The organism is Mycobacterium simiae, from assembly GCF_008370645.1.
In the GTDB taxonomy this organism is placed as follows: domain Bacteria; phylum Actinomycetota; class Actinomycetes; order Mycobacteriales; family Mycobacteriaceae; genus Mycobacterium; species Mycobacterium simiae_A.
Genome location: NZ_VTZN01000023.1, coordinates 1 through 45,379, shown reverse-complemented (window position 1 = coordinate 45,379; position 45,379 = coordinate 1). Strand labels below are relative to the sequence as shown.

Below are 45,379 nucleotides of genomic sequence, written 5' to 3'. Positions count from 1 at the left end.
ATGTCCCAGCTGTTTCTGCGCACTCTGCGTGACGACCCCGCCGACGCCGAAGTGCCCAGCCACAAGCTGCTCATTCGCGCCGGATATATCCGGCCCGTCGCGCCCGGGCTGTACACCTGGCTACCGCTAGGCCTGAAAGTCCTACGCAACATCGAGCGCGTCGTGCGCGAGGAGATGAACGCGATCGGCGGGCAAGAGATCCTGTTTCCCGCCCTGCTGCCACGAGCTCCGTATGAGACGACAAATCGGTGGACCGAATACGGCGACGGCGTCTTCCGGCTCAAAGACCGCCGCGGTAACGACTACCTGTTGGGCCCCACGCATGAAGAGCTGTTCACCCTGACAGTGAAGGGTGAATACAACTCCTACAAGGACTTTCCGCTCACGCTGTATCAAATCCAGAACAAATACCGCGACGAAGCCCGGCCGCGGGCCGGCATCTTGCGGGTCAGGGAGTTCGTGATGAAGGACTCCTACTCCTTCGACATCGACAGCGCCGGGCTCAAGGCCGCCTACCATGCGCACCGCGAGGCCTACCAGCGCATCTTCGACCGCTTACGGGTCCGCTATGTCATCGTCTCGGCGGTGTCCGGCGCGATGGGCGGCAGCGCATCCGAAGAATTCCTCGCCGAAAGCCCGGTCGGCGAGGACACCTTTGTGCAGTGCCTGCAGTCCGGTTACGCGGCCAACGTTGAAGCGGTCGTCACCGCCCGCCCGGAGTCCCAACCGATCGATGGTCAGCCCGAGGCGGTGGTTTACGACACCGGCGACACCCCGACCATCGCCACTCTGGTGGCCTGGGCCAATGAGGCGGATCTGGGCCGTGCGGTGACTGCCGCAGACACCCTAAAGAACGTCCTGGTCAAAGTCCGCCAACCGGGCAAGGACTGGGAGCTGCTGGCCATCGGGGTGCCTGGTGACCGCGAGGTCGACGAAAAGCGGCTCGGCGCCGCGCTGGAACCGGCCGAGTACGCGTTGCTCGACGACAGCGACTTCGCCAACTACCCGTTCCTGGTCAAGGGCTATATCGGACCAAAGGCATTACGGGACAACGATGTTCGCTACGTGGTCGATCCTCGGATAGTCGACGGCAGCAGCTGGATCACCGGCGCCGACGAACCTGGCCGCCACGTGGTGAACCTGGTGGCCGGCCGCGACTTCACCGCCGACGGCACCATCGAAGCCGCTGAGGTGCGCGCAGGCGATCGTTCGCCGGATGGCGCTGGCCCCCTGGTCATGGCGCGCGGTATCGAGATTGGCCACATCTTCCAGCTCGGCCGCAAGTACACCGATGCCTTCACCGCCGACGTGCTCGGCGAAGACGGCAAGCCGGTACGGCTGACCATGGGCTCCTACGGCATCGGGGTGTCGCGGCTGGTCGCCGTCGTCGCTGAACAACACCATGACGAACTGGGCTTGCGCTGGCCACCAGAAATCTCGCCATTCGACGTACACCTGGTCATCGCCAACAAAGACCCCGAAGCACGCGCCGGGGCCATTGCCCTGGCCGACGAACTGGATCGGCTGGGTCTTGCGGTGTTGCTCGACGATCGGCAGGCTTCGCCCGGCGTCAAATTCAAGGACGCAGAGCTGCTGGGCGTGCCTTGGATCGTCGTGGTGGGACGCGGCTGGGCGAACGGCGTTGTGGAACTGCGTGACCGGTTTAGCGGTCAGACCCGCGAACTGGCCGCCGGGGCCCCCCTGGCCACCGACATCGCGGCGGCGATCACCAGGTAGTTATTCGTTGCCGCCCGGGAACGATGCGGTGATCGGCCAGGCGCCCAGCACCTTGTTCCAGCGGGCTGCCATGACCGCGCTCTGGGTCAGGGCTGTTGCGGCGAATGCCCGGTCATCGGCCGTATCGGCGTGCTCAACGACCGCGCGCCATGCCGTCGCGCCGTCGCTCTCCATCCGCACAGCCAGCCGCGCCGCGTCGGCTGGGCTGCCCACGTCGTTGGGCAACTGGTAGCCAGCGGCAGCCGCTGGTCCCGTGACCTTGCGGGCGGCCAGCATCGCGATGACATCGTCGCGACGTTGGCGGTGTTGGTTCAACGCCTCCGCCACCAAGTCGTTGACGCTGGGCGGCGACAGCGCGGACACGATGCCGTAGCCGTAAATGGTTGCGTGCTCGACAGCAAGAGCGTCGCTGAGCGCCGCGATGTCGGCGTCTTTTCCAGTTGGGGGGCCGGCGGGGGACTGCTTCGGGCTGGCGCCGAAGCTCGGCTCGGACGAGGTCATATCGACGGCCCCCCGGGCATGAGTGCAACCGAGTAGGACGCGGTGCAGGAAGCGGCGATGGAGCCGAGCAGTCCGGCGCGATAGCCCGACAAGGTGGCCACGAGGCGACTGGCATCCTCGGCGGACTTGCGCAGCGAGTCGACGACGTCAGAGACCGGTGGGGGCGGTGGCGGCGGCTCGGCGCCAGCCTGGCCAGGGCTGGCGCTGGAGCTGCTTGTTTCGCTGGTAGCGGAAACCAGCTTGCCCGCAGCTCGGGCGACCTCAGTGGCCAGCGCCCGCGCATGGGCGGCGCGCTGGCTGGCGACCACAGTCAGTGCGGCCGCGATCTGAGGCGGATTACCGATCGCGCCGGCGGCGGCAGCAGCTAGCGCACTGTCGTGCCTGGCCTGGTCTAACGGTGAAAGAAGCTCCTCGACTGCGGGGGCCTTGGGCCCGGACTCGCCGCAGGCGGAGACGACCACTCCGAGGGCAGCGAGAGCAGCACCGCCGGCGAGAACACCCCGCCTGTTGATGACGAGTACTGCTTTGGGCACAGCAACATCCTGCCATCGCTGCCGAGCTGGGCACGATCAGGGACGACGAGGTTAGACCTTGACGACGTGATCACGGCGGTATCAGCGATTCCTGGCGTATCGTTGATAGCTGGTTCCCCGCGGATCGTCGGTGAAATGCGGGCCGGTCGGGCGCCGGGAGCCGCCCTGGCGGCGACATCCGCCAGACGACCGGACAACTCAAGATGAGGAGCTCGCCGTGACCACCGGGCTACCTTCGCAGACGCAGGTGACCGAGCTACTCGGTGGGGAGTTTGGGCGCGCAGGCTACGAGATCGAAGACGTGGTCATCGACACCCGCGCCCGCCCACCACGGATCACGGTGATCGCCGACGGCGACACCGCACCGGACCTCGATACCGTCGCCGCGCTGTCGCGCTCAGCTTCGGCTCTGCTGGATAGTCTGAACATTATTCGGGGCAGTTACGTCCTGGAAGTGAGTTCACCCGGCGTGGAACGTCCGTTGACCAGTGAAAAGCACTTTCGCCGTGCGCGCGGACGCAAGATCGACCTCGCACTATCCGACGGATCTCAGCTGAGCGGCCGAGTCGGTGAGGTCCGCGGTGACACGCTGACGCTGGTGGTTCGTCAACACCGAGACTTCGCGGTGCGCCAGATACCGCTAGCGGAGATCGCCAAAGCTGTTGTTCAGGTGGAGTTTTCGCCCCCGGACCCGGCCGAGCTGGCACTGGCGACGATGGGTGGGGCCGCTGAGACGGAGGCCGAATCATGAACATCGACATGGCCGCGCTGCACGCGATCGAGGTGGACCGGGGCATCTCGGTCAACGAATTGCTCGAAACCATCAAATCGGCGCTGCTCAGCGCCTACCGGCACACCCAAGGTCACCAGACCGATGCCCGTATCGAGATCGACCGCAAGAGCGGCGTTGTACGGGTGATTGCCCGGGAGCTGGATGAAGACGGGAACCTTATCAGCGAATGGGATGACACCCCGGAGGGTTTTGGCCGCATCGCTGCTACCACTGCACGTCAGGTGATGTTGCAGCGGTTCCGCGACGCCGAGAACGAGCGCACGTACGGGGAGTTCTCAACCCGTGAGGGTGAGATCGTCGCCGGTGTGATCCAGCGCGACAGTAGGGCCAACGCCCGCGGGCTGGTGGTGGTCCGGATCGGAACCGAGACCAAGGCGTCCGAAGGCGTGATCCCCGTTCCTGAGCAAGTCCCCGGCGAGAGCTATGAGCACGGCAACCGGCTGCGCTGCTACGTGGTCGGAGTGAGCCGCGGTGCCCGCGAACCGGTGATCACCTTGTCGCGCACCCACCCCAACCTGGTGCGCAAGCTGTTCTCGCTAGAAGTTCCCGAGATCGCCGACGGGTCGGTGGAGATCGCGGCGGTGGCTCGGGAGGCCGGTCATCGTTCCAAAATCGCGGTCCGGTCGAACGTCCCAGGGCTCAACGCCAAAGGTGCCTGTATCGGGCCGATGGGCCAACGTGTCCGCAACGTGATGAGCGAGCTTTCCGGAGAGAAAATCGACATCATCGACTACGACGACGATCCGGCGCGCTTTGTCGCCAACGCCTTGTCGCCGGCGAAGGTGGTTTCGGTGTCGGTAATCGACCCGAATGCGCGGGCCGCCCGCGTAGTGGTGCCGGACTTCCAGTTGTCGCTGGCCATCGGCAAGGAGGGGCAGAACGCCCGCCTGGCCGCCCGGCTCACCGGATGGCGCATTGACATCCGCGGTGATTCGCCCGGGCATCCGGCAGGGCACCCTGAACAGGGGGCCAGCCGCGGAATGGCACACGAACGCTAGCCGCCGGCCTCGGAACCATAACGCCCACGCCGGGTGGTTCTGGTCGCTGTTTCGGTGACGCTAGACTGAGCCGTGATCCAGCGCGAGCCTTCGGCCACGGCGCGCAGATGCCCGGAAAGTCCCTGCGGACCGGTGCGGACGTGTGTCGGGTGCCGCAAGCGAGAGTTGGCTGTCGAACTGCTTCGAGTGGTGGCTGAGTCGACTGGGAACGGCAGCTACGCCGTGATCGTTGACACAACCAGAAGCTTGCCGGGGCGGGGTGCGTGGCTGCATCCCCAACCGCAATGCGTACGACAAGCAATTCGGCGGAGGGCTTTCACCAGAGCGCTGCGCATCACCGGTCCACCGGATACATCCGCGGTGGTCGAGCACGTAAGTGCGCTTGACGTACCGAGCAACAGAACAGGTAGCAAAGAACATGAGCACACCGTGAAGTCCCGATGACTCCCACCTCTATGCGTTACAGCTAGCACCCGAGGCGCGGCCCACGACTGTCGCCTCATAGACAGGAGATGTAGTGGCAGGTAAGGCCCGCGTACACGAGTTGGCAAAGGAACTCGGTGTTACCAGCAAGGAAGTCCTCGCCCGGCTGAGTGAACAGGGCGAATTCGTCAAATCGGCATCGTCGACAGTGGAGGCGCCCGTCGCCCGCCGGCTGCGTGAATCCTTCGGCGGTGGTAAGTCCGCACCCGACAAGAGCGTCGATAAGGGTCTCGACAAGGGTGTTGCCCAGGCAGCCGGCAAGGTGTCCGCGGCGGCGGCCCCTGGCAAAGTCCCGGACCAGTCGCTCGACCAGGCCCTCGATAGAGCGATCGAGCAGGCCGCCGGCAACGGCGCAGCGACCGTCGCACCGGTCAAGGGCGTCGACTCGGAGCGGGCCGTAACCCCGGGCCCACGAGCTACCCCGGCCGCCCCGGCTGCTGCCCCGACGCCGGCTCCTCCACAGCCGACGCAACCTGGGCTGCCGCCGGCCCCGACACCTGGGCAGCCGCCCAGCTCTTCGCCGCCTCACCCCGGCATTGCTGCGGGGCCGCGTCCAGGCCCGGCGCCGAAGCCCGGGACTCGTACTCCGCGGGTGGGCAACAACCCGTTCTCGTCGGCGCAGCCCGCCGAACGGCCCATTCCGCGTCCCCCGGCTCCACGCCCGGGGGCGCCGCGGCCGGGGGCGCCCCGTCCAGGCGCTTCGCCTGGCAGTATGCCTCCGCGTCCCGGCGGCGCGGCCGGTGGACCTCGTCCACCACGCACCGGCGCGGCGCGACCTGGTGGTGCCCGGCCGGGCGGGCCCGGCGCCCGCACTGATGGGGGCGGCGGCAATTACCGTGGCGGCGGCGGCGGTGGCGTAGGTGCCGCGCCTGGAACTGGATTCCGTGGGCGTCCCGGTGGTGGTGGTGGCGGCCCTGGCGGTGGCGGCCCTGGCGGTGGCGGCCCTGGCGGTGGCGGCGGCGGCCGTCCCGGCCAGCGCGGCGGTGCCGCTGGCGCGTTCGGCCGTCCCGGCGGCGCGCCCCGGCGTGGCCGCAAGTCCAAACGGCAGAAACGCCAGGAATACGACTCGATGCAGGCCCCTGTAGTCGGCGGGGTGCGGCTGCCGCACGGCAACGGCGAGACGATCCGGCTGGCGCGCGGTGCGTCGTTGAGCGACTTCGCTGAAAAGATCGACGCCAATCCGGCGGCCCTGGTGCAGGCGCTGTTCAATCTCGGCGAGATGGTGACGGCCACGCAGTCGGTCGGTGACGAGACGCTGGAGCTGCTGGGCAGCGAAATGAACTACAACGTCCAGGTGGTCAGCCCTGAGGACGAGGACCGCGAGCTGCTGGAATCCTTCGACCTGACCTATGGGGAAGACGCCGGGGGCGAATCCGAATTGCAGACCCGTCCGCCGGTGGTCACAGTGATGGGCCACGTCGACCACGGCAAGACCCGACTGCTGGACACCATCCGGAAGGCCAACGTTCGTGAGGGCGAGGCCGGCGGCATCACCCAGCATATCGGCGCCTACCAGGTCGCCGTCGAGCACGACGGAGCCGAGCGGCCGATCACCTTCATCGACACCCCCGGTCACGAGGCGTTCACCGCGATGCGTGCCCGCGGCGCCAAGGCCACCGACATCGCGATCTTGGTGGTGGCGGCCGACGACGGCGTGATGCCGCAGACGGTCGAGGCGATCAATCACGCGCAGGCCGCTGACGTGCCGATTGTGGTGGCGGTCAACAAGATCGACAAGGAGGGCGCCGACCCAGCCAAGATCCGGGCTCAACTCACCGAGTACGGCCTGGTCGCCGAGGACTTCGGCGGCGACACCATGTTCGTCGATATCTCGGCCAAGAACGGCACCAATATCGAGCAGCTGCTGGAAGCGGTGCTGCTGACCGCCGACGCGGCACTGGACCTGCGGGCCAACCCGGACATGGAAGCCCAAGGTGTGGCCATTGAGGCCCATCTGGACCGCGGACGCGGGCCAGTCGCCACGGTGCTGGTGCAGCGCGGCACGCTGCGGGTCGGTGACTCAGTGGTCGCCGGCGACGCGTATGGCCGGGTTCGACGGATGGTCGACGAGCACGGCGAGGACATCGATGCGGCCTTGCCGTCGCGTCCCGTCCAGGTCATCGGCTTCACTTCGGTGCCTGGGGCTGGCGACAACTTCCTGGTCGTCGACGAGGACCGCATCGCCCGTCAGATCGCAGACCGGCGCAGTGCCCGCAAGCGCAATGCTTTGGCGGCACGCTCGCGTAAGCGGATCAGCTTGGAGGACCTGGACTCGGCGCTGAAGGAAACCAGCCAACTCAACCTGATCCTCAAGGGCGACAACGCCGGTACCGTCGAGGCGCTGGAAGAAGCCTTGATGGGGATCGAGGTGGACGACGAGGTGGCGCTGCGCGTCATCGATCGCGGTGTCGGTGGCATCACCGAAACCAATGTCAACCTGGCCTCGGCATCGGATGCGATCATCATCGGCTTCAATGTGCGCGCCGAAGGCAAGGCCACCGAGCTGGCCAACCGCGAGGGCGTCGAGATCCGCTACTACTCGGTTATCTACCAGGCGATCGACGAGATCGAAAAAGCCTTGCGCGGCATGCTCAAGCCGATCTACGAAGAAGTCGAGCTGGGTCGCGCCGAGATCCGGGCATTGTTCCGGTCTTCGAAGGTCGGACTCATCGCCGGCTGCATGATCACCTCGGGTGTGGTGCGCCGCAATGCCAAGGCCCGGCTGCTGCGAGACAACATTGTGGTGACCGAGAATCTCTCGATCCAGTCGCTGCGGCGAGAAAAGGACGATGTGACCGAGGTTCGCGACGGCTTCGAATGCGGTATGACGCTGGGCTACTCCGATATCAAGGAAGGCGACGTCATCGAGTCCTACGAGCTGGTTCAGAAAGAACGCTCGTGACCACCGCGGCATGCGGGGGCAAGGGTGCAATCGTGAGGGGCCGCACGTATGGCTGACCCCGCGCGAGCGCGCCGGCTGGCCAAACGGATCACCACGATCATCGCGTCGGCAATCGAGTACGAAATCAAGGATCCGGGTCTGGCCGGGGTCACCATCACCGACGCCAAGGTGACAGCCGACCTGCACGACGCGACGGTGTACTACACCGTGATGGGGCGCACGTTAGACGAGGACCCGGACTACGGTGCCGCGGTCGCGGCGCTAGAACGGGCCAGGGGGGTGCTGCGCACCAAGGTCGGAGCGGGAACCGGTGTGCGCTTCACGCCTACCTTGACGTTCACCCGAGACATTACGTCCGACACTGTGCATCGGATGGAGGAGTTGTTGGCCCGCGCCCGCGCCGCCGACGCCGACTTGGCGCGGGTTCGGCAGGGTGCCAAGCCGGCGGGGGATGCCGATCCGTACCGTGATGGAGGGGGTTCCGGCGGACTTGGCGATCGCATCGAGGCTATCGAGGCTGAGGACGCTGGTGACAACGACCGATCGCAAGACTGAGCTGGCCGGTTTGCGGAGTCCAACCGGGGCGCGAGTCGACGCCCTCGACGCCGCCGAGTTGTTGTCGGGCGCGACCAGGATCGCGGTGATCGCCCACGTTCATCCCGATGCCGACACCATCGGCGCCGGACTGGCCCTGGCCCTGGTGCTGGACAAGTGCGGCAAGCAAGTCGAGGTGAGTTTCGGGGAACCCGCCACCCTGCCGGAGTCGCTGGCGGCACTGCCCGGCGGCCACCTCTTGGTGCGCCCCGATGCGATGAGCCGCGACGTCGACTTGGCGGTGACCGTTGATGTTCCCAGCGTCAGGCGGCTCGGCGAGCTAAGTGACCTTGCCAGCCCGGGCCGAGAGGTCCTGGTTATCGACCATCATGCGTCCAACACGGCGTTCGGCACCGCCAACTTCATCGATCTGTCGGCAGATTCCACCACCATGATGATCGCCGACCTGCTCGACGCGTGGGGCAAGCCGATCGAGGTGGACGTTGCCCACTGCATCTTTGCCGGGTTGACGACGGACACCGGATCTTTTCGTTGGGCCAGCGCCCGCGGCTATCGACTGGCGGCCCGGCTGGTCGAGATCGGAGTGGATAACGCCGCTCTGAGCCGGACCTTGATGGACACCCATCCTTTCGAGTGGTTGCCGATGCTGTCGCGCGTGCTGGGCTCGGCGCGATTACTACCCGAGGCGATTGACGGCCGGGGGTTGGTCTATGTCGTCGTCGACAACGAGGAGTATCGCCAGGCACGCGCCGAAGAGGTGGAAAGCATCGTCGATATCGTGCGTACCACCGAACAGGCCGACGTCGCGGTGGTGTTCAAGGAAGTCGACCCGCAGCAGTGGTCGGTTTCGATGCGAGCCAAGAAGAATATTGACTTGGCTGACGTCGCGTCCGGGTTTGGCGGAGGTGGCCATCGGCTGGCCGCCGGTTATTCAACGAGCGGCGCGATCGACGATGTCGTGGCGCAGCTGCTGGCTGTTCTGGGCTGACGCCATTGGTTGACGCCGGCCGGTCTCGCGTTGCTGCCCGTCGGATTCTAGCGCTGGCGTTGCCTGCGCTGGGTGTGCTGGCCGCCGAGCCGTTGTATTTGCTGTTCGACACCGCCGTGGTCGGTCGGCTAGGGGCGCTGTCGCTGGCGGGTTTGGCTATCGGCAGCCTGGTGCTTGGCCTGGTCGGCTCGCAGGCGACGTTCTTGTCCTACGGCACCACGGCGCGCTCGGCGCGCCACTTTGGGGCCGCCGACCGGGCCGCGGCCGTCGTCGAGGGTGTGCAGGCGACCTGGCTGGCGGTGGGCCTGGGCGGGTTGACGATTGTGGTGGTCGAAGCTGCGGCGGTGCCATTGGTGTCGGCAATATCGGGCGGTGCTAGCGTCTCGGGCATCCCCGAGGCCGCCTTGCCGTGGCTGCGGATCGCGATCCTGGGGGTGCCCGCGATTCTGGTCTCGCTCGCCGGCAATGGCTGGATGCGTGGGGTGCAGGACACTATGCGGCCGTTGCGCTATGTCCTCGCCGGGTTCGGGTTGTCAGCATTGCTGTGCCCGCTGTTGGTTTATGGCTGGTTAGACCTACCCCGGATGGGGTTGGCCGGTTCTGCGGTGGCCAATCTGGTTGGGCAATGGCTGGCGGCGCTGATGTTCGCGGGCGCATTGTTGGCCGAACACGTGCCACTGCGGCTCGATAGGCGGGTGCTGCGTGCGCAATTGGCGATGGCCCGCGATCTCGTCTTGCGGAGCTTGGCTTTTCAGATTTGTTTTGTCTCGGCAGCAGCGGTTGCCGCGCGGTTCGGCGCAGCCGCGTTGGCGGCACACCAGGTGGTGCTGCAGTTGTGGGGTTTTCTGGCCTTGGTGCTCGATTCGCTGGCCATTGCGGCGCAGTCGCTGGTGGGTGCGGCACTGGGTGCCGGCGACGTCGCGCACGCGAAGTCGGTGGCGTGGCGGGTGACCGCGTTTTCCCTGATGGGGGCGGGTATCTTGGCGCTGGCATTAGAGGCGGGGGCCCCGGTGCTTCCCACCCTTTTCACCAACGATCGAGCGGTGCTGGCAGCTATTGCGGTGCCGTGGTGGTTTCTGGTGGCTCAATTGCCCTTTGCTGGAATCGTTTTCGCCCTTGACGGAGTGCTGTTGGGTGCTGGCGATGCCGCGTTCATGCGCACTGCCACCATCGCCAGCGCGCTGGCGGGCTTTCTGCCGCTGACCTGGTTGTCGTTGGGGTACGGCTGGGGGCTGGCCGGTATCTGGTCTGGCCTGGCCAGCTTTGTCGCGCTGCGGTTGGTGTTCGTCGGATGGCGTGTGGCGAGCGGTCGATGGGCACTGACCGGGACTGCGTAACGTGCGAAATTGCCGTGATGGCTGTGGTTTGGGCTTGGAGCGCGACCACGGCGGCAATCTCGACGACAACGAGCGGGATACACTGCGCCGGTGACGATAACGCGGCCACATCGGCATCGGCCGTGGCAAGATTACGCGCTGTTCGTCGCGTTGGTGGGCCCCAATGTTGGGTTGTTGCTGCTGTTCATTTATCGGCCATTGGCCGACAACATTAGGTTGTCGTTCTTCGATTGGAATATCTCCGACCCGCGAGCCGACTTTGTTGGGATCTCCAACTACACCGAGTGGCTCACCCGCGACGACACCCGACAAATAGTGTTCAACACGCTGGTGTTTACCACCGCAGCGGTGGTCGGCTCGATGGCGCTGGGGCTGGTGCTGGCCATGCTGCTCGATCAGCCCTTGCGTGGCCGAAACTTTGTGCGCTCAACCGTTTTCGCGCCATTTGTGATTTCTGGTGCCGCTGTTGGCTTGGCAGCACAGTTTGTGTTCGATCCGCATTTCGGTCTGGTGCAAGACTTATTGAGGCGCATCGGAGTTGACGTGCCCGACTTTTACCAGGATGCGCCATGGGCGCTATTTATGGTAACGGTTACCTACATTTGGAAGAACCTGGGCTACACGTTCGTGATTTATCTAGCCGCACTGCAGGGAGTACGCCGAGATTTGTTGGAAGCGGCCGAAATCGACGGCGCCAGCCGGTGGACGAAGTTTCGTCGCGTGCTTTTGCCGCAGCTGCGTCCCACCACCTTTTTCTTGTCGATCACGGTGCTCATCAACTCGCTGCAGGTGTTCGACGTGATCAACGTCATGACCGGCGGTGGCCCGGAGGAGACCGGCACCACCACCATGGTCTACCAGGTGTACCTGGAGACGTTCAGGAACTTCCGGGCCGGTTACGGCGCCGCCGTCGCCACCATCATGTTCCTGGTTCTGCTGGCCGTCACCTATTACCAGGTGCGGGTGATGGATCGGGGACAGCGGCAATGACGCCAGAAACCCGTCGCGTCACCGCGACAACGGTGCGTTTGTCCGGCTATGCCGCGATGTCGTTGGTTGTGGTGCTGATCGCCGGGCCGCTGCTGTTCGTGTTCTTCACCTCGTTCAAGGATCAGCCCGATATCTACTCCCAGCCCACAACGTGGTGGCCGCCGCACTGGCACCCGCAGAACTATCGGACGGCCACTCATCAGATCGCGTTCTGGACGTATTTGCGCAACTCGGTGATCATCACGTCGGTGCTGGCCGTGGTGAAGTTTGTGCTCGGCGTGCTCAGCGCGTTCGGTTTGGTGTTTCTGCGCTTTCCGGGCAAGAACGCGGTGTTCTTGCTGATCGTCGCGACCTTGATGGTGCCCAATCAGATCACTGTGATTTCCAACTACGCGGTGATCTCACAATTGGGTCTGCAAAATACCTTTGCGGGCATCATCCTGCCGCTGGCGGGTGTCGCATTCGGGACATTCTTGATGCGCAACCACTTTCTGTCGCTGCCCCCTGAGGTCATTGAAGCGGCCAGCATGGATGGCGCACGCTGGTGGCAACTTCTCCTGCGGGTGGTGTTACCGATGTCGGGGCCCACCATGGTGGCGTTCGGCGTCATCACGGTGGTCAATGAATGGAATGAGTACCTGTGGCCGTTCTTGATGTCTGATGACGAATCGGTGGCCCCGCTGCCGGTGGGGCTGACCTTCCTGCAGCAGGCCGAGGGTGTGACTAACTGGGGTCCGGTGATGGCGGTGACGCTGCTGGCGATGCTACCCATCCTGTTTATCTTCATCGTCCTGCAGCGGCAGATGATTAAGGGCCTCACCTCGGGTGCGGTCAAGGGTTAGCGTGCCATGGATACCGTGAGCCGCCGACAGTTCCTCGCGCTGGCTGGTGCCGCGGCCGCCACCGGCGTGGCGGCCGGCTGCGCGGGAATGGGCGGCGGCGGATCGGTAAAGTCCGGCTCCGGTCCAATCGAGTTCTGGTCCAGCCATCCTGGCCAGTCGACTGCGGTGGAAAAGCAGCTGATCGGCCGTTTCCAGGATCAGTTTTCCGGTTTGTCGGCCAAGCTGATCGACGCCGGCAAAAACTACGAGGAAGTGGCGCAGAAGTTCAATGCGGCGCTGATCGGAACCGACGTGCCCGACGTGGTTTTGTTAGACGACATCTGGTGGTTTCATTTTGCCCTCAGCGGTGTCATTGCTCCGCTGGACGACTTGTTCTACCAAGTCGGTTTGGACACACCGGATTACGTTGACTCGCTACTGGCCGATTACAAGTTCGAGGGCCGACACTACGCATTACCCTATGCCCGCTCGACTCCACTGTTTTACTACAACAAGGCGATATGGGATCAGGTCGGTCTACCCGACCGCGGTCCACGATCCTGGCCCGAATTCGACGAATGGGGTCCCCAGCTGCAGCGCGCCGTCGGTGCTAACAAGTCGGCGCTCGGCTGGGCCAACGCCATACTCATCTCGTGGACCTTCCAGGGTCCGAACTGGACATTCGGCGGGGCCTACTCCGACGAGTGGACCCTGAAGTTCACCGACCCGACCACCATCGCGGCCGGCGACTTTTACCGGGATTCCATTCACCGCAAGGGGTACGCGACGATCGCTAACGATGTCGCCAATGAGTTTGCCACCGGCATCCTGGCCTCGGCCGTGGCATCCACGGGTTCATTGAACGGCATCGCCGCCACCGCACGTTTCGAGGTCGGCGCGGCGCCATTGCCCACCGGCCCGGGCGGAGCCCCCGGCTGCCCAACAGGCGGAGCCGGCCTGGCGATCCCCACCAAGCTCTCCCAGGAGCGAAAAGTAAACGCCCTCAGGTTCATCGAGTTCGTCACCAATCCGGCAAGTACTGCGTATTTTAGCCAGCGCACCGGCTATCTGCCGGTGCGCAAGTCGGCCGTCGACGATCCCGGTGAGCAGCAATACCTGGCAGACAACCCTTGTGCCCGAGTCGCTTTGGACCAGCTTCCACACACGCGACCGCAGGACTACGCCCGTGTTTTCCTGCCGGGCGGTAACCGGATCATCTCCGCCGGCCTGGAAACCATTGGGCTCAAGGGAGCTAACGTAACCAACACGTTCACCAAGATCAACCATCAGCTGCAGGGCATCCTCGACCGCCAGATCAAACGAAAGCTGCCGGGTCATGGCTAGGGTTCAGTATTGCGCTGTCACCCATCGCTATCCCGGTGCGGACGCGCTGGCCGTCGACACTTTGGACCTCGACATCGCCGACGGCGAATTCCTGGTCCTCGTGGGTCCTTCCGGCTGCGGCAAGTCCACAGTGCTACGCCTGCTGGCTGGGCTGGAATCAGTGGAAAGCGGCGCCATCACCATCGGCGATATGGAAGTCACCCAGCTACCGCCGCGGGCGCGCGACGTCGCAATGGTGTTCCAGAACTACGCGCTATATCCGAATATGACGGTGGCCGCCAACATGAGTTTTGCCCTGCGCAACGCCGGCATGTCGCGGGCCGCGGCTCGGCAGCGCGTGATTGAAGTCGCCGAAATGTTGGAATTAACCGCACTACTTGACCGTAAACCGTCGAAGCTTTCGGGCGGCCAGCGTCAACGGGTGGCGATGGGACGTGCGATTGTGCGCCGCCCGAAGGTGTTCTGCATGGACGAGCCACTGTCAAATCTGGATGCCAAGCTGAGAGTGAGCACCAGGTCGCAGATCTCAGGATTGCAGCGTCAACTGGGCACCACCACTGTCTATGTCACTCATGACCAAGTAGAAGCGATGACGATGGGCGACCGGGTTGCCGTGCTCAAAGACGGTGTGCTGCAACAGGTTGATACGCCGCGGACGCTGTATGACAATCCGGCCAATACCTTCGTCGCCACCTTCATCGGCGCACCGGCGATGAACCTCTTCGAGGCCGCCGTGGCTGACGGTGTCGTGACATCGTTGGACCTGGCAATACCGGTGCCGCGCGGGGTGGTCGGCCAGGTGCTCATCGGTGTTCGGCCGGAGTCCTGGGATGTGGCGCCGGCCAACACTCCGGGGTCATTGACCGTCCAGGTCGAATTGGTCGAGGAGCTGGGCTTCGAGTCCTTCGTGTACGCGAGCCCGGCGCATCAGGACGGGTGGTTGCTACGCGGGCAACGCATCGTGTTCCGGGTGGACCGCCGTACCGCAGTCAGTGTCGGTGAATCGTTAGGGATCGTGCCGGCACTACGCGAATCGTGCTTCTTCGACAGCCAGACCGAGGTTCGTATTTGCTGAGGGCAGCTAGCCCAGCTGGGACCGTCCGCGTTTGAGCACCGCCTCACGGTTTGCCGCGATATCGTCGCCGCTGGTCCGAAATTGCCTGGCCGCCGTCGCTTCCAGCCACAGCGCACCAGCCGTCTGCGATTCGTCGATGCGATGGTAGGAGGCCAGCAGCGCCCGGACCGCGTTCTGGTTGTTGCCGACGATGGACGCCGCGAGCTGGCGGGCGGCGGGCAATAGTTGGTCGTGCGGAACCACCTCGGTCACCAAGCCGGCGCGCAGTGCATCGCGGGCCGACAAGTAGTCGCCGGTGAGGCTCATCCGCCGGGCCAGGCCGACACCCACCTGCTGCGGCAGCCGCACGGTGAGCCCCCAGGTGGGTAGCAGGCCTACCCGGGCGTGCGTGTCGGCGAAACGTGCCCGCTCCGAGGCGATCAAGATGTCGCAGTACAGCGCTAGTTCGAGCCCGCCGGTCACCGCAGCGCCGTTAATGGCGCCGATCACCGGTTTGGTCATCGCCGGCCAGCGCGGCGAAATGTCCGGCAATGCCGTTTGCCCGCCCAGCTCTTTGAGGTCCAGTCCCGCGCAGAACACCGGATCGGTACCAGTGAGGATAACGACGTCGACGTCATCGTCGGCCGCGGAACCAGCCAGGGCCACGAAGAATTGGTCCCGCAACTTCGCGGACAACGCATTGCGGGACTGGGGACGGTTGAGGGTTAGGGTGCGCACTCGCTCGTCGGTTTCGATCAGCAAGATTTCGTCGGTCATGACCTCACCGTAGCCACTTGCAAACAGGGCCCTGACGCCCCGTGTACGTCGGGTGAACAATCGTGCCCTCGCTTGGCCGATGGGCCGTGGGGACGTTACTCTTTCTTCCGGTCAGCTAATAGGTGCATATAAAAATTATTGTGATGCAAACTGTTAGCCACATCACTTTTCGACGTAAGCGCAGGTGCATGCGTCGATGGCGAACGCCGCCACTTCAGCAAGGAGACTAGGCGATGGATTTTGGTGGCTTACCACCGGAAGTCAACTCAGCGCGCATGTACACCGGACCCGGGGCGACACCGATGACGACGGCGGCGTCGGCCTGGAGTGGGCTGGCCGCTGAATTGGATTCGACAGCCGCCGGTTATGAAACCCTGGTCACCCAGCTGGCCGGGGAGGAGTGGCTGGGCCCGGCGTCGACGGCGATGGCGGATGCCGTCGCGCCCTACATCGGGTGGCTGAGGGCCGCCGCCGCCCAAGCAGATCAGACGGCTATGCAGGCCAGAGCGTCAGTGGCCGCCTACGAGGTTGCCTTGGCCGCAGTGGTGCCACCGCCCCTGATCGTGGCTAACCGGATGCAGTTGGCCCAATTAGTGGCGAGGAATGTCTACGGCCAGAACACCGCGGCGATCGCTGCCTTGGAAGCCCAGTACGGCCAGATGTGGGCCCAGGATGCGGCAGCCATGTACGAGTACGCCGCCGCCACTGCCTCGGCCAGTACGTTGACCCCGTTTGGACAGCCGCCGCAGATCGTGGACCCGAGCGCTGCGACCGGCCAATCCGGTGCGGTCGCGCGCGCCGCTGCTACCGCGGCCGGCACCAGCCAATCAACGCTTTCCCGACTTATTTCGGGAATCCCCAAGGTGCTCCAAGGACTCGCGACGCCGCTTGCCGAAAGCACAGCGTCCACTTCGCCCTTTGGGTGGCTGTGGCAAATCCTGTTCGGAACGTCAACTTTTCCGACATCGATTGCGGCGTTGCTGACCGATTTGCAGCCATACGCCAGCTTTTTCTACAACACCGAGGGCCTGCCCTACTTCAGCATTGGAATGGCAAACAACTTTGTTCAGTCGGGGAAAACTTTGGGGTTGATTGGGGGCGCGACCACGGCCGCTGCGGCCGCTGGCGGCGCCGCCCAGGGCGGTTTAGCGGGATTGGGTGGGCTGATGGGCGGCGGCGAGCAGGTATCAGCCGGTTTGGGCCATGCCCCCTCGATCGGCCGGTTGTCGGTTCCGCCCACCTGGGCGCAAGCGCTGCCGGACTCCAACGCAATCCCAACCCGCATGCCGATCGAAACGCTCAAGTTTGCGCCCGAGGGCGGCGGCGCCGGAAACCTGCTGGGCGGCATGCCGCTCAGCGGGCCGGGGCACAGCGCGAGTGGTTCCGGTCCCCGATATGGTGTGCGCCCCACCGTGATGGCGCGCCCGCCGTTCGCCGGATAAGACGTGACAGCGACGACAGCTCACCAGATGAGAGTTGGCCCTGCGGGTGACGGCGAGCAATCGAGGGCACCCCGATGATGCCCATGGATTACGGAGCACTGCCTCCAGAGATCAATTCGGCACGCATCTATGACGGTCCAGGATCGGGATCCATGCTGGCGGCCGCAGGCGGCTGGGATGCGCTGGCAGCTGAGCTGGGCGTGGTGGCCGCGGGCTATGCAGCAGTGCTTGCCGAGCTGACTAACGCGCCGTGGATTGGTCCGGCAGCCGCTTCCATGCTGGCCGCAGCTACGCCGTATGTGGCCTGGCTTCATGCCACCGCTACTCTGGCTGAACAGACTGCTGGCCAGGCTCGGGCGGCGGCCGCCGCTTTCGAGACCGCCTTTGCCATGACGGTGCCCCCGCCGGCGGTTGCCGGCAATCGCGTCTTGCTGATGACGTTGATCGCCACCAACTTCTTCGGGCAGAACACCGCGGCGATCGCGGCCACCGAGGCCGAGTACGCCGAGATGTGGGCCCAAGACGCTGCCGCGATGTATTGCTACGCCGGGTCCTCGGCGGCCGCCACCGTGCTGACACCTTTCACGGCGGCCCCAGCGACCACCAATTCGGCGGGCCCGCTTCCGCGAGCGGCCGCGGTAGGCAAAGCCGCCGCCGCTACCAGCGCAAGCCGGGCAGCGATGTCGTCGAAGGCTTGGGAGCTGGCCTCTACGTCGACGGTATCGCTTGCGTTGGAACATCTTTCATCGAATTCTCAATTCCCGTGGTACTTAGCCCTCGCGGCATGGCTCGAGGCGCATTTGCCCAACATCACGCCCGCGGAACGGACCGCATTCGTTCGGCTGGCCGGGTTGAGCTATTTCGGAGTCGGGATGGGGCAATTCATTGCCTCGATCGCGCAGCAAGCTATTCCGGGCTCGCCGGGCGGCGCCGGCGACTCAGGATCCTCTGTTGCTAACAACTGGGGTCCGAAGCTCCACATCGGAGCAACCCGCGGTGTCGGGCCATCCGAGCAGTATTGGGAGCGCCTGGACAGCCTGGCCAGACCGGTGTCGGCGGTGATGGGTCAGGCTGGGTCGACAGGATCCTTATCGACGCCGAGTAGTTGGGGCGCCAGCGTTCGGGCGTTACCCGCCACCGCCTGGGAGAAGCAGCTCGATGTTGTCGCCTCCTTGGCGAACGCGAAGTCCAACGCTTTCTTGCAGGGCATGCCGATGGCTGCGGCTGGCAGGCACACCACCGCGGCTGATCACCGATACGGATTCCGCTACCGGGTGATGCAACGCCCACCATCTGCGGGGTAGCCAGCTGCATCGCGCCTATCGTTGAGGCATGTGTCGGAACATCACCGAATTGCGAGGCCTGGAACCGCCAGCCACAGTGCAGGAGATTGCGGCTGCGGCACGCCAGTACGTGCGCAAGGTCAGTGGCATCACCCATCCGTCAGCGGCCCACGCCGACGTGTTCGAAGCTGCGGTCGCCGAAGTCACCGCTGCCACAACGCAATTGCTGGCGGCTCTACCGCCACGGCGTCAGCCGCCGAAAACCATTCCGCCGTTGCGCCGGCCTGAGGTCGTGGCCCGATCCCAGTGACGCCCGCGCTGAAGGAATGGAGCGCGGCCGTTCACGCGCTGCTGGACGGCCGCCAAACCGTGCTGTTACGCAAGGGCGGCATTGGCGAGAAGCGTTTCGAGGTTGCCGCCCAGGAGTTCTTGCTGTTCCCAACGGTCGCGCACAGCCATGCCGAGCGGGTGCGCCGTGAGCATCGCGACTTGTTGGCGCCCGCAGCCGTGGACAACGCCGACCGGCACGTGCTGGTGCGCGCCGCAGCGAAAGTTGTTGCCGCACTGCTGGTTAACCGACCGGAGCGGCTGGAGCGGATCCAGGATCTGCATATCTGGACCGCCGAGTCCATACATGCCGACCGGCTCGACTTTCGGCCCAAGCACAAACTGGCCGTCCTGGTGGTATCCGCGATTCCGCTGATCGAGCCCGTGCGACTGGCCCGCCTGCCCGAATACGGGGGTTGCACGAGCTGGGTACAGTTGCCGATTGCCCCGAGCCTGGCCGCGCCGGTCCATGAGGGGGCAGTGCTATCTGAGGTCGCTGCCCGGGTCCGTGACGCCGTCGGGTGAGTCGCCGACCGGCAGCAGCAGCCGGGAATCGCCGAAATGCACCGAATGGATCGCCGGGGTGACCTGTCGGGCCGTTAGTGTCGGCTCTTCGGTGCCGAGGTTGCGGGCGTAGCGCGGGAACCAACTGCCGGCAACGAGCACACGGATACGCGAGCCGGCTTTGAATCGGTGCGCGACAGCGTCGAGCTCGATGCGGACTCGCTGCGGTGCGTCGCCCAGGCGCCGGTAGCCGTCGCTGACATTGCGGGATCTACCCTTGGCGTCGACCTCGCTGACCCGGACGAATACGTCGACGTTGGGGTTATCGGAGCTGTGTACCAGCTCGACGACGGGGTTGCCGTACACGTATATCTCGGCGGTGAGGGTGGTGCCGGTAAAGGCCAGCACGTCGTCGCGGTTCGCCAACCGCGTGTCGTCGCGGTAGCCGCCGGTCGGCGCCAGCAGCGGACCGCCGGTGGTTGGTGTTGGACGGGTCGGGTCATAGCGGAACGTCGCCGGAGGCGTCCCGCCCATCGGTGCGATCTCGCCCAGCTGACCTGCCGGCTGTAGATAGCAGGCGCGCTCGGTGGTCGGCGGCGGCCAAACTGAAAGATGGTGCCAACCCTTTCCCGTGACGAAGATGCGAACCCGGCTCGGGCGGCGCAGCGCAGGCGCGCGGCCGAGGTGGGCATCTAGCCAGTCCAATGATTCCCGAGCATGGGTGGCCAGCCCTTTGGTGACCATTTGACCGTGTGTCCACGGCCCCACGGTCAGCGCGGCGTTGCCCCCGCGGTCGCGCAACCGTTGATACTGCTGCAGCGTCTGGCGTAGGAAGACGTCTTGCCAGCCGCCCAACAGCAGTATCGGAATCTGCGCCTGCTCCAACCCGGCCGGAAATCGCAGCCGATCCCAGAACGCGGCGGTGTGGTCGGCGTTTTCCACCCAAGACTCGAACCACGGCGCGCCCGTGCCGAGCAGCTTGCGTGCCGACGTGCCCATGGGCAACTCAGCTACCGCCCTGGCCACTCGTCGGGGCGAGGTCAGCTGGCGGATCGCGGCACGGACGCGAACCGGATCCTCCTGGCGTGACACCGTCGCGGCCCAACCCAGAAAGTCGTGCACAGTGAACGATCCAGTGCCCCACACCTGGGCGCCCATGTCGTGGGGGCCGACGGCGATCACCGCCGCAGCCAGCTCCGGCGGCGGATCGTGCAACAAAGCCCACTGGGTGAAGCCCAGGTACGACAAGCCGATCGTGCCGAACCGGCCGGTGAACCAGGGCTGGTGCCGTAGCCACTCAACGGTGTCGGCGCCATCGGCGCTTTCGTGGGCCATCGGCTCGAACTCTCCGGCCGACCCGAACGTTCCCCGCACGCTTTGCAGCACGACGTGATAGCCGCGGGCGGCATACAGCCTGGCGAAGACCAACGAGAATGGGAACCCGCGCCCATATGGTCCCCGGACCAGCAAGGTGCCCGCGGGCGCAGCGGTGACGGGGGAGTAGTGGTCGGCCACCAGATGGATGCCGTCGCGCATCGGCACGTGGACGTGGTTGACCCGGTAGCCGGTGGTGGCTCGCGGCAGCCCAAGCAGGCCGCCCACAGCACCCGCGACTGCTGTGCTGCCTCGGGTGGTCAGGGCGCTTGGCTTGTGCTGCTTCACAGCCCCGGGTGGCAGTTAGAACTTGTAATACGGGGCCAGGTCGTTGGCCCGCTGCAGGTTGGTGGACGGGCAGTCGACGTCTGGCTCGGAATAGACCGTGGAGTAGAACAGCGACTGCTGGATCACTCCGTAGCTGGTCTTGAACGCCACCATGCAGGAGGAGTACCAGAAGCTGTTGTGGTACGTCGGCTTGAGCACCCAGTACTGCGCGGCGCGGTGGCCGGCGATGGTGGTTTCGATGGCGTCGGGCGGCAGTGTTTGGGCGTAGGTCCGCCAGATGATGGGCTCGACGGCAAGCTGGTAGTTGCCCGCATCGTAGTGGCACCGCAGCCCCTCCTCGGCTTCCGGCGGCGTATAGGCCAGACCGAACCGCTGGATCGCTTCGAAGGGAATGTCATTGCACGGGTCGAACGGGCTGGGGTCGGTGGTCGCCACGATTGGGCTCTTCATCGTGGTCGACATCGGCGCGGCGGTTGACCGCAGCTCGATCTTTTGGTCGGCCGGTGTGGGGGAGGCGCCTTGCCAGCCCACCGTGCCGGCAACCGCTGCTGTAACCAGCGCACCGAACGCTCCGGCCAGACGCACCTTGGCGAACACGACACCCCCTGCCCTTGGCGGTCCTCTTGCCGGGAGTGTACAAGTCGCCTCGGCGCCCTCACAGGGAAACGAGAACTTGTTCTACCCGTGCCCGGCATTGGTGAATACGGCCTTCGCTGCCGCTGACGCATAATGAAGGGCCTGCGACGGGCATGAGGAGGTCGGGTGTTTCAGATCAGTCCGCAGCAGTGGCTGCACTCAGCGGCGCGGGTGACTGGCCATGGTGAGGACCTGGCGGCCGGACATCTGTCGTCTGACTATCGGATGCAAGCTGCCCAGTTCGGCTGGCAGGGCGCCTCGGCGAGGGCGCTCAACGCCAAAGTGGACGACTGGCTGGAGGCATCGAGGGCGTTGCTGACCAGGATCGGCGATCACGCACGCGGGCTGCACGAGGCCGCTGTCGGGCATGCGGAAGCGGAGGCGCAGCGGGCCCAGGCGCTCGCCCAAGTCGGGTTATCCGCAGACGGTATCGCCGGCAGCTCTCAGGAGTGATCGGTGACGTTGACGGTGGCTGACATCGAACGGTGGGACGCCCAAGCGGTCCGGGAGGTGTTTCACGGGGCCAAAGCCCGCGCAGACGTGACGTTCGAGGCGTCGCGTCAGTTAGCGACGCTGTCGATTTTCGCGAGCTCGGGGGGTAAGACCGCCGAGGCGGCGGCACACCAAAACGCGGCTATCCGCCAGGACCTCGACGCCCACGGGTTCGAGGCGTTGGCCGTCGCTCGGGCGGCTGACAAGGCCGCTGACGGGATTGTGCAGGTCCAATCCGAGCTGGCCGCACTGCGCAAGGACGCCGCGGCCGCCGAGCTGACGATCGCTGCGCTATCGAACAAGGTGGTGCCGCTTCCCGGGCTGCGATACACCGAGGCGGAGTGGGCGCGGATGCTGGCCAAGCAAGCCCAGCTGCAGGCTGAGCTGGATGTGATTGTGGCCGAAGCTAACGAAGTCGACGAGGAATTGGCCTCAGCGGTCAATATGGCGGACGGTGATTCGCCCATTCCGGCTGACTCTGGCCCGCCGGTCGGTCCTGAAGGTTTGACGCCGACACAGCTTGCCAGCGATGCCAACGAGGAGCGGCTGCGCGAGGAACGCGCCAAGCTGCAAGCCCGGATCGGGCAGCTGCAGGGGCGTTATGAGCAACTCGTGGCGCAGGCTGCCACGGACTACCACAACGGCATCCTCGACAGCGATGCGTTGGGTCAACTCGCCGCCCTCGATGATCAGCTGACCGCCGCCAAGGGCCGGCTGGGCGATCTTGATGCGGTTGACCAGGCGCTGCGGAACGCCCCGGAGACCTACCTCGCCCAGCTGCATCTTCCCGAGGACCCACGCCAGCAGGTGTTGGCGGCGGTGGCGGTCGGTAATCCTGACACCGCCGCCAATGTGTCGGTGACCGTGCCCGGCGTCGGGTCGACGCTACGGGGTACCTTGCCCGGCATGGTGACTGAGGCCCGCAACCTGCAAGCCGAAGAAGCCCGGCAATTGAAAAACGCCGGCTTACCGACATCTGTTGCCGCCATCGCTTGGATGGGCTACAACCCGCCTCCCAACCCGCTTGACACTGGAAGTGCCCACGACTTGTGGCAAACCATGACCGACGGGCAGGCACGGGCGGGGGCTGCCGATCTGTCGAGGTACCTGCAGCAGGTTCGGGCTAACAACCCTACTGGCCACCTGACCGTATTGGGCCACTCCTATGGATCGTTGACGGCGTCGCTGGCCTTGCAGGACCTCAACGCCCACGGCGCCCATCCCGTCAACGATGTGGTGTTCTACGGCTCGCCCGGCCTGGAGCTGTACAGCCCGGCGCAGCTTGGGCTGGACCACGGACAGGCCTATGTGATGCAAGCTCCGCACGACCTGATCACCAGTGCGGTCGCTCCGCTCGCGCCGCTGCACGGTTGGGGTCCAAACCCCTATCTGACCCCCGGGTTGACGGAGCTGTCATCCCAGGCAGGTTTTGACCCTGGCGGCATTTGGCGTGACGGGGTGTATGCCCATGGCGACTACCCACGGGTCTTCCAGGATGCCGCCGGCCAGCCGCAGCTGCGGATGTCCGGGTATAACTTGGCGGCGATCGCCGCCGGGCTGCCGGGCAACAAGGTGAGCGCGCCGCTGCTGCCACCAGTGCTGGGTGGCGGCATGCCGGGCGCACCGGGCCCTCTACCTGCCGGGGGACATTGATGCGGTGCCTGGTGGTGTGGCTGGCCGTCGTGTGTGTGATGGCGGTCGGTTGCGGTCCCAGTGGTCATGGGATCGGTAGTGGGGAGGAGGGCCCATTGAGCCCGGAGAAAGTCGCCGAACTGGAGAACCCCCTACGCGCCAAGCCGCCGCTGGAGGCCGCCAAGGATGAGTACCGGGCCGCGGTGACTCGGATGGCCAATGCCATCACGGCGCTCGTGCCTGGGTTGACGTGGTCGATGGATATGGACAGCTGGAATCACTGCGGCGGTCAATATGTATGGACCAACGCCAAGATGGCGTATTTCATGGTCGGGTTCAGTGGGCCAATCCCCGACGACAGGTGGGCGCAGGCGGTGCAAATCGTGAAAGACGGTGCGAAACAGTTCGGCGCCAACAACTTTGGTGTCATGAAGGATAAGCCGGGTGACCACGATGTGTACATTTCTGGAACTGGCGGCGTCGAATTCAAGCTCGGGACCCAGGTAGCTTCATCACTCACGGCGCAGTCGGACTGCCGGATCAGCCAAACCGACACTCCGAAGCCCTCGCCGACGCCGTAGTGGCCAGCTGTTAGCGCAAGCCGCGGGCCATCATGTGTGAGACCAGTCCTGCAGCAGTTGGGCGGTGGCATGGCGGGGACAGCCGGCGCACCTTGATGCGGTGCCTAGTGGTGTGGCTGGCCGTGGTGTGTGTGATGGCGGTGGGGTGTGGTCGCAGCGGTCATGGGACCGGTAGTGGAGAGGAGGGCCCATTGAGCCCGGAGAAAGTCGCCGAACTGGAGAACGCACTACGCGCCAAGCCGCCGCTGGAGGCCGCCAAGGACAAGTACCGGGCCGCGGTGACCCAGATGGCCAATGCCATCACGGCGCTCGTGCCTGGGTTGAGCTGGTCGATGGATATGGATAGCTGGAATGGCTGCGGGGGTGAGTATGAATGGACCAGGGCCAAAGCAGCGTATTTCATGGTCGGGTTCAGTGGGCCAATCCCCGACGACAGGTGGGCGCAGGCGGTGCAAATCGTGAAAGACGGTGCGAAACAGTTCGGCGCCAACAACTTTGGTGTCATGAAGGATAAGCCGGGTGACCACGATGTGTACGTTTCTGGAACTGGCGGTGTCGAATTCAAGCTCGGGACCCAGGTAGCTTCATCACTCACGGCGCAGTCGGACTGCCGGATCAGCCAAACCGACACTCCGAAGCCCTCGCCGACGCCGTAGTGGCCAGCTGTTAGCGCAAGCCGCGGGCCATCATGTGTGAGACCAGTCCTGCAGCAGTTGGGCGGTGGCATGGCGGGGACAGCCGGCGCACCTTGATGCGGTGCCTAGTGGTGTGGCTGGCCGTGGTGTGTGTGATGGCGGTGGGGTGTGGTCGCAGCGGTCATGGGACCGGTAGTGGAGAGGAGGGCCCATTGAGCCCGGAGAAAGTCGCCGAACTGGAGAACGCACTACGCGCCAAGCCGCCGCTGGAGGCCGCCAAGGACAAGTACCGGGCCGCGGTGACCCAGATGGCCAATGCCATCACGGCGCTCGTGCCTGGGTTGAGCTGGTCGATGGATATGGATAGCTGGAATGGCTGCGGGGGTGAGTATGAATGGACCAGGGCCAAAGCAGCGTATTTCATGGTCGGGTTCAGTGGGCCAATCCCCGACGACAGGTGGGCGCAGGCGGTGCAAATCGTGAAAGACGGTGCGAAACAGTTCGGCGCCACCAACTTTGGTGTCATGAAGGATAAGCCGGGTGACCACGATGTGTACATTTCTGGAACTGGCGGCGTCGAATTCAAGCTCGGGACCCAGGTAGCTTCATCACTCACGGCACAATCGGACTGTCGGATCAGCCAAACCGATACCCCAAAACCCACGCCGACCCCATAGCGAGGATTTCGTCTCCACCTCGCCCGGTCGTTAGGCTGGTTAATCGTGACACGGCACGAGTGGAACCCTGGGGCGCAGCCGACGCTGTGGGCGGTGTCTGACCTGCATACCGGTCACCTGGGCAACAAGCCCGTCGCCGAATCGTTGCACCCGTCGTCGCCGGACGATTGGCTTATCGTGGCCGGTGACGTCGCCGAGCGCACCGACGAGATTCGCTGGACGCTGGACCTGCTGCGGCGGCGGTTTGCCAAGGTGATCTGGGTTCCCGGCAACCACGAGCTGTGGACCACCAACCGCGATCCGATGCAGATCTTCGGCAAGTCGCGCTACGAATACCTGGTCAATATGTGCGACGAAATAGGCGTCGTGACTCCGGAGCATCCTTTCCCGGTGTGGACTGAACGCGGTGGCCCGGCCACCATCGTGCCGATGTTCTTGCTGTACGACTACTCATTTCTGCCGCCCGGCGCCACCACCAAGGCCGAGGGCATGGCCATCGCCAAGCAGCGCAGCGTGGTGGCCACCGACGAATACCTGCTCTCGCCCGAGCCGTACCCCACCCGCGCTGCCTGGTGTCGCGAACGGATCGCCAGCACCCGGGCTCGCCTCGAGCAGCTCGACTGGATGCAACCAACGGTGCTGGTAAATCACTTTCCCTTGGTGCGTGAGCCCTGCGACGCGCTGTTCTACCCGGAGTTCTCGCTGTGGTGCGGCACCACCAAGACCGCCGACTGGCACACCCGCTACAACGCCGTGTGCTCTGTCTACGGCCACCTCCACATTCCTCGCACCACGTGGCACGACAACGTGCGATTCGAGGAGGTGTCGGTCGGCTATCCGCGGGAGTGGCGTCGACGCAAACCGTACAGCTGGCTGCGCCAAGTGCTGCCGGACCCGCAGTACGCACCCGGGTATCTCAATGACTTCGGCGGTCATTTCGTGATTACTCCCGAAATGCGAGCGCAGGCCGCCAAGTTCCGGGAAAGATTGCGGCAGCGGCAGTCACGGTGACGACGAGCATGTTGGTGTCGTCGGTGTTACCCGGCACTGTGATCGAGGATCTGGCGTATGCCGAGTTGTATTCCGACCCGCCCGGCCTGGCGCCGATGCCGCAAGAAGAGCCGCTGATCGCCAGGTCTGTTGCCAAGCGGCGCAACGAATTCACTACCGTCCGGCACTGCGCCCGCATCGCGCTGCGTGAACTGGGAGTGCCGCCGGTACCAATCCTCAAGGGCGACAAGGGGCAACCCTGCTGGCCCGACGGCGTGGTGGGCAGCCTGACTCACTGCACGGGATACCGCGGAGCGGTGGTCGGACGCAACGCCGCAGTGCGCTCGGTAGGCCTCGACGCCGAACCCCACGACGAATTGCCCACCGGAGTGCTGGATGCAATAAGCCTTCCGGCCGAGCGCGCTGAGATACCCGCACGCATACCGACCGAGCTGCACTGGGACCGAATCCTGTTCTGCGCCAAGGAGGCAACGTACAAAGCCTGGTTTCCGTTGACCGAGAGGTGGCTGGGCTTCGAGGACGCGCGCATTACTTTCGATACCGATGGCAGCGGAGTGACAGGCCAATTCACGTCCAACATCTTGATCGACCCATCAGCCTTGTCGGGTCCGCCGCTGCGGACCTTGACCGGGCGCTGGTCGGTCGAGCGCGGGCTGGTGCTGACTGCGATCGTGTTATGAGCCAGAGCCAGGCTGGTCCTGGACTTGTGGTTGTCGACAAGCCAGCCGGAATGACCAGTCACGACGTAGTGGGGCGCTGTCGCCGTATCTTCGCTACCCGCCGGGTTGGCCACGCGGGCACGCTGGATCCAATGGCCACCGGCGTGTTGGTGATCGGGGTCGACCGCGCCACCAAGGTCCTCGGACTATTGACCGCGGCGTCGAAGTCGTATCTCGCCACCATCCGACTGGGGCAGTCCACCACCACCGATGACGCTGAAGGTGAACTGCTGCAGTCTGTTTCGGCTGCACACGTCACGGACGAGGCGATCACCGCCACGATCACCACGCTGCGCGGCGACATCAAACAGGTGCCCTCGGCGATCAGCGCGATCAAGGTCGGCGGCCGGCGCGCCTATCAGCTGGCGCGCCAAGGCCATTCCGTTGAACTAAAGGCGCGGCCGGTTCGCGTCGACCGGTTCGAGGTGTTGGCTGTGCGCAGCGGGCCTGACGGCGTCGTCGATCTCGATGTCGACGTCGACTGCTCGTCGGGCACCTACATCCGCGCGCTGGCCCGTGATCTCGGTGCCGCGCTGGGCGTGGGCGGTCACCTGACGTTGTTGCGGCGGACTCGCGTCGGTCGCTTCGGCATAGACCAGGCGCGCTCACTGGAAGCGCTGGCGGAGCGTCCGCGGCTGAGCCTGACTATGGACGAAGCGTGCCTGCTGCTGTTTCCGCGCCGCGACCTCAGCGGCGCGGAAGTTGAGGCGGTCGCCAACGGCCGGCCGCTCACGCCAGCCGGTATCGACGGCATCTATGCCGCCAGTGACGCCGCCGATCGGGTGATTGCGCTGCTGCGTGACGAGGGTCGGCGGACCCAGTCCGTGGTCGTGATCCGCCCGGCGAACCGGTAAGGGCCGCTGCTTAAGCCCGACCGGTGCCGCCCTACCCGAGCAGCGGCGACGTCCTTGACGATCCAGCAGTGCCCCTCGCCCGCGATCGCCACGAGCCGAAGTTGCAGACTGTAGAGACCGGTGTCCGGTCGGTCCACGGCGTACCACCATGGGCCGCGTTTCAAGCCGTTCGGAAGGGGCCAAAGATGTCCAACAAAGTGTTTGTCGTCGGCGTAGGCATGACCAAGTTCGAGAAGCCGGGTCGCCGCGAAGGCTGGGACTACCCCGACATGGCCAGGGAAGCGGGAACCAACGCCCTGCAGGACGCGGGCATCGACTACGGCGACGTCGAACAAGGCTACGTCGGTTATGTCGCTGGCGATTCCACATCCGGGCAGCGGGCGCTGTATGAGCTGGGCATGACCGGGATTCCGATTGTCAACGTCAACAACAACTGCGCAACCGGCTCCACGGCGCTTTTCCTGGGGGCACAGGCCATCCGGGGCGGGATCGCCGACTGCGCCATTGCGCTCGGCTTCGAAAAGATGCAACCCGGCGCGTTGGGCGGAGGTGCTCAGGACCGGGAATCGCCGCTGGCTAGGCATGTCAAAGCGTTGGCCGACATCGATGAGTTCGCGATGCCCGTCGCCCCCTGGATGTTCGGCGCCGCCGGCCGCGAGCACATGAAACAGTACGGCACCACCGCAGAGCATTTCGCCAAGATCGGCTACAAGAACCACAAGCATTCGGTGAACAATCCGTATGCGCAGTTCCAGGACTTGTACACGCTCGACGACATCCTGGCCTCGCGGATGATCTCTGACCCGCTCACCAAGCTGCAATGCTCGCCCACCTCCGACGGTTCGGCTGCGGCCATCCTGGCCTCGGAGTCGTTCGTCGATGGCCACGGCCTGGCCGGTCAGGCCGTGGAGATTGTCGGCCAAGCGATGACCACCGACTTCATCTCGACTTTCGACGGCAGCGCCAAGAACCTCATCGGCTACGACATGAATGTACAAGCAGCGCAACGTGTTTACGATCAATCCGGTCTGGGTCCGGCGGACTTCCAGGTGATCGAGCTGCACGACTGCTTCTCCGCCAACGAGCTACTCCTCTATGAGGCGCTCGGCCTGTGTGGGCCGGGGGAGGCGCCCAAGCTGATCGATAACGGCGACACCAGCTACGGCGGACGCTGGGTGGTCAACCCCTCCGGTGGCCTGATCTCCAAAGGCCATCCGCTGGGCGCGACCGGGTTGGCGCAGTGCTCCGAATTGACCTGGCAGCTTCGCGGTACCGCCGACAAGCGCCAGGTCGACAACGTCACCGCCGCATTGCAACACAACATCGGGTTGGGCGGCGCTGCGGTGGTCACCGCATACCAGCGCGCCGAACGCTAAGAATAGGCCTGCCATGTTCGAGTGGTCCGACACCGATCTGATGCTGCGTGACGCCGTCCGCCAATTCATCGACAAAGAGATCCGGCCGAATCTGGATGAATTGGAGACCGGCGCGCTGTCGCCATATCCGATCGCTCGCAAGCTGTTCAGCCAATTCGGCCTCGACGTGCTGGCTGCCGAATCGGTCAAGTCGATGCTGGACCGGGAACGCGCGAAGCAGGCTGGAACGCATGAAACGAGCAGTGCTTCAAGCGGTTTGGGTGGTCTGGGCGCCCAAGCATCAATGGCCGCTGTCCTGGTGGCGGAACTCGCCGGGGTCAGCATCGGGCTGCTGAGCACAGTGGCGGTCAGCCTCGGGCTGGGCGCGGCTACGATCATGAATCGCGGCACGTTGACCCAAAAGGAGCGTTGGCTGCCACAGCTGATGACGTTGGAAAAGATTGCGGCATGGGCTATCACCGAACCCGACTCCGGCTCGGATGCGTTCGGCGGCATGAAAACTTACGTCAAACGCGACGGCGAAGACTACATCCTCAACGGGCAGAAGACGTTTATCACCAACGGGCCCTACGCTGACATCCTGGTGGTCTACGCCAAGCTCGACGATGGTGACCCAGCGGTGGACCGGCGGAACCGACCAGTTGTTGTTTTCGTGCTGGACTCCGGCATGCCGGGCCTGACCCAGGGCAAGGCGTTCAAGAAGATGGGCATGATGTCATCGCCGACCGGCGAGTTGTTCTTCAACAACGTCCGGTTGACCCCAGACCGCTTACTGGGCGAAAGCGAGCAGCACGACGAGGGCGACGGCCGCGATAGCGCCCGGGCCAATTTCGCCGCCGAACGCCTCGGTGTCGCGCTGATGGCGCTGGGCATCATCAACGAATGTCAGCGACTGTGTGTGGATTACGCGCGAACCCGTACCCTGTGGGGCAAAAGCATCGGGCAATTCCAGTTGATTCAGCTCAAGCTGGCCAAAATGGAAGTTGCTCGAATCAACGTGCAGAACATGGTTTTTCAAACCCTGGAGCGGCTCAAAGCCGGAAAGCTGCCCGCCCTGGCCGAGGCGTCGGCGATCAAGCTTTATTCCTCGGAGGCCGCCACTGAGGTAGCGATGGAGGCCGTCCAGTTGTTCGGCGGCAACGGGTACATGACTGAGTATCGGGTGGAACAGCTCGCCCGCGATGCTAAGTCGCTGATGATTTATGCCGGCAGCAATGAGGTCCAGGTGACTCATATCGCCAAAGGCTTACTGGCCGACTAGCCTCGTCAGGCGACAACCCAGATCGCCCGCGCCGCAGGGCTTCCCAGCTCGACGGTCATTGGGCTATGGCCGTCGGATTCGACCAGCACCGAGACCATGCCGGCGAACTCGCGCCGCGTCACCACCCGCAAGCGGGTATCCAGGCTAATGCCGACGCTAGCGAAATACCTCAGCATTTCCGGGTCGGCATCGGAGATGCGTGCCACTGTTGCTGTGTCGCCGTCTCGGCAGTCCCACAGCTGGCGGGCCGGCGGTGAGGGCACCTGCCCGTCGGAAGCCGGGATCGGATCACCGTGCGGGTCGCGCTGCGGGAAGCCGAGTTTGGCGTCGATCCGGGCCACCAGGCGATCCGACACGGCATGCTCGAGCACCTCGGCCTCGTCATGCACCTCGTCCCAGCTATAACCGAGTTCCTTGACCAGGAACGTCTCCAGCAGCCGATGCCGGCGCACCATCGCCAGCGCCGCTCGCCGACCGGCGTCGGTCAACGTCACCGCGCCGTACTTCTCGTGGTCGACTAGCCCCTGCTCAGCGAGCTTGCGGATGGACTCCGAGGCAGTGCTGGCTGACACCCCAAGTTTCTCGGCCAGCATCTTGGTGCTGACTTTTTCCCTGGACCATTCCTGCGCCGTCCAGATGACCTTGAGATAGTCCTGGGCAACCGCGGTGAGACCGCAAGGCTCTTCGTCAGCCCTCACAATGTGGAGTCTAGGCGGATGCGGTTGCTGCGTCGCTGCCTGCCGCGCTCGTCGTGCCGCGTCGAGCCTGCAGTGAGCGCGCATTCGCCCCGCTGATGGCCGCGCTGGGCGCGGCCAGGGCGCCGTGAGCGCAGCCTCGAACCGAAAATGAGCCTTCGTAACCCGGAACATGCCCGCCATCTCACACCGCGCGCCGTAGGCTTACCGCTGTGCAGCGGTGGCGTGGTCAGGACGACATACCCACGGACTGGGGCAGATGCGTGCTTACCGTCGGAGTGTTCGACGGCGTACATCGGGGGCACGCCGAGCTGATCGCGCACGCAGTAAAGGCCGGCCGCACCCGCGGCGTGCCGACCGTGTTGATGACCTTCGACCCGCATCCCATGGAAGTGGTCTACCCCGGCAGCCACCCGGCGCAGCTGACCACGCTGACCCGCCGCGCCGAGCTGGTCGAAGAGCTAGGTATCGACGTGTGCTTGGTGATGCCGTTCACCACCGACTTTATGAAGCTGACGCCGGAACGCTACATCCATGAGCTGCTGGTCGAGCACCTACACGTGGTGGAGGTCGTGGTGGGCGAAAACTTCACGTTCGGCAAGAAGGCGGCCGGCGACGTCGACACCCTGCGCCGGGCCGGTGAGCGGTTTGGCTTCGCGGTCGAGTCGATGTCGCTGATCTCCGAGCACCACAGCAACGAGACGGTGACGTTCTCTTCTACCTACATCCGCTCCTGCGTAGATGCCGGAGACATGATGGCGGCCACCGAAGCTCTGGGCCGCCCGCATCGCGTTGAGGGGGTCGTCGTTCGGGGCTACGGGCGAGGGGCTGAGCTGGGCTTCCCCACCGCCAACGTCGCGCCGCCGATGTTTTCGGCTATACCAGCCGACGGGGTATACGCGGCCTGGTTCACCGTCCTTGGGCACGGACCGGTGACCGGCGCAGTGCTCCCCGGTGAGCGCTACCAAGCCGCGGTGTCTATCGGAACCAATCCAACGTTCTCAGGACGTACTCGCACTGTCGAGGCTTTCGTGCTCGATACCAGCGCCGACCTGTATGGCCAGCATGTTGCGCTGGACTTCGTCGCCCGCATCCGAGGTCAGAAGAAGTTCGAGTCGGTGCGAGATCTCGTCGCCGAGATCGGCGCTGACACCGAGCGCACGCGTGCCCTGTTGGCCGCGGGCTAACGAGTTGAGGAATTGTTGCTGGGCCGTCAACCGCTGCTAGACTGCCCGACGACACTGGCGCGTGCTGCGGTTCGCGGTGGCCGTGCCGCAAAAACCACCCTGATCGCGGACCTATTGATGGAGATGTTTTGTGGCGCTCACTGCCGAGCAGAAAAAGGAAATTCTCAGTTCCTACGGTCTGCATGAGACTGACACCGGCTCCCCCGAGGCGCAGATCGCGCTGCTGACCAAGCGGATCGCTGACCTCACCGAGCACTTGAAGGTGCATAAGCACGATCACCACTCACGGCGTGGACTGCTGCTGTTGGTGGGGCGCCGGCGCCGGCTGATCAAGTACATTTCCCGCATCGATGTGGAGCGCTACCGTTCGCTCATTGAGCGGCTGGGTCTGCGTCGCTGACCCTCGGCGCGATGCGCGCCTTGATCCTGGCCGTGTGCACGGCGCTCGCGCTGATGGGGTGTTCGTCGACAACCGGCGTCCCTGATCTCAAGGCGGGGGATTGTCTCAAGCTCGGCGGCACACCGGACCAGCCCCAGGCCACCAAAGCGGGGTGCGGGAGCCCGGAGTCCAATTTCAAGGTCGTGGCTGTCGAGCACTCTGGGGCCGACCGCACACAGTGCCCGTCCGACGTCGACTCCTCTTACACCGTGCATAACGCGATAAGCGGTGCGACCAGCACCTATTGCCTGGACATCGACTGGGTGCTCGGTGGCTGTATGAGTGTCGACCCGGCCCACAAGGCCGACCCCTTTCGCGTGGACTGCGGCGATAGATCCGTGCCGCACCGGCAGCGGGTCACTCAGATTCTCATGGATCTGGACCCTCCGGTCAGCGTCGACCAATGCGCTAGCGGCGTGGGCTACGCCTACACCCAGCGGCGGTTCGCCGTGTGCGTCGAGGATGTTTAGCCGGACCCGAGATCTAAAGGCCGGATCTAGCAGGCATTCGGGTATTCCCCGGTAGGCGGAGTTAGCTGTTGTAGAGTGTGTACGTTCTGGGCCGGTTTCGGCCCGAGCAAATGGTGCGGGACACGCAGATCCGCGGGTGCCGCTCCAGCGAGTCACTATGCACGTCCAAGGGAGCAGCCCGGCCTGTATCGGGCGGTCTTCGGTAGTGGCGGCCGGGCTCCCCGGGATCTGGGGCAGGTCGGCCGCTTCGATCGACGGCCGTAGCCGCATCCAGGTTCATGCGCTAAGGGAAGCTCCCGCAGGGCGGCTTGCGGGCCCGTGCGGCCTGCGGTGCCTCCTGCGAACCGCTGGTTTGCTACGTGACGATGCGAAACAGCTGAATAACCCAGAGAGGGCCACGCGGACGTCATGTCTGTAGCTGAAATTGAAGAAGGCGTGTTCGAGGCAACCGCCACCATCGACAACGGGAGTTTCGGCACCCGTAGCATCCGATTCGAGACCGGCCGGTTGGCCTTGCAGGCCGCTGGCGCGGTTGTTGCCTACCTCGACGAGGAGAACATGTTGCTGTCGGCGACGACCGTCAGCAAGCACCCCAAGGAACATTTCGACTTCTTCCCGCTGACCGTAGATGTCGAGGAACGGATGTATGCGGCCGGCCGCATCCCGGGTTCGTTTTTTCGTCGGGAGGGCCGGCCTTCCACCGATGCGATCCTGACTGCGCGGCTCATCGACCGCCCGCTGCGCCCGTCGTTCGTCGACGGCCTGCGCAACGAAATCCAGGTCGTGGTGACGATCCTGAGCTTGGACCCCAACGATCTATACGATGTGCTGGCCATCAACGCCGCGTCGGCCTCCACGCAGCTAGGCGGTCTGCCGTTCTCCGGCCCCATCGGAGCTGTACGGGTGGCGCTCATCGACGGCGCCTGGGTGGCATTCCCCACAGTCGAGCAGATCGAGCGTTCCGTATTCGACATGGTGGTCGCCGGCCGGATCGTCGATAGCGACGTTGCGATCATGATGGTCGAGGCCGAGGCCACCGAGAAAGTGATCGAGCTGGTCACCGGTGGTGCCGGGGCACCGACGGAAAGCGTGGTGGCCCAAGGTCTGGAGGCGGCCAAGCCGTTCATCGCCGCGCTGTGCACCGCGCAGCAGGAGCTTGCCGACGCATGTGGAGCTGCAGCGAAACCGGCCGCCGAGTACCCGGTGTTCCCCGATTACGGCGACGACGTGTACTACTCGGTGGCCTCGGTGGCCACCGATCAGCTGGCTGACGCCCTGTCCATCGGCGGCAAGGCCGAGCGCAACCAGCGCACCGAAGAGATCAAAGTCCAGGTTCTCGGGCGGCTCGCCGACACCTACGACGGCCGGGAAAAAGAGATTAGTGCTGCGTTCCGCGCGCTGACCAAGAAGCTGGTCCGGCAGCGCATTCTCACTGACCACTTCCGCATCGACGGCCGCGGCATCACCGACATCCGTGCGTTGTCGGCCGAGGTGGCCGTCGTTCCGCGGGCCCACGGCAGCGCCTTATTCCAGCGCGGCGAGACTCAGATACTGGGCGTGACCACGCTCGACATGGTCAAGATGGCCCAGCAGATCGACTCGCTCGGTCCGGAGACAACCAAGCGCTACATGCACCACTACAACTTCCCACCCTTTTCCACCGGCGAGACCGGCCGGGTCGGGTCGCCCAAGCGGCGCGAGATTGGCCATGGCGCGCTGGCTGAGCGGGCGCTGGTGCCAGTACTGCCCAGCGTCGAAGAATTTCCCTACGCCATCCGGCAGGTGTCAGAGGCATTGGGATCCAACGGCTCTACTTCGATGGGGTCGGTGTGCGCCTCCACACTGGCGCTGCTCAACGCCGGAGTGCCGCTGAAGGCGCCGGTGGCCGGCATCGCGATGGGTCTGGTTTCCGACGATGTCGAAGTAGAAGGTGGTGGAACCGAGCGACGCTTTGTCACCCTGACTGACATCCTCGGCGCCGAGGATGCGTTCGGCGACATGGACTTCAAGGTCGCCGGCACCAAGGACTTCGTCACCGCCCTGCAGCTGGACACCAAGTTGGATGGAATTCCGTCCCAGGTGCTCGCAGGTGCGCTGGACCAGGCCCGCGACGCTCGCCTGACCATCCTGGAGGTCATGGCCGAGGCGATCGACCGACCCGACGAGATGAGCCCGTATGCGCCGCGAGTGACCACCATCAAGGTTCCGGTGGACAAGATCGGCGAGGTCATCGGGCCCAAGGGCAAGGTCATCAACTCCATCACCGAGGAGACCGGTGCCCAGATCTCCATCGAGGATGACGGCACCGTGTTCGTGGGCGCCACCGACGGCCCCTCAGCGCAAGCCGCCATCGACAAGATCAACGCGATCGCCAATCCGCAATTGCCGACGGTAGGGGAGCGGTTCCTCGGAACGGTGGTCAAGACCACCGATTTCGGTGCCTTCGTGTCGCTGCTCCCGGGCCGCGACGGCTTGGTGCACATCTCCAAGCTGGGCAAGGGCAAGCGCATCGCCAAGGTGGAGGACGTCGTTCACGTCGGAGACAAGCTGCGGGTGGAAATCGCGGATATCGACAAGCGCGGCAAGATCTCGCTGGTTTTGGTGGATGACGACGAAAACTCCGCCGCAGCGCCCAGCGCAGCGCCAGCCGATGCCGCGACGGCCAGTAGCTGACCCAGCGGCCCAGGCAGTGCGTCGCACTGCACTGCCGGGCGGGCTGCGCGTCGTTACCGAATACCTGCCTGCAGTGCGTTCCGCTTCCGTCGGGGTGTGGGTAGGGGTGGGATCGCGCGACGAGGGTGCCACGGTGGCCGGCGCCGCCCACTTCCTCGAGCACCTGCTCTTCAAGTCGACACCCACCCGGAGCGCCGTGGACATTGCGCAGGCAATGGACGCCGTCGGTGGCGAGCTGAACGCGTTCACCGCCAAGGAACACACCTGTTACTACGCGCACGTGCTCGACAGTGACCTGGCGCTAGCCGTCGACCTGGTCGCCGATGTGGTGCTCAACGGGCGCTGCGCCGCCGACGATGTCGAGCTGGAACGCGACGTCGTGCTCGAGGAAATTGCGATGCGCGACGACGATCCTGAGGACGCGCTTGCGGACATGTTCTTGGCAGCGTTGTTCGGTGACCACCCGGTGGGCCGGCCGGTCATTGGCAGCGTGCAATCCGTATCGGTGATGACGCGAGCCCAATTGCACTCCTTCCACGTGCGGCGCTATACACCAGAGCGGATGGTGGTGGCGGTGGCCGGCAACGTCGTCCACGACGAGGTGGTCGCATTGGTGCGCCAGCACTTCGGGCCACGGCTGGTCCGCGGGCGCCAACCCATCGCGCCACGCAAAGGTGCCGGCCGGGTGAACGGCACCCCCGGCTTGATGCTCGTCCAGCGCGACGCGGAGCAGACCCACCTTTCGCTGGGTCTGCGCACGCCCGGACGCGGTTGGGAGCACCGCTGGGCGCTGTCGGTGCTGCATACCGCGCTGGGCGGCGGGCTGAGCTCCCGGCTGTTCCAGGAAATCCGCGAGGCTCGCGGGCTGGCCTACTCGGTGTACTCCGCCCTCGACATCTTCGCCGATAGCGGCGCACTGTCGGTATATGCGGCCTGCTTGCCCGAACGGTTCGCTGACGTCATGCGGGTGACCAGCGACGTGCTGGAATCGGTGGTACGCGACGGTGTCAGCGAGCAGGAGTGTCGCATCGCCAAGGGTTCGTTGCGCGGTGGTCTGGTGCTGGGACTGGAGGATTCCAGTTCACGGATGAGCCGCCTTGGTCGCAGCGAATTGAACTATGGCCGACACCGCAGCATCGAGCACACCTTGCGACAGATCGAGCAGGTCACTGTCGAGGAGGTCAACATGGTGGCTCGCCGGCTGCTGGGTAGGCGCTACGGTGCCGCTGTTCTAGGTCCTTATGGGTCGAAACGACAGCTGCCGCAACAACTTCGAGCGATGGTAAATTAGCACGATGGTACTGGGCTTCTGGGATATCGCGGTGCCCATCGTGGGTGCGCCGATGGCCGGCGGTCCGGGCACTCCGGCCCTGGCTGCAGCGGTGTCGAACGCGGGCGGGCTGGGCTTCGTTGCCGGCGGCTATCTGACGGCAGAGCAGTTCGCCGACGATATCGCTGCCGCGCGCGCGGCAACCACCGGCCCGATCGGGGCGAATCTGTTTGTGCCACAACCGAGCGTTGCCGACTGGCTACAGCTGGAGTATTACGCCGAAGAGCTCGAAGAGGTCGCCGAGTATTACCGCGTCGAAGTGGGCCATCCCATTCACGGGGACGACGACGACTGGGAGCGCAAGCTCGAGGTGGTGGCCGACGTGCGCCCGGAGGTCGTCTCCTTCACCTTCGGCGCGCCGCCACCGGATATCATTCGCCGGCTGAGCGCGTTGGGACTGTTGGTGTCGGTCACGGTGACGTCGGCTTACGAGGCCGGGGTCGCCATCGCGGCCGGTGCCGACAACCTGGTGGTGCAAGGACCAGGCGCCGGTGGGCATCGCGGCACCTTTGCACCCGACATGGAGCCTGGCGAAGAGTCGCTACACCAGCTGCTCGATCGGATCGGCAACGCGCATAGTGTGCCGCTGATCGCCGCGGGTGGCCTAGGCACTGCCGAGGATATCGCGGCCGTCCTGCGCCGGGGAGCGGTTGCCGCGCAGGTCGGCACCGCGCTGCTGCTGGCCGCCGAAGCCGGGACCCACCCGGTACACCGCCTGGCATTGAAGAATCACGAATTCGACGCAACGCTGGTTACCCGGGCGTTCTCCGGTCGGTATGCACGCGGGCTGGCGAACAACTTCACGCGTCTGCTCGACCAGGTGGCGCCGCTGGGCTACCCCGAGGTCAACCAGATGACCAAGCCGATACGGGCGGCGGCGGTCGAGGCGGACGACCCGCACGGAACTAATCTCTGGGCGGGAACTGCCTACCGGGAGGCGCGGTCGGGGACGGCGGCCGACATCGTCGCCGCCTTGACTCCCGACGTGCGATCACGGTAACGCCCCTGCGAGAGCTCGTGGCTTGCCAGCCTTGGGCTGAACCTCAGCCCAGCACGCTCACCGGATCAGTGAACGGCAGATCCAGATCGATGGCCACATGCTGCGCGACCAACGCGCCGGCATGAGTGGAAAGGCCTTTGGCCAGAGCGGGATCGGATTGGCATGCCGCTTGCCACCCGTGGTCGGCGAGCTTGAGCACGTACGGCATGGTCGCGTTCGTCAGCGCATAGGTCGATGTCTTGGGTACCGCACTGGGCATGTTGGCCACGCAGTAGAACAGCGTGTCGTGCACGGTGAACGTCGGATCGTCGTGTGTGGTGGGCCGCGAATCCTCGAAGCAGCCGCCCTGGTCGATCGAGATGTCTACCAGTACGGCACCCGACTTCATCTGTGAGACAAGGTAGTTAGAGATCAATGTGGGAGCTTTGGCGCCGGGCAGCAAGACGGCGCCGATCACCAGGTCGGCGCGCTTGACGGCTCCTTCCAGCTCATATTTCGACGAGTAGCGGGTGTTGATCCGCCCGCCGAACTCTGCGTCGAGGAGCCGAAGCTTGTTGATGTTGATATCGAGGACCCGCACGCTGGCTCCCATGCCGCTGGCGACCCGGGCAGCGTTGTAGCCGGCGGTGCCGGCGCCGACCACCACGACATCGGCAGGTTTGACGCCCGGAACCCCGCCCATCAGCACCCCGCGCCCGCCGTGGGTGCGCATCAGCAGATGGGCCCCGACCTGAGCGGAGAGCCGACCGGCGACCTCGCTCATCGGAGCCAGCAACGGAAGGGCGCCATCGGCGGTTTGCACTGTCTCGTAGCCGATCGACGTGGTCCCGGATGCCAGTAGCGCCTGCGTACATGCACGTGAGGCGGCCAAATGTAGATATGTGAACAGGATCTGTCCGGAGCGGAGGTAACCGTACTCGGCCGACAACGGTTCCTTAACCTTGAGCAGCAAGTCGGCATCGGCCCACACCTGTTCGGCGGTGCTGATCAGCTGGGCCCCGGCCGCCTTGAACTTCGCGTCCGAGATCGCCGATCCTTCTCCGGCACCGGCCTGAACGAGGACTTCGTGGCCACGGTGGGTCAGTTCGGCAACGCCCGCCGGAGTGATGGCCACCCGGAATTCATTGTTCTTTGTCTCAGTCGGAATGCCGACTCGCATGGTCGCCCCTTGTCTCGAGTTAACGGCTCAAGTGTGAAGAACATTCGAGGCTACGGCAAACAGTATGAAGCTAATTCTGTATAGTGCCAGTGTGTCCGAACAGCTTACGGAAGAGCCGGGTCCACCGAGCCGATCGCCGAAGGATGTTCGGCGGGCAGAGCTTGACGAGGTGGACCGCAAGATTCTCGTCTTGCTGCACGGCGACGCCAGGATGACCAACAACGCACTTGCCAAGGCAGTCGGGATCGCGTCATCGACGTGTCACGGCCGGGTGAGACGGTTGGCGGACCTCGGGGTGATCCGCGGCTTCTACACCGATATCGATCCCGTCGCGGTGGGATTGCCGCTGCAGGCGATGATCTCGGTCACTCTGCAGGCCAACGCCCGGGGCAAGATTCGCAGCTTCATTCAGCAGATCCGCCGCAAGCGGCAGGTGATGGATGTCTATTTCTTGGCCGGTGCCGACGATTTCATCCTGCACGTCGCGGCCCGCGACACCGAGGATCTGCGTTCGTTCGTGGTGGAGAACCTCAACGCGGACAGCAACGTCGCCGGCACCCAGACGTCGCTGATCTTTGAGCATCTGCGCGGGGCGGCACCCATCTAGGGCCTCCCAGGCTTTCTGGGCTGGTTATCATCGAGCGCATGACTGAGCCATCCGCGTCTGCCACCGTGCAGATCAACGCCAGCCCGGAGCGGGTGTACGGGCTGATCACTGACCTACCGACGCTGGCCGCGCTGGCCGAGGAGGCAGTGTCGATGAAATTGCGTAAGGGCGACACCATTCACCGGGGTGCCGTATTCGTCGGGCACAACAAGAACGCCGGAAAGAGCTGGAACACGAGGTGCACCGTCACCGACGCGGAGCCGGGCCGCATCTTCGCGTTCGATGTCCGCACGGCCGTAATTCCGGTATCACGCTGGCAATACGACATCGTCGCCTCCGGCGGCGGCTGCCGGGTCACCGAGAGCACCTGGGACCGGCGACCCCGCTGGTTTCGCAAGATCGCCAGCGTGGCAACCGGCGTCCAGGATCGTGCGGCAGCTAACGCCGAACACATCCAGCTCACCCTGCAACGCCTGAAGCAACGGGCTGAGGCCGAATAGCGAGCACGCCACTATACTTGGCGGCACATAATGTCCACCGGGGAGACATCTTCGGCGTTTACGCAAACGCCTAGGGTTGTCTGGGGTAAGGGGGCCTAATGTTTACCGGGGCCAACGCCGCTGACCACGAGCGTCTTGTCCTTGAAGCGCGTGACGTGCAATTCGACTGGGCGGACTTGCCGTTTCACTATGTGCCGAACGAGCCAATGGCCACGCACTTCATGAATGTTTTGCACCTGCTGCTCCCGGCCGGCGAAGAGTTCTTCGTCAAGGTTTTCAAGAAGGCCCTACCGCTGATCAAGGACGATCAGCTGCGGCTGGACGTGCTGGGGTTCATCGGCCAGGAGGCGATCCACTCGCAATCGCACTCCGGTGTGCTTTCCCACTTCGCCGCCCAGGGCGTCGACGTGACGCCGTTTACCGACCAGACCGCGTGGCTGTTCGAGAAGCTGTTGGCCGACAAGCCCCGCCGACGCCTAAGACGTCAGCACAGCTGGTTGCTCGAGCAGATCTGTTTCATCTCGGCCATCGAGCACTACACCGCCGTCTTGGGCGCGTGGGTCTTGGACTCACCGCAACTGGATGCCGTCGGCGCCGACCCGGTGATGTTGGACCTGCTCCGCTGGCACGGGGCAGAAGAAGTCGAGCACAAAGCGGTGGCCTTTGACACCATGAAGCATCTGCGCGCCGGGTATTGGCGGCGGGTACGCACCCAGCTTGTCGTCAGCCCGGTGCTGCTGCTGCTGTGGATCCGTGGTGTTCGGTTCATGTACTCGGTGGATCCATGCTTGTCGCCGGGGACCAAGCCGCGTTGGCGGGATTACCTAGCGGCGGCGCGCCGCGGCCTGGTGCCCGGTCCATGGCAGTTAATGCGCGTTGTCGGCGACTACTACAAGCCTGGTTTTCATCCCTCGCAGCTGGGTGGACTGGAGCGGGCCGTCGAGTACTTGGCGGTCTCAGCTGCTGCCCGAGCGGCGCGCTGACCCATGGCGGCGGTCACCGGAAACGTGCCGGAAAGCATCTGGACGACTAGGCCCGCGGACCTGTACGGGGGCGGGCGGCGGGACCGCTTCGCTACCGCGTTGTGGGGTGTGCGCGCACTGTTCGGCGGGCTGGCTTCGGCATCGCGGTGGAACCCGTCGTGGGTGGCTCCGGTGCGACGCACACACCAGGCGAAAGTTATCGAACGCGCATTCGTCGCGCGCGATGTGGTTGCCTTGACGCTGGCGGACCCAGACGGCGGATTGCTGCCGTCCTGGACGCCCGGTGGGCACATTGACGTTCAGTTGCCGTCGGGCCGGCGCCGGCAGTATTCGCTGTGCGGACCACCCGGGCGGCGCACCGACTATCGCATCGCCATCCGCCGCATCGCTGACGGCGGCGGCGGTTCTATCGAGATGCACGAGGCGTACGACGTGGGCGACACCCTGATGTTTGAAGGCCCACGCAACGCCTTCAGTCTGGGAACGGCGGAGCGCGAGGTGCTGTTTGTGATCGGCGGCATCGGCGTGACCCCGATTCTGCCGATGATCCGGGTAGCTCAGAAGCGCGGAATTAGTTGGCGCGCAATATATGCGGGCCGTTCGCGAAAGCACATGCCGTTGCTCGACGAGGTCGTGTCAGTGGCGCCCCAGCAGGTCACGGTATGGGCCGACGACGAGTACGGCCGCTTTCCGGCCGTCGAAGACCTGCTGGCCGGTGCCGGGCCGACGACGGCCGTTTACGTGTGTGGGCCAACCCCGATGCTGGAAGCGGTGCGCGCCGCCCGTGCCGAACACGCCAATGCGCCACTGCACTACGAGCGATTCAGCCCGCCGCCGGTAGTCCACGGCGTGCCGTTCGAACTGGTACTGGCTCGGTCGCGGCACGTGCTAAGCATTCCGGCAGACCGCTCGGCGCTGGCCGTCATGCTCGACAGCGACCCGGCCTTCAGCTACTCGTGCCAGCAGGGCTTCTGCGGCACCTGCAAGGTGAAAGTGCTTGCCGGACAAGTGGATCACCGCAGCCGCCGACCCGAGGGTGACGGCGAAATGCTGGTCTGTGTATCGCGGGCAAAGAGCCAGCGGCTGGTTATCGACGCCTGAGGACTACCGGCTTCTACTTTCACAGTGGGCACTGTGTCTTGCGACGGGTGCTCGGGGCCCCAGCCGCCATGGCAGGGCATCGGGACGGCGTGCCACCCTCTCCGGTGCCATGCAGCATTGCCGCTTTGACTGCAACCCGTTGGGCTGGCCCCGTATCGTGCGGATCAGCTCCGACCAATGTCTGAGGACCGGCTCATGGCCGGTTAGGTTTCTAGCCGTTTTCGGATGCTAGCGAGTCGTTGTGCCAGCTCTACCTCATCGATGACCCCATGAACGACCAGTGAGTGTGCTAGTGACATCAGTTGGCTTTCTGGATAGGGCAGGCGTGAATAGCGGGTGCTGGAGAGGAGATCTTCTTCGTTTCGTCGCTTCGTGAAATCGGGGATGTCGGCGCTGCAGGCGGCGCGGTCGAGGGCGTCGCAGAGGCCGTCCAAGCTGGTCTTCCAGGGCGGCAACGGATTGGCCACACCGTACTTGGCGGCCATGCGAGACCAGACCTGATTGCGCTGCACGATTTGACGCAGCGGCGTGATGGCGATCTGCTCGATCGAATCCGACTTATCTGGGTTCATGTCTTGGCTGTCACTCGGTAGCGGGGTGAACGGCCGCGCGGGTGTCGGTGATGACATTGGTGGTGACGCCAGGCTTGGGCAGGGCCACGCCGATTAAGCAGTCGCGGGTGACGATCTGGGCGAGCTCATCCTCGTCCCAGCCTTCGGTGCCCTTTGGGCGCAGGGGTAGCACCATGAAGCGATGCTTCTGATTCGAATCCTCCACCCGGATAGCGATATCGCTCGGCAGATAGAGCCCGAATTCAGCGAGCACTTGACGTGGCCAGCGGACCATGCGGCGGCGATAGTTGGGGGTGCGGTACCACTCCGGAGAGTTACCCATGATTGGTCGCGGGTAGCATGAACACAATGCGCAGACGATCACGTGATGCAGTGTCGGCGTGTCTTCGAGGATTTTAAGCGCGGTGAAATCGCTTGGCGTGCCGAAGCCGGTGGGTTCTAGCCAGTCGACGCCAACCGCTTTGCTTGCAGCTAGCGCGTCGGTGAGTGCGAGTTTCTTGAATTCAGGATCGAGCCAGGCCCGGGCCACCAGGTGCGCCGCCGGCGTCGAGTTGATCTGCTCGGCGAATTCGGTGAAGCGGCGATGCTCTTCAGCGGTGAAAAGGCCCTTTTCGATACACAATTCGCGCAGCGCGATCTCGAGCACCTCGAAGTCGGTGATCTCGTCCACCGTGGGGGCAAGCTCTCGGTCGTGGTCGTGGTCGTGGTCGTGGTCGTGGTCGGTCATCTCGAAATCCCTACTCTTACCAGACGCTAGGCATGCCTGGCTGCCTCGAGCCAGCGCTCGGGAAGCTCCGTCTGCAACGTGTCGGTTGCAGTCCCGGTGTAGCCGTGCCACAGCTGGGAGAGGTTGAACCGAACAACATAGAACCACTCCGGTTGCGCGTCGGGCCAGTCCCACGTTTCGTCCTCGGCGGCGGGGCTTTCATATGCAACAGAAGCGATCTCGCCTATGGCGCCGCGGACGTACTCTGGTGTGCGGGTATATAGCAGCGCTGGCAGTTCGCGCACCACCACCGGGTCGCCGACCCGAAACTTGGGCTTCCCAGCCCGACCGGCATACACCTGCGGGTCCCCGATGCCGACCGCGTGTATGTGGTGGGCATTGCGGGCAATTTGTGCGCCGTCGCCGTCGAACTTCGGCTTTGCTTCAAGCTTCTTACCGCTGAGGCCGTCGGCATACCGAGCCTTGACCTCTGCCATCCGTTCACTCAGCTCTCCCAGACGGATGTGATGTTTTTCCACCAGAACTCGTGCGACCGCCCACAGCCAGCGACCGTAGTAAGGGAACCCGAGATAGACGGCGCGCCCCACGTCGACATTGCCGATTCGGCGACGCTCTTCTGAGAGCCAAATGCCGCGCCAGGCAAGCACTTCACAGAGTACGTAGGTCATGTGCTCCCAGTACTCATACTGCTTGCCTTCATACTTGATGGCCGCATCGGGCTCGCCGCCGACGTCATGACTGGTCTTCATGTAGGCCCAGAAGCGATCATGGTCAAGCCGATCCGGTGTCGGGGCGTCGGGAAGCTCGGGATAGGCCGACTTGAGCCGAGCCACCAGCTCGAGCTGACGGGTACGGTCAGCGGCTGTACTCATGACCTCTCCTCTTACGGTGCCGTGATTCTCTAGCGGTATGTCATGGGCCCATACGTTCAGAGATCACGGCCACCGCACATCTGTGGCTCTAACGGCAACGATCCTTCTGCGGTAGGCAATTCGGGTCACATGTGAGCGAGGCCCCAACCCGTACGAAGC

The 45,379-nt window shown here is 64.7% G+C and carries 46 protein-coding genes; 36 read left to right on the top strand and 10 right to left on the bottom strand.

Going from position 1 to position 45,379, the window contains the following annotated elements:
• The coding region (locus F0Q45_RS06330) for a proline--tRNA ligase (RefSeq protein ID WP_149653130.1) at positions 1-1,737 on the top strand (1,737 nt) is incomplete at its 5' end.
• On the opposite strand, the gene F0Q45_RS06325 is transcribed toward F0Q45_RS06330, so the two are convergent.
• Together F0Q45_RS06325 and F0Q45_RS06320 are read right to left on the bottom strand one after the other, a co-directional pair.
• Positions 1,738-2,238, bottom strand: a complete 501-nt coding sequence (locus F0Q45_RS06325) for a ferritin-like domain-containing protein (protein WP_149653129.1) — start codon at positions 2,236-2,238, stop codon at positions 1,738-1,740.
• Positions 2,235-2,771 carry a hypothetical protein gene (locus F0Q45_RS06320; protein ID WP_149653128.1) on the bottom strand — a complete coding sequence of 179 codons (537 nt, stop codon included), beginning with the start codon at positions 2,769-2,771 and terminating at the stop codon, positions 2,235-2,237. The genes F0Q45_RS06325 and F0Q45_RS06320 overlap by 4 nt, the downstream gene beginning before the upstream one ends.
• Positions 2,772-2,988: 217 nt before the next feature.
• Here F0Q45_RS06320 and rimP point away from each other — a divergent pair, with 217 nt between their 5' ends.
• The 11 genes from rimP to F0Q45_RS06265 all read left to right on the top strand — a co-directional run bounded on the left by rimP (position 2,989) and on the right by F0Q45_RS06265 (position 15,057).
• Positions 2,989-3,522 (top strand): ribosome maturation factor RimP, encoded by a 534-nt coding sequence (rimP, locus tag F0Q45_RS06315; RefSeq protein WP_149653127.1) that lies wholly within the window; start codon positions 2,989-2,991, stop codon positions 3,520-3,522.
• Positions 3,519-4,562, top strand: coding sequence for a transcription termination factor NusA (gene nusA / locus F0Q45_RS06310; protein WP_149653126.1), 1,044 nt, complete (start codon positions 3,519-3,521; stop codon positions 4,560-4,562). The genes rimP and nusA overlap by 4 nt, the downstream gene beginning before the upstream one ends.
• 72 nt (positions 4,563-4,634) lie before the next feature.
• The gene (locus F0Q45_RS06305) at positions 4,635-5,006 is read left to right on the top strand and encodes a YlxR family protein (RefSeq protein ID WP_188112813.1); all 372 of its coding nucleotides are present in this window, start codon (positions 4,635-4,637) and stop codon (positions 5,004-5,006) included.
• Between the two features lie 73 nt (positions 5,007-5,079).
• Positions 5,080-7,947, top strand: a complete 2,868-nt coding sequence (gene infB / locus F0Q45_RS06300) for a translation initiation factor IF-2 (RefSeq protein ID WP_149653125.1) — start codon at positions 5,080-5,082, stop codon at positions 7,945-7,947.
• 48 nt (positions 7,948-7,995) lie between these two features.
• Positions 7,996-8,502: a 30S ribosome-binding factor RbfA gene (gene rbfA / locus F0Q45_RS06295; RefSeq protein ID WP_149653124.1), complete on the top strand. Its 507-nt coding sequence runs from the start codon at positions 7,996-7,998 to the stop codon at positions 8,500-8,502.
• A complete protein-coding gene (locus F0Q45_RS06290) occupies positions 8,477-9,490 on the top strand; it encodes a DHH family phosphoesterase (RefSeq protein ID WP_149653123.1) in 1,014 nt (337 codons plus the stop codon). Before rbfA ends, F0Q45_RS06290 begins: the two co-directional genes overlap by 26 nt.
• A gap of 5 nt (positions 9,491-9,495) precedes the next feature.
• Entirely contained in the window at positions 9,496-10,827 is a 1,332-nt protein-coding gene (locus F0Q45_RS06285) for an MATE family efflux transporter (protein ID WP_149653122.1), read from the top strand.
• Positions 10,828-10,917: 90 nt separating this feature from the next.
• Entirely contained in the window at positions 10,918-11,817 is a 900-nt protein-coding gene (locus tag F0Q45_RS06280) for a carbohydrate ABC transporter permease (RefSeq protein WP_149653121.1), read from the top strand.
• Complete coding sequence (locus F0Q45_RS06275; protein ID WP_149653120.1) at positions 11,814-12,659, top strand: carbohydrate ABC transporter permease; 846 nt, start codon at positions 11,814-11,816, stop codon at positions 12,657-12,659. Before F0Q45_RS06280 ends, F0Q45_RS06275 begins: the two co-directional genes overlap by 4 nt.
• 6 nt (positions 12,660-12,665) lie before the next feature.
• Complete coding sequence (locus F0Q45_RS06270; RefSeq protein WP_149653119.1) at positions 12,666-13,982, top strand: ABC transporter substrate-binding protein; 1,317 nt, start codon at positions 12,666-12,668, stop codon at positions 13,980-13,982.
• Positions 13,975-15,057, top strand: a complete 1,083-nt coding sequence (locus tag F0Q45_RS06265; RefSeq protein ID WP_149653118.1) for an ABC transporter ATP-binding protein — start codon at positions 13,975-13,977, stop codon at positions 15,055-15,057. The genes F0Q45_RS06270 and F0Q45_RS06265 overlap by 8 nt, the downstream gene beginning before the upstream one ends.
• Before the next feature lie 6 nt (positions 15,058-15,063).
• On the opposite strand, the gene F0Q45_RS06260 is transcribed toward F0Q45_RS06265, so the two are convergent.
• Positions 15,064-15,813 carry an enoyl-CoA hydratase gene (locus F0Q45_RS06260; RefSeq protein WP_149653117.1) on the bottom strand — a complete coding sequence of 250 codons (750 nt, stop codon included), beginning with the start codon at positions 15,811-15,813 and terminating at the stop codon, positions 15,064-15,066.
• Positions 15,814-16,046: 233 nt separating this feature from the next.
• Here F0Q45_RS06260 and F0Q45_RS06255 point away from each other — a divergent pair, with 233 nt between their 5' ends.
• From F0Q45_RS06255 to F0Q45_RS06240, 4 genes are all read left to right on the top strand, one after another.
• Positions 16,047-17,255, top strand: a complete 1,209-nt coding sequence (locus F0Q45_RS06255) for a PPE family protein (protein WP_149653116.1) — start codon at positions 16,047-16,049, stop codon at positions 17,253-17,255.
• An 83-nt stretch (positions 17,256-17,338) separates the two neighbouring features.
• Complete coding sequence (locus F0Q45_RS06250) at positions 17,339-18,559, top strand: PPE family protein (RefSeq protein ID WP_149653115.1); 1,221 nt, start codon at positions 17,339-17,341, stop codon at positions 18,557-18,559.
• 28 nt (positions 18,560-18,587) lie between these two features.
• Positions 18,588-18,848, top strand: a complete 261-nt coding sequence (locus tag F0Q45_RS06245) for a DUF2277 domain-containing protein (RefSeq protein WP_149653114.1) — start codon at positions 18,588-18,590, stop codon at positions 18,846-18,848.
• A complete protein-coding gene (locus F0Q45_RS06240) occupies positions 18,845-19,390 on the top strand; it encodes a DUF1802 family protein (RefSeq protein ID WP_149653113.1) in 546 nt (181 codons plus the stop codon). The genes F0Q45_RS06245 and F0Q45_RS06240 overlap by 4 nt, the downstream gene beginning before the upstream one ends.
• Here the strand turns inward: F0Q45_RS06240 and F0Q45_RS06235 are convergent.
• Positions 19,349-21,031 carry a CocE/NonD family hydrolase gene (locus F0Q45_RS06235; RefSeq protein ID WP_262490890.1) on the bottom strand — a complete coding sequence of 561 codons (1,683 nt, stop codon included), beginning with the start codon at positions 21,029-21,031 and terminating at the stop codon, positions 19,349-19,351. The two genes, F0Q45_RS06240 and F0Q45_RS06235, sit on opposite strands and share 42 nt — an antisense overlap.
• Before the next feature lie 15 nt (positions 21,032-21,046).
• Positions 21,047-21,628 (bottom strand): DUF3558 domain-containing protein, encoded by a 582-nt coding sequence (locus F0Q45_RS06230; protein ID WP_149653112.1) that lies wholly within the window; start codon positions 21,626-21,628, stop codon positions 21,047-21,049.
• 165 nt (positions 21,629-21,793) lie between these two features.
• On the opposite strand from F0Q45_RS06230, the gene F0Q45_RS06225 reads away from it, so the two are divergent.
• From F0Q45_RS06225 to F0Q45_RS06180, 10 genes are all read left to right on the top strand, one after another.
• The gene (locus F0Q45_RS06225) at positions 21,794-22,120 is read left to right on the top strand and encodes a WXG100 family type VII secretion target (protein WP_149653111.1); all 327 of its coding nucleotides are present in this window, start codon (positions 21,794-21,796) and stop codon (positions 22,118-22,120) included.
• 3 nt (positions 22,121-22,123) lie between these two features.
• A complete protein-coding gene (locus F0Q45_RS06220) occupies positions 22,124-23,812 on the top strand; it encodes an alpha/beta hydrolase family protein (RefSeq protein WP_149653110.1) in 1,689 nt (562 codons plus the stop codon).
• On the top strand, positions 23,812-24,372 hold the full coding sequence (locus F0Q45_RS06215) for an LppA family lipoprotein (RefSeq protein ID WP_149653109.1): 561 nt from the start codon (positions 23,812-23,814) through the stop codon (positions 24,370-24,372). The genes F0Q45_RS06220 and F0Q45_RS06215 overlap by 1 nt, the downstream gene beginning before the upstream one ends.
• Positions 24,373-24,467: 95 nt before the next feature.
• Entirely contained in the window at positions 24,468-25,028 is a 561-nt protein-coding gene (locus F0Q45_RS06210) for an LppA family lipoprotein (protein WP_149653133.1), read from the top strand.
• 95 nt (positions 25,029-25,123) lie between these two features.
• Positions 25,124-25,684, top strand: coding sequence for an LppA family lipoprotein (locus F0Q45_RS06205; protein WP_149653132.1), 561 nt, complete (start codon positions 25,124-25,126; stop codon positions 25,682-25,684).
• 45 nt (positions 25,685-25,729) lie between these two features.
• The gene (locus tag F0Q45_RS06200; protein ID WP_149653108.1) at positions 25,730-26,695 is read left to right on the top strand and encodes a metallophosphoesterase family protein; all 966 of its coding nucleotides are present in this window, start codon (positions 25,730-25,732) and stop codon (positions 26,693-26,695) included.
• Positions 26,692-27,375 (top strand): 4'-phosphopantetheinyl transferase PptT, encoded by a 684-nt coding sequence (gene pptT, locus F0Q45_RS06195; protein WP_149653107.1) that lies wholly within the window; start codon positions 26,692-26,694, stop codon positions 27,373-27,375. The genes F0Q45_RS06200 and pptT overlap by 4 nt, the downstream gene beginning before the upstream one ends.
• Entirely contained in the window at positions 27,372-28,268 is an 897-nt protein-coding gene (truB, locus tag F0Q45_RS06190) for a tRNA pseudouridine(55) synthase TruB (RefSeq protein ID WP_149653106.1), read from the top strand. Before pptT ends, truB begins: the two co-directional genes overlap by 4 nt.
• 185 nt (positions 28,269-28,453) lie before the next feature.
• Entirely contained in the window at positions 28,454-29,644 is a 1,191-nt protein-coding gene (locus tag F0Q45_RS06185; protein ID WP_149653105.1) for a lipid-transfer protein, read from the top strand.
• 13 nt (positions 29,645-29,657) lie between these two features.
• The gene (locus F0Q45_RS06180; protein WP_149653104.1) at positions 29,658-30,905 is read left to right on the top strand and encodes an acyl-CoA dehydrogenase family protein; all 1,248 of its coding nucleotides are present in this window, start codon (positions 29,658-29,660) and stop codon (positions 30,903-30,905) included.
• A 5-nt stretch (positions 30,906-30,910) separates the two neighbouring features.
• Here the strand turns inward: F0Q45_RS06180 and mntR are convergent, their stop codons facing one another.
• Entirely contained in the window at positions 30,911-31,603 is a 693-nt protein-coding gene (gene mntR, locus F0Q45_RS06175) for a manganese-binding transcriptional regulator MntR (RefSeq protein ID WP_149653103.1), read from the bottom strand.
• 209 nt (positions 31,604-31,812) lie between these two features.
• Between mntR and F0Q45_RS06170 the strand changes: the two genes are divergently transcribed.
• From F0Q45_RS06170 to F0Q45_RS06145, 6 genes are all read left to right on the top strand, one after another.
• A complete protein-coding gene (locus tag F0Q45_RS06170) occupies positions 31,813-32,787 on the top strand; it encodes a bifunctional riboflavin kinase/FAD synthetase (RefSeq protein WP_149653102.1) in 975 nt (324 codons plus the stop codon).
• 130 nt (positions 32,788-32,917) lie between these two features.
• On the top strand, positions 32,918-33,187 hold the full coding sequence (rpsO, locus tag F0Q45_RS06165) for a 30S ribosomal protein S15 (protein ID WP_149653101.1): 270 nt from the start codon (positions 32,918-32,920) through the stop codon (positions 33,185-33,187).
• A gap of 11 nt (positions 33,188-33,198) precedes the next feature.
• On the top strand, positions 33,199-33,696 hold the full coding sequence (gene lppU / locus F0Q45_RS06160; protein ID WP_149653100.1) for an LppU family putative lipoprotein: 498 nt from the start codon (positions 33,199-33,201) through the stop codon (positions 33,694-33,696).
• A 408-nt stretch (positions 33,697-34,104) separates the two neighbouring features.
• Positions 34,105-36,369 (top strand): polyribonucleotide nucleotidyltransferase, encoded by a 2,265-nt coding sequence (locus F0Q45_RS06155; RefSeq protein WP_149653099.1) that lies wholly within the window; start codon positions 34,105-34,107, stop codon positions 36,367-36,369.
• A complete protein-coding gene (locus tag F0Q45_RS06150) occupies positions 36,347-37,660 on the top strand; it encodes a M16 family metallopeptidase (protein WP_149653131.1) in 1,314 nt (437 codons plus the stop codon). Before F0Q45_RS06155 ends, F0Q45_RS06150 begins: the two co-directional genes overlap by 23 nt.
• 4 nt (positions 37,661-37,664) lie before the next feature.
• Positions 37,665-38,699, top strand: a complete 1,035-nt coding sequence (locus F0Q45_RS06145; RefSeq protein ID WP_149653098.1) for a nitronate monooxygenase — start codon at positions 37,665-37,667, stop codon at positions 38,697-38,699.
• 43 nt (positions 38,700-38,742) lie between these two features.
• Here the strand turns inward: F0Q45_RS06145 and ald are convergent, their stop codons facing one another.
• Complete coding sequence (ald, locus tag F0Q45_RS06140; protein ID WP_149653097.1) at positions 38,743-39,858, bottom strand: alanine dehydrogenase; 1,116 nt, start codon at positions 39,856-39,858, stop codon at positions 38,743-38,745.
• A gap of 64 nt (positions 39,859-39,922) precedes the next feature.
• On the opposite strand from ald, the gene F0Q45_RS06135 reads away from it, so the two are divergent.
• From F0Q45_RS06135 to F0Q45_RS06120, 4 genes are all read left to right on the top strand, one after another.
• Entirely contained in the window at positions 39,923-40,465 is a 543-nt protein-coding gene (locus F0Q45_RS06135) for an Lrp/AsnC family transcriptional regulator (protein ID WP_188112812.1), read from the top strand.
• A 38-nt stretch (positions 40,466-40,503) separates the two neighbouring features.
• Positions 40,504-40,965 (top strand): SRPBCC family protein, encoded by a 462-nt coding sequence (locus F0Q45_RS06130; protein WP_149653095.1) that lies wholly within the window; start codon positions 40,504-40,506, stop codon positions 40,963-40,965.
• Between the two features lie 98 nt (positions 40,966-41,063).
• A complete protein-coding gene (locus F0Q45_RS06125; protein WP_149653094.1) occupies positions 41,064-41,948 on the top strand; it encodes a metal-dependent hydrolase in 885 nt (294 codons plus the stop codon).
• Positions 41,949-41,951: 3 nt separating this feature from the next.
• Positions 41,952-43,049, top strand: a complete 1,098-nt coding sequence (locus tag F0Q45_RS06120) for a PDR/VanB family oxidoreductase (protein ID WP_149653093.1) — start codon at positions 41,952-41,954, stop codon at positions 43,047-43,049.
• Between the two features lie 203 nt (positions 43,050-43,252).
• Here F0Q45_RS06120 and F0Q45_RS06115 read toward each other — a convergent pair whose 3' ends face one another.
• The 3 genes from F0Q45_RS06115 to F0Q45_RS06105 are packed head-to-tail and all read right to left on the bottom strand — an operon-like array spanning position 43,253 to position 45,220.
• Positions 43,253-43,621, bottom strand: coding sequence for a thiocyanate hydrolase (locus F0Q45_RS06115; protein WP_149653092.1), 369 nt, complete (start codon positions 43,619-43,621; stop codon positions 43,253-43,255).
• Positions 43,622-43,631: 10 nt separating this feature from the next.
• Positions 43,632-44,348, bottom strand: a complete 717-nt coding sequence (gene scnC, locus F0Q45_RS06110) for a thiocyanate hydrolase subunit gamma (RefSeq protein ID WP_149653091.1) — start codon at positions 44,346-44,348, stop codon at positions 43,632-43,634.
• Positions 44,349-44,374: 26 nt separating this feature from the next.
• Positions 44,375-45,220 carry an SH3-like domain-containing protein gene (locus tag F0Q45_RS06105; RefSeq protein ID WP_149653090.1) on the bottom strand — a complete coding sequence of 282 codons (846 nt, stop codon included), beginning with the start codon at positions 45,218-45,220 and terminating at the stop codon, positions 44,375-44,377.
• Between the last annotated feature and the right edge of the window lie 159 nt (positions 45,221-45,379).

Coding starts and splice junctions, on each gene's coding strand:
- F0Q45_RS06205 (WP_149653132.1), top strand. CDS start 25,124: ATGCGGTGCCTAGTGGTGTGGCTGGCCGTGGTGTGTGTGATGGCGGTG.
- F0Q45_RS06265 (WP_149653118.1), top strand. CDS start 13,975: ATGGCTAGGGTTCAGTATTGCGCTGTCACCCATCGCTATCCCGGTGCG.
- F0Q45_RS06105 (WP_149653090.1), bottom strand. CDS start 45,220: ATGAGTACAGCCGCTGACCGTACCCGTCAGCTCGAGCTGGTGGCTCGG.
- F0Q45_RS06145 (WP_149653098.1), top strand. CDS start 37,665: ATGGTACTGGGCTTCTGGGATATCGCGGTGCCCATCGTGGGTGCGCCG.
- F0Q45_RS06155 (WP_149653099.1), top strand. CDS start 34,105: ATGTCTGTAGCTGAAATTGAAGAAGGCGTGTTCGAGGCAACCGCCACC.
- F0Q45_RS06325 (WP_149653129.1), bottom strand. CDS start 2,238: ATGACCTCGTCCGAGCCGAGCTTCGGCGCCAGCCCGAAGCAGTCCCCC.
- nusA (WP_149653126.1), top strand. CDS start 3,519: ATGAACATCGACATGGCCGCGCTGCACGCGATCGAGGTGGACCGGGGC.
- F0Q45_RS06215 (WP_149653109.1), top strand. CDS start 23,812: ATGCGGTGCCTGGTGGTGTGGCTGGCCGTCGTGTGTGTGATGGCGGTC.
- F0Q45_RS06130 (WP_149653095.1), top strand. CDS start 40,504: ATGACTGAGCCATCCGCGTCTGCCACCGTGCAGATCAACGCCAGCCCG.
- F0Q45_RS06115 (WP_149653092.1), bottom strand. CDS start 43,621: ATGAACCCAGATAAGTCGGATTCGATCGAGCAGATCGCCATCACGCCG.
- F0Q45_RS06120 (WP_149653093.1), top strand. CDS start 41,952: ATGGCGGCGGTCACCGGAAACGTGCCGGAAAGCATCTGGACGACTAGG.
- F0Q45_RS06270 (WP_149653119.1), top strand. CDS start 12,666: ATGGATACCGTGAGCCGCCGACAGTTCCTCGCGCTGGCTGGTGCCGCG.
- F0Q45_RS06135 (WP_188112812.1), top strand. CDS start 39,923: ATGAAGCTAATTCTGTATAGTGCCAGTGTGTCCGAACAGCTTACGGAA.
- truB (WP_149653106.1), top strand. CDS start 27,372: ATGAGCCAGAGCCAGGCTGGTCCTGGACTTGTGGTTGTCGACAAGCCA.
- F0Q45_RS06260 (WP_149653117.1), bottom strand. CDS start 15,813: ATGACCGACGAAATCTTGCTGATCGAAACCGACGAGCGAGTGCGCACC.
- F0Q45_RS06245 (WP_149653114.1), top strand. CDS start 18,588: ATGTGTCGGAACATCACCGAATTGCGAGGCCTGGAACCGCCAGCCACA.
- F0Q45_RS06185 (WP_149653105.1), top strand. CDS start 28,454: ATGTCCAACAAAGTGTTTGTCGTCGGCGTAGGCATGACCAAGTTCGAG.
- F0Q45_RS06275 (WP_149653120.1), top strand. CDS start 11,814: ATGACGCCAGAAACCCGTCGCGTCACCGCGACAACGGTGCGTTTGTCC.
- rbfA (WP_149653124.1), top strand. CDS start 7,996: ATGGCTGACCCCGCGCGAGCGCGCCGGCTGGCCAAACGGATCACCACG.
- ald (WP_149653097.1), bottom strand. CDS start 39,858: ATGCGAGTCGGCATTCCGACTGAGACAAAGAACAATGAATTCCGGGTG.
- F0Q45_RS06125 (WP_149653094.1), top strand. CDS start 41,064: ATGTTTACCGGGGCCAACGCCGCTGACCACGAGCGTCTTGTCCTTGAA.
- F0Q45_RS06255 (WP_149653116.1), top strand. CDS start 16,047: ATGGATTTTGGTGGCTTACCACCGGAAGTCAACTCAGCGCGCATGTAC.
- scnC (WP_149653091.1), bottom strand. CDS start 44,348: ATGACCGACCACGACCACGACCACGACCACGACCACGACCGAGAGCTT.
- F0Q45_RS06150 (WP_149653131.1), top strand. CDS start 36,347: ATGCCGCGACGGCCAGTAGCTGACCCAGCGGCCCAGGCAGTGCGTCGC.
- lppU (WP_149653100.1), top strand. CDS start 33,199: ATGCGCGCCTTGATCCTGGCCGTGTGCACGGCGCTCGCGCTGATGGGG.
- F0Q45_RS06210 (WP_149653133.1), top strand. CDS start 24,468: ATGCGGTGCCTAGTGGTGTGGCTGGCCGTGGTGTGTGTGATGGCGGTG.
- F0Q45_RS06250 (WP_149653115.1), top strand. CDS start 17,339: ATGGATTACGGAGCACTGCCTCCAGAGATCAATTCGGCACGCATCTAT.
- F0Q45_RS06180 (WP_149653104.1), top strand. CDS start 29,658: ATGTTCGAGTGGTCCGACACCGATCTGATGCTGCGTGACGCCGTCCGC.